Source organism: Gordonia humi, from assembly GCF_014197435.1.
Classification (GTDB): domain Bacteria; phylum Actinomycetota; class Actinomycetes; order Mycobacteriales; family Mycobacteriaceae; genus Gordonia; species Gordonia humi.
Genome location: NZ_JACIFP010000001.1, coordinates 3,790,247 through 3,847,917 on the forward strand (window position 1 = coordinate 3,790,247; position 57,671 = coordinate 3,847,917).

General features: G+C 68.2%; 55 protein-coding genes, 1 tRNA gene and 1 other RNA gene (2 of these 57 running past the window's edge). 28 read left to right on the forward strand and 29 right to left on the reverse strand.

The annotated features are described in order from the left end of the window. Together BKA16_RS17425 and gcvT are read right to left on the reverse strand one after the other, a co-directional pair. A protein-coding gene (locus BKA16_RS17425; protein ID WP_183371860.1) for a branched-chain amino acid aminotransferase crosses the window boundary here: on the reverse strand, positions 1-282 show its start. Its footprint begins 825 nt before the window's first position; 282 of the gene's 1,107 nt are visible here — the first part of the coding sequence; it begins with the start codon at positions 280-282; its stop codon lies off the left edge, out of view. A gap of 63 nt (positions 283-345) precedes the next feature. Then, positions 346-1,455, reverse strand: coding sequence for a glycine cleavage system aminomethyltransferase GcvT (gene gcvT / locus BKA16_RS17430; protein ID WP_183371861.1), 1,110 nt, complete (start codon positions 1,453-1,455; stop codon positions 346-348). Positions 1,456-1,515: 60 nt separating this feature from the next. Between gcvT and BKA16_RS17435 the strand changes: the two genes are divergently transcribed. The 5 genes from BKA16_RS17435 (at position 1,516) to BKA16_RS17455 (ending at position 7,769) form a co-directional block, all read left to right on the forward strand. Next, a complete protein-coding gene (locus BKA16_RS17435) occupies positions 1,516-3,030 on the forward strand; it encodes a leucyl aminopeptidase (RefSeq protein ID WP_183371862.1) in 1,515 nt (504 codons plus the stop codon). Positions 3,031-3,228: 198 nt separating this feature from the next. Further along, on the forward strand, positions 3,229-4,959 hold the full coding sequence (gene sucB / locus BKA16_RS17440; protein WP_183371863.1) for a 2-oxoglutarate dehydrogenase, E2 component, dihydrolipoamide succinyltransferase: 1,731 nt from the start codon (positions 3,229-3,231) through the stop codon (positions 4,957-4,959). Positions 4,960-5,109: 150 nt separating this feature from the next. Then, a complete protein-coding gene (lipB, locus tag BKA16_RS17445; RefSeq protein WP_183371864.1) occupies positions 5,110-5,835 on the forward strand; it encodes a lipoyl(octanoyl) transferase LipB in 726 nt (241 codons plus the stop codon). Further along, complete coding sequence (gene lipA, locus BKA16_RS17450) at positions 5,832-6,884, forward strand: lipoyl synthase (protein ID WP_183371865.1); 1,053 nt, start codon at positions 5,832-5,834, stop codon at positions 6,882-6,884. Before lipB ends, lipA begins: the two co-directional genes overlap by 4 nt. A gap of 132 nt (positions 6,885-7,016) precedes the next feature. After that, complete coding sequence (locus BKA16_RS17455; protein ID WP_183371866.1) at positions 7,017-7,769, forward strand: DUF4191 domain-containing protein; 753 nt, start codon at positions 7,017-7,019, stop codon at positions 7,767-7,769. Positions 7,770-7,917: 148 nt separating this feature from the next. On the opposite strand, the gene BKA16_RS17460 is transcribed toward BKA16_RS17455, so the two are convergent. Continuing rightward, positions 7,918-8,442: an RDD family protein gene (locus BKA16_RS17460; RefSeq protein ID WP_382425329.1), complete on the reverse strand. Its 525-nt coding sequence runs from the start codon at positions 8,440-8,442 to the stop codon at positions 7,918-7,920. Between the two features lie 266 nt (positions 8,443-8,708). Here BKA16_RS17460 and glnA (BKA16_RS17465) point away from each other — a divergent pair, with 266 nt between their 5' ends. Next, positions 8,709-10,142: a type I glutamate--ammonia ligase gene (glnA, locus tag BKA16_RS17465; RefSeq protein WP_183371867.1), complete on the forward strand. Its 1,434-nt coding sequence runs from the start codon at positions 8,709-8,711 to the stop codon at positions 10,140-10,142. Positions 10,143-10,336: 194 nt separating this feature from the next. On the opposite strand, the gene BKA16_RS24335 is transcribed toward glnA (BKA16_RS17465), so the two are convergent. Continuing rightward, a complete protein-coding gene (locus BKA16_RS24335) occupies positions 10,337-10,924 on the reverse strand; it encodes a DUF6461 domain-containing protein (protein WP_221246904.1) in 588 nt (195 codons plus the stop codon). Positions 10,925-10,975: 51 nt separating this feature from the next. Next, complete coding sequence (locus BKA16_RS17470; protein ID WP_221246906.1) at positions 10,976-11,260, reverse strand: hypothetical protein; 285 nt, start codon at positions 11,258-11,260, stop codon at positions 10,976-10,978. 79 nt (positions 11,261-11,339) lie between these two features. Here BKA16_RS17470 and BKA16_RS17475 point away from each other — a divergent pair, with 79 nt between their 5' ends. The 4 genes from BKA16_RS17475 (at position 11,340) to BKA16_RS17490 (ending at position 14,288) form a co-directional block, all read left to right on the forward strand. Continuing rightward, on the forward strand, positions 11,340-11,612 hold the full coding sequence (locus tag BKA16_RS17475; RefSeq protein ID WP_183371869.1) for a hypothetical protein: 273 nt from the start codon (positions 11,340-11,342) through the stop codon (positions 11,610-11,612). Between the two features lie 563 nt (positions 11,613-12,175). Beyond that, complete coding sequence (locus BKA16_RS17480; protein ID WP_183371870.1) at positions 12,176-13,072, forward strand: hypothetical protein; 897 nt, start codon at positions 12,176-12,178, stop codon at positions 13,070-13,072. A gap of 11 nt (positions 13,073-13,083) precedes the next feature. Next, the gene (locus tag BKA16_RS17485) at positions 13,084-13,671 is read left to right on the forward strand and encodes an FKBP-type peptidyl-prolyl cis-trans isomerase (protein ID WP_183371871.1); all 588 of its coding nucleotides are present in this window, start codon (positions 13,084-13,086) and stop codon (positions 13,669-13,671) included. A 74-nt stretch (positions 13,672-13,745) separates the two neighbouring features. Beyond that, complete coding sequence (locus tag BKA16_RS17490) at positions 13,746-14,288, forward strand: FKBP-type peptidyl-prolyl cis-trans isomerase (protein WP_183373154.1); 543 nt, start codon at positions 13,746-13,748, stop codon at positions 14,286-14,288. Between the two features lie 7 nt (positions 14,289-14,295). Here the strand turns inward: BKA16_RS17490 and BKA16_RS17495 are convergent, their stop codons facing one another. From BKA16_RS17495 to glnA (BKA16_RS17505), 3 genes are all read right to left on the reverse strand, one after another. Beyond that, positions 14,296-15,396 (reverse strand): alpha/beta fold hydrolase, encoded by a 1,101-nt coding sequence (locus BKA16_RS17495; RefSeq protein ID WP_183371872.1) that lies wholly within the window; start codon positions 15,394-15,396, stop codon positions 14,296-14,298. 106 nt (positions 15,397-15,502) lie between these two features. Further along, positions 15,503-18,508: a bifunctional [glutamine synthetase] adenylyltransferase/[glutamine synthetase]-adenylyl-L-tyrosine phosphorylase gene (locus BKA16_RS17500; protein ID WP_387996004.1), complete on the reverse strand. Its 3,006-nt coding sequence runs from the start codon at positions 18,506-18,508 to the stop codon at positions 15,503-15,505. 9 nt (positions 18,509-18,517) lie between these two features. Next, the gene (gene glnA, locus BKA16_RS17505; RefSeq protein ID WP_183371874.1) at positions 18,518-19,855 is read right to left on the reverse strand and encodes a type I glutamate--ammonia ligase; all 1,338 of its coding nucleotides are present in this window, start codon (positions 19,853-19,855) and stop codon (positions 18,518-18,520) included. 259 nt (positions 19,856-20,114) lie between these two features. Here glnA (BKA16_RS17505) and panB point away from each other — a divergent pair, with 259 nt between their 5' ends. The 3 genes from panB to BKA16_RS17520 are packed head-to-tail and all read left to right on the forward strand — an operon-like array spanning position 20,115 to position 23,435. Continuing rightward, entirely contained in the window at positions 20,115-20,957 is an 843-nt protein-coding gene (gene panB, locus BKA16_RS17510) for a 3-methyl-2-oxobutanoate hydroxymethyltransferase (protein WP_183371875.1), read from the forward strand. 17 nt (positions 20,958-20,974) lie between these two features. Next, the gene (gene pip / locus BKA16_RS17515; protein WP_183371876.1) at positions 20,975-21,931 is read left to right on the forward strand and encodes a prolyl aminopeptidase; all 957 of its coding nucleotides are present in this window, start codon (positions 20,975-20,977) and stop codon (positions 21,929-21,931) included. 22 nt (positions 21,932-21,953) lie between these two features. Next, positions 21,954-23,435: a CYTH and CHAD domain-containing protein gene (locus tag BKA16_RS17520; RefSeq protein WP_183371877.1), complete on the forward strand. Its 1,482-nt coding sequence runs from the start codon at positions 21,954-21,956 to the stop codon at positions 23,433-23,435. Positions 23,436-23,531: 96 nt separating this feature from the next. Here the strand turns inward: BKA16_RS17520 and BKA16_RS17525 are convergent, their stop codons facing one another. The 4 genes from BKA16_RS17525 to BKA16_RS17540 all read right to left on the reverse strand — a co-directional run bounded on the left by BKA16_RS17525 (position 23,532) and on the right by BKA16_RS17540 (position 27,749). Continuing rightward, positions 23,532-24,950, reverse strand: coding sequence for an RNB domain-containing ribonuclease (locus BKA16_RS17525; protein ID WP_183371878.1), 1,419 nt, complete (start codon positions 24,948-24,950; stop codon positions 23,532-23,534). Positions 24,951-25,015: 65 nt separating this feature from the next. Next, positions 25,016-25,430, reverse strand: an RNA gene (gene rnpB, locus BKA16_RS17530) — RNase P RNA component class A. A 28-nt stretch (positions 25,431-25,458) separates the two neighbouring features. Then, on the reverse strand, positions 25,459-27,003 hold the full coding sequence (locus tag BKA16_RS17535; RefSeq protein ID WP_183371879.1) for an MFS transporter: 1,545 nt from the start codon (positions 27,001-27,003) through the stop codon (positions 25,459-25,461). Beyond that, entirely contained in the window at positions 27,000-27,749 is a 750-nt protein-coding gene (locus BKA16_RS17540) for an SDR family oxidoreductase (protein WP_246371809.1), read from the reverse strand. Before BKA16_RS17540 ends, BKA16_RS17535 begins: the two co-directional genes overlap by 4 nt. A gap of 84 nt (positions 27,750-27,833) precedes the next feature. Between BKA16_RS17540 and BKA16_RS17545 the strand changes: the two genes are divergently transcribed. Together BKA16_RS17545 and BKA16_RS17550 are read left to right on the forward strand one after the other, a co-directional pair. Continuing rightward, positions 27,834-28,316: a winged helix-turn-helix transcriptional regulator gene (locus BKA16_RS17545; RefSeq protein WP_183371881.1), complete on the forward strand. Its 483-nt coding sequence runs from the start codon at positions 27,834-27,836 to the stop codon at positions 28,314-28,316. A 3-nt stretch (positions 28,317-28,319) separates the two neighbouring features. After that, positions 28,320-29,123 (forward strand): thioesterase family protein, encoded by an 804-nt coding sequence (locus tag BKA16_RS17550; RefSeq protein ID WP_183371882.1) that lies wholly within the window; start codon positions 28,320-28,322, stop codon positions 29,121-29,123. A 7-nt stretch (positions 29,124-29,130) separates the two neighbouring features. On the opposite strand, the gene BKA16_RS17555 is transcribed toward BKA16_RS17550, so the two are convergent. Genes BKA16_RS17555 through cobC form a run of 4 tightly spaced genes read right to left on the reverse strand, consistent with a single transcriptional unit; the run spans position 29,131 to position 32,761 of the window. Next, entirely contained in the window at positions 29,131-29,796 is a 666-nt protein-coding gene (locus BKA16_RS17555; protein ID WP_183371883.1) for a histidine phosphatase family protein, read from the reverse strand. Further along, entirely contained in the window at positions 29,789-30,550 is a 762-nt protein-coding gene (locus BKA16_RS17560; protein ID WP_183371884.1) for a CT398-like coiled coil hairpin domain-containing protein, read from the reverse strand. Before BKA16_RS17560 ends, BKA16_RS17555 begins: the two co-directional genes overlap by 8 nt. Positions 30,551-30,563: 13 nt before the next feature. Next, positions 30,564-31,688, reverse strand: coding sequence for a Nif3-like dinuclear metal center hexameric protein (locus BKA16_RS17565; RefSeq protein ID WP_183371885.1), 1,125 nt, complete (start codon positions 31,686-31,688; stop codon positions 30,564-30,566). After that, entirely contained in the window at positions 31,685-32,761 is a 1,077-nt protein-coding gene (gene cobC, locus BKA16_RS17570; protein WP_183371886.1) for an Rv2231c family histidinol phosphate aminotransferase CobC, read from the reverse strand. The genes BKA16_RS17565 and cobC overlap by 4 nt, the downstream gene beginning before the upstream one ends. 30 nt (positions 32,762-32,791) lie before the next feature. Here cobC and BKA16_RS17575 point away from each other — a divergent pair, with 30 nt between their 5' ends. The 3 genes from BKA16_RS17575 to BKA16_RS17585 are packed head-to-tail and all read left to right on the forward strand — an operon-like array spanning position 32,792 to position 34,963. After that, positions 32,792-33,478, forward strand: coding sequence for an HAD hydrolase-like protein (locus BKA16_RS17575; RefSeq protein WP_183371887.1), 687 nt, complete (start codon positions 32,792-32,794; stop codon positions 33,476-33,478). After that, entirely contained in the window at positions 33,471-33,974 is a 504-nt protein-coding gene (locus tag BKA16_RS17580) for an arsenate reductase/protein-tyrosine-phosphatase family protein (RefSeq protein ID WP_183371888.1), read from the forward strand. Before BKA16_RS17575 ends, BKA16_RS17580 begins: the two co-directional genes overlap by 8 nt. 17 nt (positions 33,975-33,991) lie before the next feature. After that, a complete protein-coding gene (locus BKA16_RS17585) occupies positions 33,992-34,963 on the forward strand; it encodes an SURF1 family cytochrome oxidase biogenesis protein (RefSeq protein WP_183371889.1) in 972 nt (323 codons plus the stop codon). Positions 34,964-35,041: 78 nt separating this feature from the next. On the opposite strand, the gene BKA16_RS17590 is transcribed toward BKA16_RS17585, so the two are convergent. Next, the gene (locus BKA16_RS17590) at positions 35,042-35,938 is read right to left on the reverse strand and encodes a cobalamin biosynthesis protein (RefSeq protein WP_183371890.1); all 897 of its coding nucleotides are present in this window, start codon (positions 35,936-35,938) and stop codon (positions 35,042-35,044) included. A 37-nt stretch (positions 35,939-35,975) separates the two neighbouring features. Here BKA16_RS17590 and BKA16_RS17595 point away from each other — a divergent pair, with 37 nt between their 5' ends. Further along, on the forward strand, positions 35,976-36,794 hold the full coding sequence (locus BKA16_RS17595) for a spermidine synthase (protein ID WP_183371891.1): 819 nt from the start codon (positions 35,976-35,978) through the stop codon (positions 36,792-36,794). Positions 36,795-36,870: 76 nt separating this feature from the next. Here the strand turns inward: BKA16_RS17595 and BKA16_RS17600 are convergent, their stop codons facing one another. Both BKA16_RS17600 and BKA16_RS17605 read right to left on the reverse strand, forming a co-directional pair. Continuing rightward, the gene (locus BKA16_RS17600; RefSeq protein WP_183371892.1) at positions 36,871-37,269 is read right to left on the reverse strand and encodes a RidA family protein; all 399 of its coding nucleotides are present in this window, start codon (positions 37,267-37,269) and stop codon (positions 36,871-36,873) included. Between the two features lie 517 nt (positions 37,270-37,786). After that, positions 37,787-37,861 (reverse strand) — tRNA-Val (locus BKA16_RS17605). Between the two features lie 109 nt (positions 37,862-37,970). Between BKA16_RS17605 and BKA16_RS17610 the strand changes: the two genes are divergently transcribed. Then, entirely contained in the window at positions 37,971-38,786 is an 816-nt protein-coding gene (locus BKA16_RS17610) for a maleylpyruvate isomerase family mycothiol-dependent enzyme (protein ID WP_183371893.1), read from the forward strand. Positions 38,787-38,859: 73 nt separating this feature from the next. On the opposite strand, the gene BKA16_RS17615 is transcribed toward BKA16_RS17610, so the two are convergent. From BKA16_RS17615 to BKA16_RS17625, 3 genes are all read right to left on the reverse strand, one after another. After that, a complete protein-coding gene (locus tag BKA16_RS17615) occupies positions 38,860-39,342 on the reverse strand; it encodes a peroxiredoxin (protein WP_183371894.1) in 483 nt (160 codons plus the stop codon). Further along, positions 39,339-39,758 (reverse strand): DUF3052 family protein, encoded by a 420-nt coding sequence (locus BKA16_RS17620; RefSeq protein WP_183371895.1) that lies wholly within the window; start codon positions 39,756-39,758, stop codon positions 39,339-39,341. The genes BKA16_RS17615 and BKA16_RS17620 overlap by 4 nt, the downstream gene beginning before the upstream one ends. A 133-nt stretch (positions 39,759-39,891) precedes the next feature. Continuing rightward, positions 39,892-40,410 (reverse strand): hypothetical protein, encoded by a 519-nt coding sequence (locus tag BKA16_RS17625; RefSeq protein ID WP_183371896.1) that lies wholly within the window; start codon positions 40,408-40,410, stop codon positions 39,892-39,894. 231 nt (positions 40,411-40,641) lie between these two features. Here BKA16_RS17625 and aceE point away from each other — a divergent pair, with 231 nt between their 5' ends. The 7 genes from aceE to BKA16_RS17660 all read left to right on the forward strand — a co-directional run bounded on the left by aceE (position 40,642) and on the right by BKA16_RS17660 (position 49,742). Next, on the forward strand, positions 40,642-43,416 hold the full coding sequence (aceE, locus tag BKA16_RS17630) for a pyruvate dehydrogenase (acetyl-transferring), homodimeric type (RefSeq protein ID WP_183371897.1): 2,775 nt from the start codon (positions 40,642-40,644) through the stop codon (positions 43,414-43,416). Positions 43,417-43,488: 72 nt separating this feature from the next. Beyond that, entirely contained in the window at positions 43,489-44,757 is a 1,269-nt protein-coding gene (locus BKA16_RS17635; RefSeq protein WP_183371898.1) for a helix-turn-helix domain-containing protein, read from the forward strand. A 194-nt stretch (positions 44,758-44,951) separates the two neighbouring features. Continuing rightward, positions 44,952-45,863 carry an acyltransferase domain-containing protein gene (locus BKA16_RS17640; RefSeq protein ID WP_183371899.1) on the forward strand — a complete coding sequence of 304 codons (912 nt, stop codon included), beginning with the start codon at positions 44,952-44,954 and terminating at the stop codon, positions 45,861-45,863. Positions 45,864-45,976: 113 nt separating this feature from the next. Further along, entirely contained in the window at positions 45,977-46,279 is a 303-nt protein-coding gene (acpM, locus tag BKA16_RS17645) for a meromycolate extension acyl carrier protein AcpM (RefSeq protein WP_183371900.1), read from the forward strand. Position 46,280: 1 nt separating this feature from the next. Beyond that, positions 46,281-47,546: a KasA/KasB family beta-ketoacyl-ACP synthase gene (locus BKA16_RS17650; RefSeq protein WP_183371901.1), complete on the forward strand. Its 1,266-nt coding sequence runs from the start codon at positions 46,281-46,283 to the stop codon at positions 47,544-47,546. Between the two features lie 25 nt (positions 47,547-47,571). Further along, complete coding sequence (locus tag BKA16_RS17655) at positions 47,572-49,023, forward strand: acyl-CoA carboxylase subunit beta (RefSeq protein WP_183371902.1); 1,452 nt, start codon at positions 47,572-47,574, stop codon at positions 49,021-49,023. A gap of 200 nt (positions 49,024-49,223) precedes the next feature. After that, a complete protein-coding gene (locus BKA16_RS17660; RefSeq protein ID WP_183371903.1) occupies positions 49,224-49,742 on the forward strand; it encodes a DUF3145 family protein in 519 nt (172 codons plus the stop codon). Here BKA16_RS17660 and BKA16_RS17665 read toward each other — a convergent pair. The 6 genes from BKA16_RS17665 to BKA16_RS17690 all read right to left on the reverse strand — a co-directional run bounded on the left by BKA16_RS17665 (position 49,739) and on the right by BKA16_RS17690 (position 55,632). Then, positions 49,739-50,122, reverse strand: a complete 384-nt coding sequence (locus BKA16_RS17665; protein WP_183371904.1) for a hypothetical protein — start codon at positions 50,120-50,122, stop codon at positions 49,739-49,741. The genes BKA16_RS17660 and BKA16_RS17665 overlap by 4 nt on opposite strands. A gap of 34 nt (positions 50,123-50,156) precedes the next feature. Further along, positions 50,157-50,969 (reverse strand): serine hydrolase, encoded by an 813-nt coding sequence (locus BKA16_RS17670; protein WP_183371905.1) that lies wholly within the window; start codon positions 50,967-50,969, stop codon positions 50,157-50,159. Between the two features lie 11 nt (positions 50,970-50,980). Next, positions 50,981-51,814 (reverse strand): hypothetical protein, encoded by an 834-nt coding sequence (locus tag BKA16_RS17675; RefSeq protein WP_183371906.1) that lies wholly within the window; start codon positions 51,812-51,814, stop codon positions 50,981-50,983. 106 nt (positions 51,815-51,920) lie between these two features. Beyond that, the gene (locus BKA16_RS17680) at positions 51,921-53,051 is read right to left on the reverse strand and encodes an NDMA-dependent alcohol dehydrogenase (protein WP_183371907.1); all 1,131 of its coding nucleotides are present in this window, start codon (positions 53,049-53,051) and stop codon (positions 51,921-51,923) included. Between the two features lie 122 nt (positions 53,052-53,173). Further along, positions 53,174-54,772, reverse strand: a complete 1,599-nt coding sequence (gene fadD5, locus BKA16_RS17685) for a fatty-acid--CoA ligase FadD5 (RefSeq protein WP_183371908.1) — start codon at positions 54,770-54,772, stop codon at positions 53,174-53,176. 62 nt (positions 54,773-54,834) lie between these two features. Beyond that, on the reverse strand, positions 54,835-55,632 hold the full coding sequence (locus BKA16_RS17690) for an enoyl-CoA hydratase-related protein (RefSeq protein ID WP_183371909.1): 798 nt from the start codon (positions 55,630-55,632) through the stop codon (positions 54,835-54,837). A 179-nt stretch (positions 55,633-55,811) separates the two neighbouring features. On the opposite strand from BKA16_RS17690, the gene BKA16_RS17695 reads away from it, so the two are divergent. Further along, positions 55,812-56,987, forward strand: coding sequence for a TetR/AcrR family transcriptional regulator (locus BKA16_RS17695; RefSeq protein WP_246371811.1), 1,176 nt, complete (start codon positions 55,812-55,814; stop codon positions 56,985-56,987). Between the two features lie 6 nt (positions 56,988-56,993). On the opposite strand, the gene BKA16_RS17700 is transcribed toward BKA16_RS17695, so the two are convergent. Further along, positions 56,994-57,671: the 3' portion of a hypothetical protein gene (locus BKA16_RS17700; protein ID WP_183371910.1), read on the reverse strand. 9 nt of this gene lie beyond the right edge of the window; 678 of the gene's 687 nt are visible here — the last part of the coding sequence; its start codon lies off the right edge, out of view; its stop codon occupies positions 56,994-56,996.

Sequence of the window (57,671 nt, forward strand, 5' to 3'; positions counted from 1 at the left end):
GGCTTCGGGGCGGAACGCCGCGATCGACCCGTCCGGCTGACGGTAGGCCTTCATGCCCTCGAAGATCTCCTGCGCGTAGTGCAGGACCATCGCCGCGGGATCGAGCGCGATGGGACCGTACGGGGTCACCCGCGCGCGATTCCATCCCTGCCCCCGATCGAAATCGATCGACACCATGTAGTCGGTGAAGTAGTTGCCGAAGCCCGGCGCGGCGAGGATCTCGGCGCGACGACCTTCAGAAACGGGATGGGGATGTTCGGTGCGGGAGAACTCCAAGGCCATGCCGACAATCCTAGCGCCGCACCGGGACCGCCCTCACGCGCACCCGAGCACAAACAGCGCGAGTCAGACATGCCCTTCGACGAACGGCGGCAGCACGACCTCGCACTCGAGCGCTCGTCCGCGCACATCGACCACTACGCTCGCACCCTTCTTGACGCCCGATGCGACGTCGATGAAGGCCAACGCGATGCCCTGTTTGAGGGTCGGTGAGAAGGTCCCCGACGTGCAGACCCCGATCTGCTCGCCGCCCGCCTCGAGGTGCACGGTGCACTCGGCCCGCGGCACGCCGCGACCGGTCGCCTTCAACCCGTACAGGCGACGGACCGGACCGGCGGCGCGTTCGGCGACGAGCGGCTCCCGACCGAAGAACTCCGGCTTGTCCCACCCGACGGCCCACGCGCTGCGCGCCTGTACCGGCGTGATGTCCACGCTGAGTTCATGGCCGTGCAGGGCGTAGCCCATCTCGGTGCGCAGCGTGTCACGGGCGCCGAGCCCGGCGGGCAGCCCGTCACGAGAGGTGACCTCCGCCGCCAGCGCGTCCCAGACCGCACCGGCGTCCGCCCAGCGGGGAAGCACCTCGTAGCCGTGCTCGCCGGTGTAACCGGTGCGGCACACGCGGACACCGTACGACGCACCGTCGACGGCCAGCTCCGCATCGGCGAACGCCATGTACTCCATCTCGGTGGGCAGGCCGAGCGCGGTGAGGACCTCCGCCGATCGGGGTCCCTGCACGGCGAACACGGCGTACTCACGGTGCAGGTCGGTGATCTCGATGTCGGCGGGCGCCACCGCGCGCAGACGATCCAGGACGGCGGCCGTGTTCGCGGCGTTCGGAATGAGGAACACCTCGTCGTCACCGACCAGGTAGGTGATCAGATCGTCGATCACCCCGCCCTCGTCGGTGCAGCACATCGTGTACTGCGCCTTGCCCGCCGCGATCTTGCCGAGGTCGTTGGTGAGCGTGCGGTTGACGAACGCGGCCGCACCGGGGCCCGCCACGAGCGCCTTCCCCAGGTGACTGACGTCGAAGATCCCCACCGCGCTGCGGACGGCGTTGTGCTCGGCGACGGTGCCCGAGTAGGCGACTGGCATGTCCCATCCGCCGAATTCGGCGAACGATGCTCCGAGGGCGACGTGGCGATCGGCGATGGGGCCGGCGAGGAGTTCACTCATGCCCGATACCGTAACGGGTCCGGTGAACGCCGTCACCGCCCTGTGGCAGAGTTGACTTCTGTGAGCAGCAACGATTTCTCCGCCCGCGAACGCGGCCCGCGCATCGAACTGACCACCGCCCTCGCCAAGGACGACGACGTCCTGGTGATCGGCCTCATCGCACCGGAGTCCGACGGTGACCAGCCGAGCATGCTGATCACCGACGACCTGTTCGACGATTCGACCGCGGAGTCCGTGTCGGAAGCCCTCGCCGCCCTCGACGCGACCGGCAAGTCCGGTGAACTCACCGTGGTGCCCGCCCCGGCAGCGCTGCCGGTGAGCCGCATCGTCGCCGTGGGTCTCGGTACCGACACCGACGACGCCGAAGCACTCCGCAAGGCCGCCGGGGACGCCGCCCGCGGACTCGACGGTTCCGCCACGGTCGTCACCGCCCTCTCGGCAGCCGGTGTCGGTCCGATCGCCGAAGGCTTCTACCTCGGCGCCTACCGGTTCGACGAGTACCGCACCGAGAAGTCGCGCTCCGAGAAGCGCCCGCCGTCGCAGATCCGCCTCCTGGCCGCGAAGACGAAGGAGAACAGGGCAGCGCTCGACCACGCGCTGATCGTCGCCGACTCGGTGGCGATGGCCCGCGACCTGGTGAACACACCGCCGAGCCACCTGTACCCGGCCGAGTTCGCCGAACGCGCGCGGGTGCTGGGCAGCCAGGCCGGCCTGCGCGTGGAGATCCTCGACGACGTCGAGTTGGAGAAGTCGGGCTACGGCGGCATCGTCGGAGTCGGCAAGGGCAGCTCGCGTCCGCCCCGACTCGTCCGCCTGATCCACGAGGCCAAGGGCTCCGACAAGACCGTCGCCCTCGTCGGCAAGGGCATCACCTTCGACACCGGCGGCATCTCGATCAAGCCCGCCGCGGGCATGGAGGCGATGACCTCAGACATGGGCGGCGCCGCCGCCGTCGTCGCCACCGCCGTCGCCGCGGCCAGGCTCGACGTGAACGTCACCGTCATCGCAACGGTGCCGATGGCCGAGAACATGCCGTCGGGCACCGCGCAACGGCCCGGCGACGTGCTCACCCAGTACGGCGGCATCACCGTCGAGGTCCTCAACACCGATGCCGAGGGTCGACTGGTCCTCGCCGACGCGATCGTCCGCGCCTGCGAAGACGACCCCGACTATCTCATCGACACGGCCACGCTGACCGGCGCCCAGATGGTCGCACTGGGCAACCGCACCCCCGGCGTGATGGGCACCGACGGGTTCCGCGATCGGGTCGCCGCGATCTCCCAGGAGATCGGCGAGAACGGCTGGCCGATGCCGTTGCCCGCGGAGATCCGCCGCGATCTCGACTCACGGGTGGCCGACCTCGCCAATGTCACCAACAACCGATGGGGCGGAATGCTCGCCGCGGCGATCTTCTTGCGCGAGTTCGTCGCCGACGGCGTCGAGTGGGCGCACATCGACGTCGCGGGGCCTGCCTTCAACTCGGGCGGCCCGTGGGGTTACACCCCCAAGGGCGGCACCGGAGTGCCGGTCCGGACGATGATCGCGGCCGTCGAGGACGTCGCCGCGAACGGGTGAGAGACGTCCCACAACCGCTACTCGCCGGTAGGTGGTGGACTCCCCTGAAGGCTTCACAGGTTGCGGGTACTGTGAAGCGCGGGAGTCGGTCGATCCACCGCCTGCAGCAATTCGAGCGCATACCCTCGCGCCCGGAGAGAACCCGCGTCGGCTTGACCGAACACAACCAGAGTTCACGAGTTTAGGGAGTCACACGTAATGGCCTTCTCTGTCGAGATGCCCGCACTGGGTGAAAGCGTCACCGAGGGAACTGTCACCCAATGGCTGAAGCAGGAAGGCGACACCGTCGAAGTCGACGAGCCCCTGCTCGAAGTGTCGACCGACAAGGTCGACACCGAGATCCCGTCGCCGGTCGCAGGCGTCCTGACCTCGATCGTCGCCCATGAGGACGACGTCGTCGAGGTCGGCGGTCAGCTCGCGCTGATCGGCGAGGCAGGCGAAGCCGCACCCGACGCCCCGGCACCCGCCGCCGAGCCGGAACCCGAACCCGCCCCGGCTCCCGAGCCCGCCCAGGAACCGGCCGCCGCAACCGACGCCCCGGCACCGGCCGCTGCTCCCTCCGGTTCGGCGTCGGGCACCGATGTGACGATGCCCGAGCTGGGCGAGTCGGTCACCGAGGGCACCGTCACCAACTGGCTCAAGCAGGTCGGCGACACCGTCGAGGTCGACGAGCCGCTGCTGGAGGTCTCCACCGACAAGGTCGACACCGAGATCCCGTCGCCGGTCGCCGGTGTGCTCCTGGAGATCGTGGCCGACACCGACGACGTCGTCGAGGTCGGCGGTCGCCTGGCCGTCGTCGGCGACCAGAACGCCGCCCCCGCGGCCGCTGCTCCGGCCGCTCCGGAGCCGACGCCGGCTCCCGAGCCCACCCCGGCCGCCGCACCGGCCGCACCTGCGCCGACTCCCGCACCGGCTCCCGCCCCTGCCGCCGCACCGACGCCCGCTGCTCCGGTCGCCGAATCGGCGCCCGCCGCTCCGGCGACCGTCGAGTCGACGCCGTACGTGACTCCCCTGGTCCGTAAGCTGGCCGCCGAGAACGACATCGATCTGTCGACGGTCACCGGCACCGGTGTCGGCGGCCGCATCCGCAAGCAGGACGTGCTCGCCGCCGCCGAGGCCAAGAAGGCTCCGGCCGCACCGGCAGCGCCCGCCGCCGCACCGGCGGCCCCCGCGGCCGCTCCCACCGCGAACCCGGAGCTGGCCGCGCTGCGCGGAACCACGCAGAAGATCAACCGCATCCGCCAGATCACCGCCGCCAAGACCCGCGAATCGCTGCAGACCAGCGCTCAGCTCACGCAGGTCCACGAGGTCGACATGACGCGCATCGCGACCCTGCGCAAGTCGGCCAAGGCCACGTTCCAGGCCGCCGAGGGCGTCAACCTCACGTTCCTGCCGTTCTTCGCCAAGGCCGTCGTCGAGGCGCTGAAGGTGCACCCGAACGTCAACGCGTCGATCGACGAAGCCGCCAAGGAGATCACCTACCACGCGAACGTTCACCTGGGCATCGCCGTCGACACTCCGCAGGGTCTGCTCTCGCCGGTCATCCACAACGCCGACGACCTGTCGCTGGCGGGGCTCGCCCGGGCGATCGCCGACATCGCCGACCGTGCGCGCAACGGCGGACTGAAGCCCGACGAACTCGCCGGCGGCACCTTCACCATCACCAACATCGGCAGCCAGGGCGCCCTGTTCGACACCCCGATCCTGGTTCCGCCGCAGGCGGCGATGCTCGGGACCGGCGCGATCGTCAAGCGCCCGGTGGTCCTCACCGGCGACGACGGCACCGAGTCGATCGCCGCTCGGTCGATGGCCTACCTGCCGCTGACCTACGATCACCGCCTGATCGACGGCGCCGACGCCGGTCGTTTCCTGACCACCGTCCGCCAGCGTCTGGAAGCGGCGGAGTTCGCCGCCGATCTGGGACTGTAAGACGTCCGAGAAGTCGTGACCGCCGTCCGTGGCGACCAGCAGGTCGCCGCGGGCGGCGGTTGTCGTCTGGCCCGGAATATTCTGCGCCCCAACCGGTGTTGAACGTCGTGGCCGTCATTCCCTCCCCGCCCTCGTCCCTGGAGTACCGCAGTGCGCAACGGATCCGCCCGGCTGAGCAGTGAACCCATCGAGGTTCGTCGTCTCGGCGTCGTCGACTATCAGGACGCGTACGCGCTCCAGCACGAGCTGGCCGACCGGCGCGCCTCCGAAGAACTCGACCACGATGTGATGCTCCTCCTGGAGCATCCGTCGGTGTACACGGCGGGCAAACGCACCGAGGACTCCGACCGTCCCACCAACGGCGCACCGGTGATCGACGTCGATCGCGGCGGCCGCATCACCTGGCACGGTCCCGGCCAACTCGTCGGGTACCCGATCGTCAAGCTCGCCGAGCCGGTCGACGTCGTCGACTACGTCCGTAGACTCGAGGAGGCACTCATCCGGCTCTGCGCCGCCCACGGTGTCGCCACCGGTCGGGTCGACGGACGCTCCGGCGTCTGGATTCGCGACGAGGCGGGCGAGCGCAAGCTCGGCCAGATCGGGATCCGGGTGGCCAAGGGGGTCACGCTGCACGGCTTCGCCCTCAACATCGACCCCGACATGACCGTGTTCGACGCGATCGTCCCGTGCGGCATCGCCGACGCGGGCGTCACGTCGATCGTCAAGGAGACCGGCGCGCCGCTGGCAGTCGACGACGTCCTCGACGAGGTGACCGCCTTGATCACCGCGTGTCTGGACGACGAGACGCCGCCGTCGCCCGGACACACCGACGACACCCTCGCATCCGCCCCCGCAACCGTAGGAACCCCGCAGTGACCGCAACACCCGCCACCCCGTCCCCCGCTTCCGGTTCGCCCGCCGACGCGCCGTCCGGGCGCAAGCTGCTCCGCCTGGAGGTGCGCAACGCCGAGACCCCGATCGAGCGCAAACCCAAGTGGATCAAGACCCGCGCGACGATGGGACCGGAGTACACCGAACTCAAATCCCTGGTCAAGGGCGAGGGCCTGCACACCGTCTGCGAAGAGGCCGGCTGCCCCAACATCTACGAGTGCTGGGAGGACCGCGAGGCCACCTTCCTCATCGGCGGCGAGCAGTGCACCCGCCGCTGCGACTTCTGCCAGATCGACACCGGTAAGCCCGCCGCCCTCGACCGCGACGAACCGCGCCGCGTCGCCGAGTCGGTCCGGTCGATGGGCCTGCGCTACTCGACCATCACCGGAGTCGCCCGCGACGATCTGCCCGACGAGGGCGTCTGGCTCTACGCCGAGACCGTCCGCAAGATCCACGAACTCAACCCCGGCACCGGTGTGGAGAACCTCATCCCGGACTTCCACGCCAAGCCCGACCTGCTCGCCGAGGTCTTCGAATCCCGCCCCGAGGTCCTCGCACACAACCTGGAGACCGTACCGCGCATCTTCAAGCGCATCCGGCCGGCGTTCCGCTATGAGCGCTCCCTCGACGTGCTGACCCAGGCTCGCGACTTCGGCCTGGTGACCAAGTCGAACCTCATCCTGGGCATGGGTGAGACGCCCGAGGAGATCCGGGAGGCGCTGCGCGACCTGCACGAGGCGGGCTGCGACATCGTGACGATCACCCAGTACCTGCGCCCGTCGCCGCGGCACCACCCGGTGGAGCGCTGGGTCAAGCCGGAGGAGTTCGTCGAGCACTCGCAGTACGCCGAGGAGATCGGGTTCGCCGGCGTCATGGCCGGGCCGCTGGTGCGCTCCTCGTACCGTGCCGGCCGGCTGTACGCGCAGGCCATGGCCCGCCACGGCCGCGAACTGGCTCCCGAACTGGCCCACCTGACGGCCGAGGGATCCACCGCCCAGGAAGCCTCGAGCGTCCTCGCCCGCATGGCGAACTGATCGACCTCAGCAGAGCAGCGCCCGTCCGCGTCGACCGCGGTCGGGCGCTGCTCTCGTCGTGGAGGACCCACCCCGCCTCCGGGAGCGATTCCGCTGCGACCGGGTCCGGCGACGCCCCGTAGACTGTCTGTCATGGCGAAGGCGCAAGACAAAGCGAGTAAAGAGGCGAAGGCGGCCGCGAAGGCCGCACGCAAGGCGGCCAGCAAGGAGCGCCGACAGCAGATCTGGCAGGCGTTCCAGATGCAGCGCAAGGACGACAAGGCACTCATCCCGCTGATGGCCGGGATCATCGTCGTCGTGACGGCGATCTTCGTCGTGCTCGCGCTGTTCGCCCACATCGGTCCGTGGTGGCTGTGGGGCCCGCTGGGTCTGATCCTCGGCGTGCTGATCTCCTTCATCGTCTTCGGCCGCCGCGTGCAGAAGACCGTGTACCGCAAGGCCGACGGTCAGCCGGGCGCGGCCGGCTGGGCACTGAGCAACATCAAGGGCCAGTGGCGTGTGCAGCAGGCCGTCGTCGGCACGTCGCACCTGGACGCGGTGCACCGCGTCATCGGCAAGCCGGGCGTCATCCTGGTCGGTGAGGGGCAGGCGAGCCGCGTCAAGCCGCTGCTGGCGCAGGAGAAGAAGAAGGCCGCGCGCGTCGTCGGCGACACTCCGATCTACGAACTGATCGTCGGCAACGGCGAGGGCGAGATCCCGTTGTCGAAGCTCGAACGCCACATCCGCAAGCTGCCCGGCAACATCGACCGTAAGCGCATGGACGCCCTCGAAGGACGTCTCTCGGCGCTCAAGGCCAAGGGTTCCGGCGGTGCGGCGATGCCGAAGGGTCCGATGCCGCAGGGCGCCAAGATGCGCAGCGCCGCGCGTACCGTCCGTCGCCGCTGATCGTCCCCGCAGACCGATCTGCTCCCGCTCGCCGTCGCGAGCGGGAGCAGATCCCGTTTGCGGCCCTGGACAGACCGGACAGAGGTGCGCGTCCCGCGCGCGGACACCCTCGGCGCGGGTCTGTGACCGCGATGAACGCTGTCGGTTCTCAGCCGCGGGTGCGCACCAGCGCGGTGCCGGTGGCGCGGTCGGCCATGGAGCGGCCGTTGAAGTCGTTGATGAGGGCGGGGACGGCGAAACTGATCAGAATCTGGCGGGCCAGCGCACGCACCGGTCCGACGGCGGCGCGCGGCACCTCGCCCGCGGCCTCCTGGGCGCCGCGCTGCGGGCCGTAGTCGACGCGTGCGACACGCAATCCCGTGATGAACTGCCCCGGCGTGAAGCCGAAGAGGCTCACCGTGATCACGCCGATCACGAACCAGACGATGAGGACGGTGGTCCCGATACTGCTGCCGTAGCCGACGATCAGCAGCCCGATTCCGTACGCGATCAACCAGTCGACGAGGAGTCCGAGGACGCGGTGCCAACCGGTCGCGAGCGCACCGACGCCCCGTTCGGGGAGACCGAGATCCTGACCGCGGAAGTCGTTGTCCTGACCGCCGGGCATCTGGGCGCCGGAGAGCCATCCCCCTATCGTCCGCCGCGACTGCTGCTCCTCACGCCCTGCAACCATGGGTCCATGGTAGCGGTGCCGCGCGGTAATCCAATTCCGGTGACCACCGGCACACCCGTGGCCATCACGGCACATGCGTCGAGGCGAGGCGACTAACCTGTAACACGTCGCCCGTGACGTAACACAGGGGAAACATTCACTTGACGCCCGGGCAACCTCACCTCCATAGATTTTTCGGTGAGAGTCGCACCGGCCGGACCCGGTCGCCTGCGACCTGCGGTCAGAGGTTCTGGCCGGAAGTTTTGAATGAAGGAGTCAGGCCCACCGTGTACACCACGAACGAAGAGCTGCTCGAAGGAATCAAGTCCGAAGGCGTCGAGTACGTCGACATCCGCTTCTGCGACCTGCCGGGCACCATGCAGCACTTCTCGATCCCCGCCGCAGCGTTCGACGAGGACGTCTTCACCGAGGGCCTGGCGTTCGACGGATCGTCGATCCGCGGTTTCCAGTCGATCGACGAATCGGACATGATGCTGCTGCCCGACCCGGCGACGGCGCGCATCGACCCGTTCCGCAAGGCCAAGACGATGAACATCAACTTCTTCGTCCACGATCCCTTCACGCGCGAGGCCTACAGCCGCGACCCACGCAACGTCGCGCGCAAGGCCGAGGACTACCTGCTCTCGACCGGCATCGCCGACACCTGCTTCTTCGGCGCCGAGGCCGAGTTCTACATCTTCGACTCCGTCTCGTTCAGCTCCGAGATGAACTCCACGCACTACGAGGTGGAGGCCGAGGCCGGCTGGTGGAACGCCGCGTCGCCGACGAACCCGGACGGCACCCCCAACCTGGGCTACAAGGTCCGCTCGAAGGGCGGGTACTTCCCCGTCGCACCGTACGACCACCACGTCGACCTGCGCGACGAGATGTCCGGTCACCTGACGGCGTCGGGCTTCGAACTCGAGCGCGGCCACCACGAGGTCGGCACCGGCGGCCAGGCCGAGATCAACTACAAGTTCAACACGCTGCTGCACGCCGCGGACGACGTCCAGCTGTTCAAGTACATCATCAAGAACACCGCCTGGCAGCACGGCAAGTCGGCCACGTTCATGCCGAAGCCGCTGTTCGGCGACAACGGTTCGGGCATGCACGCGCACCAGTCGCTGTGGAAGGACGGCAAGCCGCTGTTCCACGACGAGTCGGGTTACGCCGGGCTCTCGGACGTCGCCCGTCACTACATCGGCGGCATCCTGCACCACGCGCCGTCGCTGCTGGCGTTCACCAACCCGACGATCAACTCGTACAAGCGTCTGGTGCCCGGCTACGAGGCTCCGATCAACCTCGTCTACAGCCAGCGCAACCGCAGTGCATGCGTCCGCATCCCGGTGACCGGCAACAACCCGAAGGCCAAGCGCGTCGAGTTCCGCTGCCCGGACAGCTCCGGCAACCCGTACCTCGCGTTCGCCGCCATGATGATGGCGGGTATCGACGGCGTGAAGAACAAGATCGAACCGCACGAGCCCGTCGACAAGGACCTCTACGAGCTTCCGCCGGAGGAGGCCAAGGGCATCCCCCAGGCCCCGACCTCGCTGGCCGCCGTCATCGACCGCCTCGAGCACGATCACGACTACCTCACCACGGGCGGCGTGTTCACCGAGGACCTCATCGAGACCTGGGTGTCGCTCAAGCGCGAGAACGAGATCGAACCGATCCAGGTCCGTCCGCACCCGTACGAGTTCTCGCTCTACTACGACTGCTGACCTCTGAGCTGCTAGGACTGCTTATCAGTCCGCAATAGAATCGACCCGCTCCGCGATTGCCTTTCCAATCACCGAGCGGGTCGATTCGTCTGCGTCGGCCCAGAGGTGTGCATGTGTGTCCATCGTCGTCCGTGCTGACTTGTGCCGTCGATCGTGAAAGCCGAACGACTCCGGCAGGCCGTCGGCCTTCACCTTTAGCCGCTCGTTCCACATAGGAATGTGTTTGACACCAGATCCTCGGAGCTGATCTGTACCCCCGTGCAATTCGCGGCGACCGCTAGGGATCCATCGAGAACATGGAATTTGCCGTCAGGTTGGGGGCCTTCTTGTTCAGGATCCAGGCCAGCTTCTCTCATAAGGGTTGCCCAGACTGTTCTATCCTCAATCAACGCTGATTCGCCTAGCAGGGGGTCGAAATCTGCGATCTCAGTACTGTCAGTCCAGATGCATACGCGTGACACAGCGTTGACGTTCCTATGGAGGGTGACTGCCGTGCGGCCCGTAGAGAGACTGGACAGGATGCGCTTCGTACTTCCGGCGGTGTTGTTGGGGGCGATTGCCAACGCGGCGGTTCCGCACGCTGCAGTCCCGACGCAGTCTTGGTAATCCCAACTCTGCTCGTTGACCGCACTGAGTCCTGTGACGCTGGACAGATCGTGGCCTGTCAGTGCGTCGAGCAGTTCCGTCGACTCACAGTCTGTAACGAGGGTGATGCAGTATGCGACCCCGAGCCATGGGTACCGCTCCTCAATCCACTCGAAGTCGCGGTATGTGTAAGACATACTGCTGATGCTCGCATACCCGCAAGCCGGAAAATCCGCCTTCCGGGGGAGTCAGTCCCCGATGTACCCGGTCTCTGGGTCGATCATCGCGAGAAAGTCCCTGATCGCCTCCTCGTGGTCAGGAGGGGGCGTGTCGGGCGCCGGGTCGACGTACTTCCCCGAGCCGGGAAGTATCGTGCCGGCGCCGGCATCGATGTACTCGAACCCGCGAACGCGGCCGGAGAATCCGTAGTTGGGGTTCGGGCCGGACACCCAGTCGTACGTCCACACGCCGTCTGTTTGTCTGACGATGAATGTTTCACCGTCGACGACAATCTGCGCACCGTCATCGTCCACCACCACAGGCTAGCTGCGCACGAGCCGTAGGGGCTGCATCGCCGTCTGGGGTGCTGTAACTATCCGTATCGTGAAAGCAGTGTTCATCGGATTGTTCTTCGCGGGTGTGATCCTCGCGGTGGTGACGCTCGTCGTGGCCGGCGTTGTGTCTGCTGCAGTCCGTACGCTTCGAGGTCAGTGGTCGAGTGCGCAGGTGACGATCTTGGTCTCCGCCGCGCTATGCGCCGCAGCCGTTGTCGCGGTGGGTTGGCCGCGTACCTGGTTGACCGCTCTGGTCGTAGCGGGCGGCTCATCGCTCGTACTGGTCGTCGTGTCGGTGGCCCTCGCATTCCGGGCTCGCTCCCGGAGCTGACAGAAGTGACAGAAGTGCTGCCTCGATCGGGTTCTGTCAGTTCTGTCAGGGAGTGCTTGTGTCCCTTGTCGCCCTTCTGTCACCACTTTCCGGATCGGGGAAAGCAGTCCGCGGTAAGTCCGCCGCAACTCCAGAACAGGACATCTCCACCAAACACACGCAACGCCCTGACCTGGCAAGAGTCGGTTCAACCGTCGTCGGCAGTGATTGCAAACTGCCTGCACGGAGTTCTCGCTCCACTACGACTGCTGACTCGCGCAGTTCCAGGACGCCACCGCGCTTCCGGTCGCCGCGCTCGGGCGGATTCACGGCCTCCGAGGGACCGGCCGCCGGTTGGTCCGCCGACCGCCGACGCGGCGTGTGCGGCGCGGCGGAGAGGCCGCTCATGGCGATCCGCAGCCGTCGAACCGATCACACCGACCCGGCGTGCCGGGCGATCCACGCTGATCACACGCATCGGCCGAACCGCCTCGACCGCGGCGGCTGTCATCGGCACGATGCGCGGCCCGGACTCGTCACCGGGTACGCTGCGACGTCGAGTATCAACATGATGTGGAGGTCGAGTGAGTTCAGACGGAGGGCGCCATCGGGCCGGACCCGACGGCGAGAGTCGCTCGTCGCTGCCACCGGCACTCGCGGTGATCGCCGTGGCTCTGGTGGTAGTACTGGGTGTCGGCGGATACCTCCTCCTGCGGTCCACCGACGACGGGACCCCGACAACGACTCGCACCTCCACTCCACGGCCGACGGCCTCGGCCGCCGATCTGCAGTCCTCGTTCGACGCGTTGAAGCTTCCGATTCCGACCGGGATCGCGATCGTGCCGGTGGGCGGGGGCGATCCGATCCTCGCCGGCGACCAGAACGTCCACGCCGCGTGGTCGACGATCAAGGCTCCCCTCGGGCTCGCCGCCGAACGCAAGCACGGTATGAGCCGTACCGAGGCGGCCGCCGTCGTCGACTCCGACAACGAGTCGGCCCGCGTGCTCACACGTTCGCTCGGTGATCCCGCCGACGCGTCGCGGGAACTCGAGACGGTCCTGCGCGAGGGCGGCGACACCACGACCCGTCCCGCACGTCGGCACGGCGACGACTACCCGATGCTCGGCGAGACGATGTGGAGTCTGGCCGACTCGGCCACCTGGACGTCGAACCTGCCGTGCATGACCGGCAGCGACCACATCGTCGAGCTGATGCGCGACGTCTCGCGGGTACAGGAGTGGGGGCTGCGGCGTGTCGGCGACCAGACCCCGGTCAAGGGCGGTTGGGGCGAGATGCCCGACGGCGGATACCTGGTACGACAGATCGGAGTGGTCGGGCTCCCCGACGGCGACCGGGTCGCGGTGTCGATCAGCACCCACGAGCCCGGGATGACCTTCGAGGAAGGCACTCGCAACCTCGACCGCGTCGCGACATGGCTCACCGAGAACCTGCACCGGCTGCCCGGCGGGGCCTGCGGGTAATCTGGCCAACCATGAAGCTCAAGCCTCTGATCCTGGTCCCCGCCGCCGTCGCCGCCCTCGCGCTGGCCGGCTGTTCGTCGGACGATTCGCCGAAGGCCGAAGAAGGCTGCCCGCCTGTCCCCGCCGAATACAAGGCCAACCCGACCTGGCAGGTCGAGGGGACCTCGGGCTGCGCGGTGTTCACCGTGACCGACGACGCCAAGAACCAGGCGCCGCTCATCGAGATCGCCACCCCGTTCTCCGTCGACGAGACCCAAGTCAAGACGCTGATCGCGGGCAAGGGCCCGAAGGTGGCCGAGGACTCGAACGTCAACGTCTTCTACGAGGGCGTCAACGGCACCACCGAGAGCGTGTTCGACAGCGCGTACGAGCGGGGCGAGCCGACCGCCTTCCAGCCCAAGGGCGTGGTGAAGGGCTTCAAGCAGGCCCTCGTCGGACAGAACGTCGGATCGACCGTCGCCGTGGTGATCCCGCCGAAGGACGGCTACGGCGAGGAAGGCGGCGGAGACGGATACATCGGCGGCGAGGACACCATCGTGTTCGCCGTCAAGATCATGGGCCTGGCAGCGGCTCCCGCTCCCGCGCAGGCCGGCCAGTGACCCCCCGGCCAGAAATCCCCGGTCGCGCCGCCCGGCTCAAGCCGCTCATCCTCGTCCCGGTCGCGCTCGCGGCGCTGGCATCGGCGAGCTGCTCGTCGGACGACTCGTCGAACGCCGACGACTCCACAGCGCCGGCCGCCGCGTCGACGACGACGTGCCCGACCTCGGTTCCCGCGGCGTCGACTCCCGCCGACTGGACGCTCAAGGGCGTGTCGGGATCGGTGAACGTCGTCGCGCCGACCGCCGACCGCGCCCCGTCGATCACGGTGACCGAACCGTTCGCGGTCGACGAGACCGTGGTGAAGACGCTGACCCCGGGCACGGGTGCGGATGTGCACTCCGATTCGATGGTCACCGTCTGCTACGAGGGAGTCGACGGGAAGACGGGCGACGTGTTCGACAACGCTTTCGAACGCGGCAGACCGGCGCAGTTCAGCCCGGCCGAAGTGGTCCCGGGCTTCAGTCAGGCGCTCGTCGGGCAGAAGGTCGGCGCCTCCGTCGCGGTGGCGATGACGCCCGCCGACGGCTACGGTCCGTCCGGTAACCCGGATGCGAAGATCGGGGGCACCGACACGCTGGTCTTCGCGCTGACGATCCTCGACTCGACCTCGTACTGACTCGTGCCTACTTCCCCGGCATCGCCGCGAACGGCTTGATCAGCTCGGGTGCGCCGCCGGTGCGACGCAGCAGCGGGCTGCCGAAGAACGGCGCCACCACCTGGCACGGAACCACACGGGTCGGCTCGTCGTCGAGCGCGTTGACCACATAAGCCGCCGCCCGGGGTGACCCGCAGATGCCCAGGTGGTCGGACAGGTCTTTGACGCAGCCCGCCTGCAGCACGATGTTGTGGACCGTCACGCCGTCGCCGCCGGGCACCTGACCGGAGGTGAACGGGCGCACCAGCTCGTCGTGGACGGTGGAGATGTTCGTGTACTCGATACCGGGCACGTACGGACCGCCGCCCGAGTTCATCTTCGTCAGGAACTCCGACCCGCCCATCATCTGTGGGAGCGCACGGCACGGGATCACCGTCGCCGGATCGAGGCCGAACCGCTTGTTGGCGCCGGTGAACACGAGGCTCGCGGCGTCGAGCACCGAGGTCCCCTGCCACAGCGGCGCCAACGACACGTACTTGGCGATCCGGTCGGCGCCACCGAGGAACTTGGCCCAGTAGTTCGGGACCAGGGTGCCCTGCGAATGTCCCACCACATGGACTTTCTCGGCGCCCGTCGCGGCCAGCACCTTCTCGACGAACTCGCCGAACTCGCCCGCGCTCTCCTCGATCGGCTTCATCCCGCCGAGTGCCGAGATCGGCCAGCGGGAGCCCTCGATGGCTCCGAACGTCATGCTGAACACCGAATACCCGGCGTCGGTGAGCAACGGCACGTACGTGCCCCAATTGGTCTGAGCCCCTCCCCCGGTGCCGTGCATCAGAATCACCGGGATCGGATGATCCGGGTCGAGCGGATCGTCCCACCGGTTGGCGCCCGGCAGATCGCCGCCGGGATTGGCCAGCTCCGGACCGATACCGGCGAAGAAGTCGTAGACCACACGGCCCTGCGCATCGTTGTGCTCGCTCCCCAACGGCACGATCTCCTTCGGAAACCGTTGCACCACTTGGTTTCCGATCACGAGCAGGGGTTTGGTGACCTGCTGCCCGATCCGTACCGAGGCGATGATGCCGTCGGCGAGCGCACGCCCGATACTGCTGCGGACGGTCCCCACGTGTTCTCCTGCCTGGCGAGACTTCTGACGCAGCCGCCTGGCCGCCGATCATCCCCGGAAGCCTACGGGACGTCCGACGCGGCGCCGAAATCGTCGCCGTGCAGCCTCAGCCGCCGAACACCTCGGTCACCACGGCCTTCGCCCGGCGCGTCACCCGCATGTAGTGCTCGAGGAACTCGGTCGCCTCCTCCTGCGGCCACCCGGCCGCATACGCGACGGCGCGCAGCTGACGGCCCGGGCCGGGGAGCTGGTCGACGGGCTTTCCGCGCACCAGGACCAGAGCGTTCCGCGCGTGGGTCGCGGTGATCCACGCGTCCGTGAGCATCTCCACCTCATCGGTCGACAGGATCTTCTCGGCCTCGATGGCCTCGAGCGTCTCCAACGTCGACGTGTTGTGCAGTGACGGGTACTCGTGCGCGTACCTCAGCTGAGTGAGCTGAACCGTCCACTCGATGTCGGCGAGACCGCCGCGACCGAGTTTGGTGTGCGTGGCCGGATCGGCACCGCGCGGAAGACGTTCGGAGTCCACGCGCGCCTTGATCCGACGGATCTCCCGGACGGCGTCGGGCGAGACCCCACCGGCCGGATACCGGATCTCGTCGACCATGTGCAGGAAGTCCAGTCCCAGTTCGGCGTCTCCGGCGACGGCGTGCGCACGCAGCAGCGCCTGCACCTCCCACGCCTGAGCCCACTGGTCGTAGTAGGCCTTGTAGGACGCGAGGGTGCGCACCACCGGACCGTTGCGGCCCTCGGGTCGTAGACCGACGTCGACCTCCAACGGAGGATCGGCGCTCGGCGATCCGAGCATCGACCGCACCTGCTCGGCAACGGTCTGCGCCCACTTGACGGCCTCCGACTCGTCGGCCCCGTCGACCGGGTCACAGACGAACAGCACGTCGGCGTCCGAGCCGTACCCGAGTTCGCTGCCGCCGAGGCGGCCCATCCCGATCACCGCGATCCGCGCCGGAGCGTCGCCGTCCCGGGTGCGCAGCGACTCCTCGACCACCTTGTCCAGCGCCGCGTCGAGGACTGCCGCCCACACGGTCGACAACGCACGGCACACCTGCTGCACACTCATCAGACCGAGGATGTCCGCCGACGCGATGCGCGCGAGTTCGGCCCGCCGATGCGAGCGGGCGACGGCGATCGCCTTCGTCAGGTCCTTGGCCCGGCGCATCGATGCGCGCAGTCCCTTGGCGACGTCGGCCGAATCGACCTCGGTGAGCTTGGGACCCGTCGCCCCCGTCGAGTACAGCGCGATCACGTCGGGCGAGCGCATCAGCAGATCCGCGATGAACTCGCTGGTGCCGAGCACCCGCATCAACGACTCCGCGACCACACCGTCGTCGCGCAGCAGCCGCAGATACCAGTCGGTGGTGCCCATCTGCTCACTGAGCTTGCGGTAGTTGAGCAGTCCCGCATCGGGGTCGGGTGCATCGCTGATGTGCTCGAGCAGCCCCGGCAGGATCAACGACTGGATGGCGCCCGAGCGCCCGGGAGTGGATGCCAACGCTCGGATGTGGGCCAACGCCCGGTCGGGCATCGCGTAGCCGAGCGCGGCCAGCTGCCGCATCGCCGAGTCGTCGGTCAGACGCAGCAGACCCTTCTCCTGCCGGGCCACCGACTCCAGCAGTGGACGGTAGAACAGCTTCTCGTGCAGTTGACGAACGCGGGCGAGCTGGCTGCGCAGCTCTCGGTCGAGCACCTGCGCCGCGCCGCGGTCACCCTGCGGACGGATGTGCGCGGCCCGGGCGAGCCACCGCACGGCGGCCTCGTCGTCGGGGTCGGGCAGCAGATGGGTCCGCTGGAGCCGCTGCAGCTGGAGCCGGTGCTCGAGCAGCCGAAGGAACTGGTACGACGCCGCGAAGTTCGCGCCGTCGTCGCGACCGATGTAGCCGCCCGCGGTCAACGCGTCGAGGGCGTCGACGGTCGCCTGGACGCGCAGCGAGGCGTCCACGCGGCCGTGGACCATCTGCAGGAGCTGCACGGCGAACTCGACGTCGCGCAGACCTCCGCGGCCGAGTTTCAGATTGCGCGCCTTGTGTTCGACGGGCACCAACGATTCCACGCGCCGCCGCATGGTCTGCACCTCGACGACGAAGTCGTCGCGCTCGGAGGCGTCCCACACCATCGGCGACATGGCGATCACGTAGTCGCGGCCCAACGCCATGTCGCCGGTCATCGGACGCGCCTTGAGGAGCGCCTGGAACTCCCAGGTCTTGGCCCACCGCGTGTAGTAGGCGATATGCGACTCCAGAGTGCGGGTCAGCGCCCCCGACTTGCCCTCCGGGCGTAGACCGGCGTCGATGTCGAAGAAGGCCAGGGAACCGATGCGCATCATCTCGCCCGCGATCCGTGCCGAGGTCGCATCGGCGGGTTCGGCGACGAACACGATGTCGACGTCGCTGACGTAATTGAGCTCGCGCGCACCGCACTTGCCCATGGCGACGACGGCGATCCGGTTCTCCAACGGCGCGTCGCCGAGGACCTCGGCGATCGCGACGGCCAGGGCCGCCGTGAGCGCGGCGTCGGCGAGATCGGCCAGGCGTCCGCCCACCTCCGGCAGGTACAGGACGGGTTCGTCTTCGACGGTCGCCGCGAGATCGTGCGCGGCCAGGATCAGGATCTGGTCCCGGTACGCGCGCCGCAGCGCGCCGATCGCATCGGGGCCGGTGACCGTGGCACGAAACACCAGGTCGGTGTCGCCGGCGCCCGGTTCGGCGGCCGCGTCGACGGAGGCCAGCAACGCGCCACGCGACTGCTCGACGGTCGGCATCCCGTCGTCGATCAGCAGTCGCCACGACTCCGGTTCGGCGATGACGTGATCGGCGAGCGCATCCGAGGACCCGAGCACCGACAGCAGTCGGCCGCGGAACGGCTTGGACGAGCGCAGCAACCGATCGATCTGCGGCCACGATTCGTCGTCGCGCTCGCGGAGTCGGATGAGTGCGCGCAGCGCGAGATCGGGGTCGGGCGCCCGCGAGAGCGACCACAGCAGGTCTGCCGTGTCGGAGCCGAACCACCCGAGAGCGACGAGGTGTTCCCGAGCGTTCTCGTCGAGCAGCCCGAGCCGACCCGGGCTCGGGACTGCGGACCGTCCTGGCCTAGTCACATGCACCCCTTACAGCGGCAGGTAGCTCTCGAGTTCGAACGGAGTCACCCGGCCTCGGTAGGCCGTCCACTCGGCCCATTTGTTGCGCAGGAAGTAGTCGAAGACGTGCTCGCCGAGCGTCTCGGCGACCAGCTCGGACCCCTCCATCGCGGTGAGCGCCTCGGCGAGCGAACCGGGCAGCTCCTTGTACCCCATCGCGCGGCGCTCGGCAGGCGTCAACGCCCACACGTTGTCCTCGGCCTCCTCGGGCAGCTCGTAGTCCTCCTCGATGCCCTTGAGCCCGGCGGCCAACATCACCGCGAACGCCAGGTACGGGTTGCATGCGGAGTCGGGGCTGCGCACCTCCACGCGACGCGACGACGCCTTGTTCGGCGTATACAGCGGCAACCGCACCATCGCCGACCGGTTGGCGCGCCCCCAGGTGGCCGCGGTCGGTGCCTCGTCGCCGTAGACCAGTCGCTTATAGCTGTTGACCCACTGGTTGGTGACGGCACTGATCTCGTTGGCGTGCTGGAGGATTCCGGCGACGAACTGTTTGCCGACCGGCGAGAGCTGCAGCGGGTCGTCCGGATCGTGAAACGCGTTGCTGTCTCCCTCGAACAGACTCAGGTGCGTGTGCATCGCCGATCCGGGGTGCTCGGTGAACGGCTTCGGCATGAAGGTGGCGCGGACGCCGTCGTTGAAGGCGACCTGCTTCACCAGGTAGCGGAAGGTCATCACGTTGTCGGCCATCGACAGGGCGTCCGCGTACCGCAGGTCGATCTCCTGTTGGCCGGGCGCACCCTCGTGGTGGGAGAACTCGACGGAGATCCCCATCGACTCGAGCGCGTCGATCGCGTGCCGACGGAAGTTGGGCGCCTCGTGGTGGAACGTCTGGTCGAAGTAGCCGCCGCCGTCGGCCGGGATGGGCGGGGTGCCGTCGAACGGCGTGTCCTTGAGGAGGAAGAACTCGATCTCCGGGTGAACGTAGCAGGTGAATCCCTGATCGGCCGCCTTGTTGAGCTGACGACGCAGCACGTTGCGCGGATCGGCCCACGACGGGGTGCCGTCGGGCATCGCGATATCGCAGAAGATGCGCGCCGAGTACTGTTTGTCGTCGCTGATCCACGGCAGGATCTGGAACGTCGACGGATCGGGTTTGGCGACGGTGTCCGCCTCGGACACGCGGGAGAAGCCCTCGATCGCCGAACCGTCGAATCCGATGCCCTCGGAGAACGCGCCTTCGAGCTCGGCGGGCGCGATCGCCACCGATTTCAGATAGCCGAGGATGTCGGTGAACCACAGCCGGACGAAGCGGATGTCGCGCTCCTCGAGGGTGCGCAGCACGAATTCCTGTTGGCGATCCATACTCGAACCCTAGTGCCCTGCCGTTACGCGCGTGTTACACCGTCCCGTTCGGTGCCGGGCACTCGACTCCTCGTGTCCCACCGGCCGCTGCGGCGAGTCGGTGCGATGCAGGCACGGGGTCCGCCGCTGCTCGAACATCCTGTGACGAACCCCACCATTGCGCCCCTGCCGATCTCCGGTCCGCGGTGGAACAATCGAGGGCGTCCACACCAACCCGGGTACCCGCTCCGCGGGACTCGAGGCAGAAATGAGGCAAGTCATGTCGGAAGCAAACCCGTACGGTTCCGCCGCGCCCGTGTCGTCGCCGCGCCGCCCGACCCGCATTCAGCACATCGCGAAGTGGAAGTCTGAAGGCCACAAGTGGGCGATGCTCACCTGTTACGACTACTCCACCGCCCGCATCTTCGACGAGGCCGAGATCCCGGTCCTGCTCGTCGGCGACTCCGCGGGCAACGTCGTCTTCGGCTACGACACCACCATTCCCGTCAGCATCGACGAGATGATCGTCATCGCGCGCGCCGTGGTGCGCGGCGCACCGCACGCCCTCGTCGTCGTCGACCTGCCGTTCGGCAGCTACGAGAGCGGTCCCCAGCAGGCACTCGAGTCGGCCGTCCGCATCTTCAAGGAGACCGGCGCGCACGCGGTCAAGCTCGAGGGCGGTGAACGCGTCGCGCCGCAGATCGCCGCACTGACCGCCGCGGGCATCCCGGTCATGGCACACATCGGCTTCACCCCGCAGAGCGTCAACGGCCTCGGCGGCTACCGCGTCCAGGGTCGGGGCGACGCCTCGGACCAGCTCGTCACCGACGCGATCGCCGTTCAGGAGGCCGGCGCTTTCTCCGTGGTCATGGAGATGGTGCCCGCCGACATCGCGGGGCAGATCGCCCGCAAGCTCACCATCGCCACCGTCGGCATCGGCGCGGGCAACGAGACCGACGCACAGGTCCTGGTCTGGCAGGACGCCGCCGGTTACACCCACGGCAAGACCGCCAAGTTCGTCAAGAAGTACGCGAACATCGGCGAGGAACTCGGCAACGCCGCTCGCCAGTACGCGAGCGAGGTCGCCTCGGCGTCGTTCCCCGGTCCCGAGCATTCGTACTGACCGATAGGGTCGAACGCATGCGCACCCTGTACCCGGAGATCGAGCCGTATGCGTCCGACCGTCTGTCCGTCGGTGACGGACAGCAGATCTACTGGGAGACCACCGGCGACCCCGACGGGAAGCCGGTGGTCTTCGTGCACGGCGGCCCCGGCGGCGGAACATCCGCCGATCAACGCCGCTTCTTCGATCCGGCGAAGTACCGGATCGTGCTGTTCGATCAGCGCGGCTGCGGCAAGTCCACACCGCACATCTCCGACGGCGCGGACCTCTCGGTCAACACGACGCAGAACCTGATCGCCGACATGGAGAAGCTGCGCGAGCATCTGGGCGTCGACCGCTGGCAGGTGTTCGGCGGATCGTGGGGCTCCACCCTCGGCCTGGCCTACGCGCAGACTCACCCCGAGCGCGTCACCGAACTCGTGCTGCGCGGGATCTTCCTGCTGCGCCGCAGCGAGATCGACTGGTACTACAACGGCGGCGCCGCCAACATCTACCCCGACGCGTGGGAGCGGTATCTGGAGCCGATTCCGGAGACCGAGCGTGCCGGCGACCTCGTCGCCGTCTACCACCGGTTGCTCACCGGCGACGACCGCGAGCTCGCTCAGCGAGCAGCCAGCGCGTGGGCCGATTGGGAGGGACGCACCAGCCACCTCGCACCGCGACCCGCGTCCGGGGACGGCGGCCCGTGGGACCTCGCCTTCGCCACCATCGAGAACCACTACTTCACCCACCGCGGCTTCCTCGACGAAGGGCAGCTGCTCCGCGACGTCGCCCGGATCGAGCACATCCCCGCCGTGATCGTGCAGGGCCGCTACGACGTCGTCTGCCCCATGCGCAGCGCGTGGGATCTGCACCGCGCGTGGCCGTCGGCCGACCTGCACGTCGTGGACGACGCCGGGCACGCATCGTTCGAGCCGGGTATCGTTCATCACCTGGTCGAAGCCACCGACCGATTCGCTGTTTCCGCTGGTTGATCCCACACAGGAGCATAAGAGAATGAGCGCCCACGAGTCCCTCGAGATCGAGCTGAAGTTCGATGTGGACGCGGGACTGCCCGCGCCCGACCTGGCGGGTCTGGTCCCGGACGGACGGGTCGGCGAGCCGGCCACTTACCTCCTCGAGGCCACCTACTACGACACCGCCGACACCGTGCTGGCCCGCAACCGCACCACACTGCGTCGGCGGACCGGCGGCACGGACGGCGGCTGGCACCTCAAGCGGCCGTCGACGACCAAAGCGGCGCGCCGTGAGATGAGCGTCTCCTTCGACGACGCGCCCGCCGATGACGGTGTACCCACCGTGCTGCGCGACCAGATCGCCTCGATCGTCCGTCTCGGCGAGCTCGTTCCCGTCGCGACGATCACCACCGATCGCACCGTGACGTCCGTCTTCGACGCCGAGGGCCGTGAACTGGCCGTCTTCTGTGAAGACCTGGTGTCGGCGGAGTCGCTGCTGCCCGGCGGCGAGGTGACCCGATGGGCCGAATGGGAGTTCGAACTCGTCCACGGCGACGGCGCCCTCCTCAAGCGCGCCAAGGCGTTCCTCAGGGAGGCCGGCGCCCGGAAGGCGTCGAGCGTGTCGAAACTCGCACGCGCCATCGGTTCGACACCGACCGACGTCGAACGCCGCGCCGCAGGCAAGAAGTCGACGGCACTCGAACTGGTCCTGTTCGATCTGGCCGCCCACCGCGACGCGCTGGTCGCCTACGATCCGTTGGCCCGCGAGGACGCACCCGACGCGGTCCACCAGATGCGAGTCGCCGCCCGCAAGCTGCGTTCGGTGCTGACGTCGTATCCGCTGGTGATCGCACCGGAGCAGACGAGGCCGATCGCCGACGAACTCAAACTGCTCGGCGAGGTGCTCGGCGACGCCCGCGATCTCGAGGTCGCGTTGGAGACCAACGAGTTGATGCTCGCGCGCGAACACGCGCCCGGGGACCTCGTCGGGGTCCTCATCGAGGGCGAGCGGATCCGCCACGAACGCGCGCTCAAGTCGATGCGCTTCGCGTTGTCGACCGAACGCTACCTCGCACTGCTCGACGATCTGGACCATCTCGTCGACGCACCGACCCCCGGACCGGACGCCGACAGTCCGGCCCGCGAGGTGGCCGCCGAGGCGATCGCGGCGTCGTACCGACGGTTGAAGAAGGCCCAGCGGAATCTGCGCGACTACGACGCGTGGTCGCCCGACTGGGTGGAACAGCTGCACACGATCCGCAAGCGCGCCAAGGCCACCCGCTACACGGCCGAGTCCGCCGATTCGCTGCGTCGATCGTCGTTCGCCGAGATCGGCGCGTTCGCCAAGGCCGTCCAGACCCAGCTCGGCGTGTTCAACGACACCGCGGTGAATCGCGCCCGTCTGGCCGAGGTCGCCGAGCGCACCCCACTGAGCCCCGCGGCGATGTTCGTGCTCGGCCGCATCGACGCACGGGAGGAAGCTCGCGGACGCAAAGCCGTGAAGGCGTACCGGAAGTTGTGAACCGGTCGGGAGTCGCGGCTCCCCTCTGAGCGATGTCCGCGCCCCGCGGATCGAGACAGCTCCGGCGAACGGGCGAGAATCGATCGGAGAAGGACACTAGCCCGCGACGCGGAAGCGGACCACGCCCTCGGCCGCGTCGGCCACGGTCACCTCCACAGTGCACCGCGTTCCCGCAGAGGGGGCGCCGTCGCAGGCGCCGATGATCGCGGGCGAGGGGATGAACACCTCGGCGGCCCGGTCACCGCTCGCATCGCGCATGACGACGGCGTCGAAGCGTGCGCCGATCTGGTCGGCGAGCACTACTGCCTCGGTGAGGTCCACGCTGCGTCGTTCGGCGGTCGAGGCCAGTTGGTCCGACGACGCCATCTTCTTCCGCGCGGGGCCCAGCGCAGCGGTGACCCACTCGGGAACGTCCCGACCGGCCGTCACGGCCAGGCACGTCTCCGTGGCGAATCGGTCGGCGAGACGACGCAGTGGCGCCGTGACGTGCGAGTACTCGCCGCCGACACCCGCGTGCACCACGTCGTCGTCCGGGTAGTCGGTCCCCGGTTCGAGGACCAGGTAGCCCGAACCACGCATGAGCCGCGCGCCGACCGTCATCAACGCGAGCGTCGTCGGCTCGTGTGCGGGCAGCGAAGCGAGGAATTCTCCGGGAGACGCCCCCTCACTCCAGTCGACGCCGAGATGACGCGCGGCGGCGCGCAGTTCGGTGACCGCCTCGTGGGATGCGGGCGGTACGGTGCGCAGCAGCCCGATGCCGGCCTTGCGCTGGATCTCGCCCGCGCACATGCCGACGAGCAGCGACACCTGTGCGTTCCAGTTGTCCGCCGGAGTCCGCGGCGCGAGTTGCAGCGTCCACGCCCGGCCGCCCCGGTGCGGCACGATCTCCTGATCGGGCAGATCGAGTTGGACGGCGCCGCGGCGCAGCGACCAGTCGAGCCTGGTCTGGCCGAACGTCGGCAGCGCGGCGATCGACGGATGGAGACGGCCCGCCTCGTGGTCGGCCATGACACCGGCGTAGTCGAATCTCTCGCGGGAGCGGACCGTCGCGCGTTCGAGGTCGACGTCGGTCACCTCGCCCGCCGCGTCGACGTGCACGGTCCAGAGGACGGCGGGACGCACCTGATCGGGCAGCAGGGAGCCGATCCCCTCCGACAGGTCACGCGGGTGCAGCGGCACGCTGCCGTCCGGGAAGTACATCGTCTGTCCGCGGTCGCGGCTGGCGGCGTCGACCGCTCCACCCGGTTCGACCAGTGCGGCCACGTCGGCGATCGCGTAGTGGACGACGAAACCGTCGCCGTCGGCCACCACCCGGAGCGCCTGATCGAGGTCCTGCGACCCCGGCGGATCGATCGTCACCAACTCGACGTCGGTCCGGTCGACGCGATCGTCGGCGAACCGATCGACGGCGCCGCGCGCCTCGGCGACCGCCTCCGGCGCGAAGTCCACGGTGAGGTCGAGCTCCGCGCGAAGACGGTCGAAGTCGATGGCCGGTGCGAAGACTCTGCGCTGCATGAGTCGAATGTATCTCGACTCCGATCAGCGGGAGCCCTCCGCACGATCGGCCGGTGCGACGAGGGCGAACGAGCCGACGTGTAAGCCGGATCCTGTTCCGGCCCCGAAGGACCGGTGGCGACCATCCATCTGGACACACCGTCGCCGGGTGCCTCAAGCAGCCAACCCGCGAGCTCGGACGAGCAGTCCTCGTACACTCGCGCATCCGCACCGCGCGCGGTGCGGACTTCGGCCTTGCTCCGGGTGGGGTTTACCGAGCCGTCGCGGTCACCCGCGTCGCTGGTGCGCTCTTACCGCACCGTTTCACCCTTACCTCTCCGCGAGCGGAGGGGCGGTCTGTTCTCTGTGGCACTGTCCCGCGGGTCGCCCCGGGTTGCCGTTAGCAACCACCCTGCTTCTGTGGAGTCCGGACTTTCCTCGGCGGTGAGCCTGCGCGATGGATCGCGTGGTTCTCCTCGCCGCGGCCGCCCGGTCGGCTCGTTCGCCGTTCGAGAATACCCCAGACCCCTCAGCTCGCAGGCCGGTGCCGGACCCACACGAGCGTGGGCACCACCACCGCGAGGACGACGATCGCCGCGACGAGGACACCGACGTGGAACGCATCGGTGAAGGCGACGGTCACCGCACGATCGACCACCGAGGCGACGGCGGGCGGCAGGCCCGCGGTGCTCGCTCCGTTCTCCGCACCGTCGACGATCGTGTCGGCCGTCGGGCCCGGCAGTCCGGCATCGGTCAGCCGTTCGCCGAGTCGCGATGCGAAGCCCGTGGTCAGGATCGTGCCCAGCACACTGGCGCCCAGCACATTGCCGAGCTGCCGGAACATGTTGACCGCCGAACTCGCCATGCCCGCCTGCTCGTGGCGGACGCTGATGATGGCGGCCGCGGTCGACGGTGCGATCAGCAGTCCGCTGCCGACTCCGACGACGAACAGTCCCGGCCACAGGTGCGCGAAGTCGCGTCCGGGGACGGCGAACAGCAACAGGAAGATGCCCGCGGACATGATCGCCAGACCGATCGACAACAGGAACTTGAAGCCGATGCGCTGGGCCAGTCTCGCCGCCACGGGACTGAGCAGAATGAACGGCACGAACATCACCAGCGTCCGCACGCCCGCACCGAGCGCCGACACGCCTTGCGCATGCTGGAGATACAGGACGGTCAGCAGCGCGGTGCCGGTGAAACCGAACATGGTGACCGTCGCGACCCCCATCACCGCGCTGAACGAGCCGGACGCGAACAGTCGTACGTCGACCATCGGATCGTCGTGCCGCGCCTCGTACCAGCCGAATCCGACGAGTGCGACGACCGCGACGACGAAGCAGGCGAGGATGGTCGGCGATGCGTAGCCGAGCGGCTTGCCCTCGATGATCCCGAAGGTGAGCGCGCCGACGGCGACGGTGCCCGACGCGATGCCGATCAGGTCCAGGCGACGGCCGGTCTGACGGGTCTCCGGCACCCACGCGATGGTGCCGACGAGGGTCATCACCCCGAGGACCACGTTGATGAGGTACACCGAGTGCCAGGACAGATGCGCCAGGAGAAGACCCGCGCACAACGGCCCGACGGCCAGCCCCAGACCGGAGCTGCCCGCCCAGATCGACACCGCCTCCGTGCGCTCCTTCGGATGCACGAAGAGCTGGCTGACCACGGCGAGCCCGGCGGGAAGGATCATCGCTCCGCCGAGCCCCATCACCGCCTGGGTGGCGATCAGCGCGGCGGCCGATCCCGAGAAGAAGGCGCCCAGGCTCCCGACTACGAATACGAGGGAACCGACACCGAACACCGTCCGCCGTCCGACGATGTCGGCGAGTGTGCCCGCGGCGAGGATCAGGGTGGCGACCACGAGACTGTAGGCGCTGGTGATCCAGACGACCTGCGTCATCGACGCGCCGAGGTCGTCCTGGATCGTCGTGAGCGCACCGATCGTCGAGGACACGTTGACGAAGGCCATCATCGTCCCGACGCACACGACGGCGAGCGCGGCCCAGCGTCCGGGTGCCTTGGTCGGCGTCTCGTCGTCGACGACGGGCGGGCTCGTGGAGAGGTCGCTCATCGTTCGCCGCCTTCGGAGTCGTGCGCCGTCGCACCGGTGTACGGCGCCGTCTCGGCGAATGCTCCGCTGCTGATGGTCGGCAGCATCGCGTGCATCTGCGCGGTGAGGTCATCGGCGAGGATCTCAGTGGCGCCCGCTTCGAGTCCGTCGAGAACCACTCCGACGATGTCCCGCGCCGACGACTTCGGCACGTCGAGGCCGGCGGTCATCGGTGTGTCGACGTAGGCGAAGTGCGCGCCGACCACCCGGGTGGACTGTGCGGCGAGTTCGATGCGCAAGGCGTTGGTGAGTCCCCACAGCGCCGTCTTCGACGCCGCATACGACCCCGGTTGCGACAACCAGCTCAACACCGAGTGGACGTCGACGATCGCCCCGCCACCGCGAGCGGCGAGGACCGGCGCGAACGCGCGCACCAGCGTCAGCGGCCCGAACACGTTGGTCTCGAACGTCGCCCGAATGTCGGCGAGGTCGGTGGTCAACAGCGAGGGGTCGCCGCCGCCGCCCGCGTTGTTGACGAGCACGTCGACGTCGTTCGCCGCGACCGCCGCGGCCGCGATCGCATCGGGGTCGGCGACGTCCAGGCGCAACGGCACGATCCGCGGATCGTCCCAGTCGACGTCGCGGCGGGCCGCGGCGTAGACCTTCGTCGCACCCCGTGCACGCGCCTGCCGCACGAATTCGCGACCCAGGCCGCCCGTCGATCCGGTCACCAGGACTGTCGCGCCCGGCAATTTGGAGCCGTCCATCATCATTCCTAACTTTAATTGGATGAAGTCAGACGGAATGCTAGCATTTGACTTCAGTTGACAAAAGCCAGAGGAGGAGTCGCGATGCACCTGCGGGAACAACTCGCCGATCGGTCGACGTGGACGATTCAGGGCCGGTGCCCGGTGGAGAAGGCGATGAAGGTGGTCGGCTCGCGGAACGCGATGCTGATCATGCGCGAGGCGTTCTACGGCACGAGCCGGTTCGCCGACTTCGCGTCGTTGGTGGGGATGTCGACGGCGACCACGGCGTCGAACCTCAAGGCCCTCACCGAGGCCGGGCTGCTGGAACGACGCCCCTATCGGGACGACGGCGCGCGGGTCCGCGACGAGTACGTCCTCACCCCGGCGGGCACCGACCTCATGCCCGTCGTCCTCGGCCTGTTCGCCTGGGGATCGACGCACGCCGACTCGCTGCCGCCCGTCGAACTGACGCACACCGGATGCGGTGAGCCGGTGCAGGTGCATGTGACCTGCGCGGCTGGGCACGAACTCGCCACCGACGACATCGATGTGCGCGTCCGCGCCGCCGACGACCGAGAGGACTGATCGATGACCGACGACTTCACCCGGGCGACCACCGTCACGGCGACCGACGATCCGCACCGTTTCCACGCCGAGGTCGATCCCCGCTGGACGGTGGTCGGCAATCCCAACGGCGGCTACCTGCAGGCGATCGCCGCACGTGCGGCGACGGCGTCGTCTCCGCATCCGCATGTCGTCGCGGCGACGACGACCTTCGTGGCGGCGCCCCGACCCGGCGCCGTCGTGCTCGACACCGAGGTCCTGCGTTCGGGACGGACCGCGACGCAGATCCGTGCGCGACTGTCGCAGGAGGGAACGCCGCGCCTGGAGACGGTGTTCGTCTTCGGCGACCTCACCGCGGCGACCGCACCGCAATGGGAGTCGGCCGACCAGCCCACGGCGGGTCTGCCGTTCGCCGAGTGTCCCCGGTTCGCCCCGCCGCGCGAGGTGTTCCCGGTGGAGCTGCTGCACACCGTCCACCTGCACATGGAGGACTCATCGCTCGCCTTCACCCGCGGCCGGGGTCGCGGGATCGGCGAGATGCGGGGCTGGCTCGACCTCCCCGATCAGGCACCGCACGATCCGTTCTCGCTGCTCCTGGCCGCCGATGTGATGCCCGCCGCGACGTTCGACGTCACCGAGCCCGGTTGGGTGCCGACGCTGTCGCTGTCGACGTACGTGCGCGCGCTGCCGGTCCCGGGACCCGTGCAGGTCCTGCTGCGGGCCAACCTGATCCGGGGTGACCGCGTCGACGAGACGTGTACGGTCCGCGACCGGACGGGCGCGATCGTCGCCCAGTCGCACCAGCTGGCGGGCATCCGGATGCCGTGAGCCGCGCCTACTGCAGGTGCGCGGTGTCGTTCACCAGCCGGACCACCGACCCGCCGTCGGGGTAGAACTCGACGATCGAATACGACGTCAGATCCAGATGCAGACGGAACAGCAGCTCGGGTCCCACCCCGAGCGCGCCGCGCAGGAAGGTCTTGATCGGCGTCACATGGCTCACCGCGAGCACCGTCTGGCCGGGGTACTGGTCGACGAGATCGTCGCGGACCTGCGCGATCCGCCGCCCCACCTGGGCGAAGCTCTCCCCGTTCGGCGGTGCGACGTCCACATCGCTCAACCACTTCCGGTGCAGGCGGCCGTCGCGCTGGGACGCCTCGGTGAACGTCAGGCCCTCCCAGTCGCCGAAGTCGGTCTCGATGAGGCCGTCGTGCACGGCGACGTCGAGCCCGAGGACGCGAGCGGCGAACTCGGCGGTGGCCCGTGTGCGCATCAGCGGCGACGAGACGATCGCGTCGATCGGCCCGAACGGCGTGTCGACGAGTCGCGTCGCGGCCGCCGTCGCCTGTTCGAGGCCCAGGTCGGTCAGTGCGGGATCGCCGTGGCCGGAGTAGCGACGCTCCACCGACAGCGGTGTCTGGCCGTGACGCAGCAGGACGATGCGCGTCGGCGGTGCCGTCTGGCCCTGCCAGCTCGGAGCGGGCGCGGTCGAGTCACTCACTCCGGCGCCCCTGTCCCGGCAGGCCGGAATGGCTGGTGCGCACCATGATCGCACCGCATTCCTCGCACCGGATCACCTCGTCCTCATCGGCCGCTGCGATCCGCGACAGCGTCCGGGGGTCCAACTCCATCCGGCACGCGCCGCAGCGCCGCGCCTGGACCAGTCCGGCGCCGACCTGCCCGCGCCCGCGCAGCCTGTCGTAGATCCCGACGAGTTCGGCGTCGATCGACGCGGCCATCGCGCCTCGTCGTTCGGTGAGATCGGCCGACCGCGCGTCCACCGCCCGCGCCGACTCGTCTCGTCGAGCCACCAGATCGAGTTCTTTCTCGGTGAGCGTCAACAGCGTCGCCTCGGCCCGATCGGCCTCGGCCGAGGTGGCTTCCTGCTGCTCCATCAACTCGAGCATCTCGCTCTCGAGATCGTCACGACGGCGCTCCAACGACTCCGCCTCGTGTTGGAGCTCCACGAGCGCCTTATGGCTGATCAGTCCGCCCGCGATCGTCTCCTTGTCGCGTGTGAGATGGTCGTTCATGCCGGTCAGCTCACCGTCGAGCCGGTCGGCGACCCCGGCGAGCTGATCGACGGACACGCGCGAGGCCGCCACGTCCTCGCGCGCGGACTCCAGCTCGGTCGTGAGCGCGGCGAGCTCGGCGTCCTCGGGCAGCGTCTTGCGGCTGTGCGCGGTCTTGGCGATCTCCGCATCGAGTTCGGCGAGGTCGAGCAGCAGACGCTGCTGGGCTGCAGAGGCTTTCACGGGCACACTCCTGTCATCGAGGGCGTCGGGCGACGACCGCGAACGGATCGGTGGGGGTCGCGAACACGCTGGTCTCGCAACCGAACTCGGACAACATCTCGGCGGCCTGCGCGCACCACGGGAACTCGGTGGACCAGTGGCCCGCATCGACCAGCGCTGGAGCGCCGACCCGCATCGCCTCGTCGACCACATGGTGGCGCAGATCGCCGGTCACATAGGCGTCGACGCCGGCCCGGGTCGCCGCCGACACCAGCGAATCGCCCGCACCCCCGCAGACCGCGACGGTGCGAATCGTCGACGACGGGTCACCGGATGCGCGGACCGGCCACGCGGCAGCGGGCAGCGATGCGCCGACGTGCTCGACGAACTCGTCGAGCCGCATCGGCGACGGCAGCCTGCCGACGCGACCGAGCCCGAGGTCGCTGTCGACCCGGGCCTGTTCGAAGACGTCGAAGGCGGGCTCCTCGTACGGGTGCGAATGCCGCAGCGCGGCCAGCACCGCCGACCGCAGGCGACGCGGTGCGACTATCTCGACGCGTTCCTCGTCGACCCGCGTCAGTTCGCCGACACCGCCGATCGCGGGCGACGCGTCGCCGATCGGCAGGAACTGGCCGGTGCCGACCACTCCCCACCGGCAGTCGCGGTAGTCGCCGATGGCACCGGCGCCGACGGCGAACATCGCTTCGCTGACCTGGTCGACGTTCGCTTCGGGCACCATGACGACCCATTTGTCGAGTGACGGCGCGGGCTCGACGTCGAGGGGAACAGTGTCGACCAGACCGAGTGCGTCGGCGAGAGCGTCGGAGACGCCGGGCCGAGCCTTGTCGGCGTTGGTGTGCGCCGAGTAGAGCGCACAGCCGGAGCGGACGAGTCGGTGCACGATAGCGCCCTTCGCCGTGTCGGCGCCGACTCCGGTGACCCCCCGCATCAGCAGCGGATGGTGCGCCAGCACGAGTTGCGCACCGGCGGCGATCGCCTCGTCGACCACGGCGTCGGTCACGTCGACGCACACCACGATGCGGTCGGCCGGCTCGGTCGGATCGCCGCAGACGAGGCCGACGGCGTCCCACGACTCGGCGAGCGACGGCGGGTAGGCCTCCTCCAGGCGCGCGATCACGTCGGCGAGGGTGCGGGTCATCGGATCGTCTCCCCTGTCTCGAATAGGTCCCTCACATCTTGCATGGCCGCGACGAGCGCGTCGCACTGTTCGGGCGGACGCGCGGCGAGCCGCAGATGGTCGGCGTCGAGTCCCTCGAAGTTGGCACAGCTGCGCACCGAGAAGCCGCGCTCGCGCAACGCCTGTTTCCAGCGCCAGGCGTCCGGGACGCGAATCAGGACGTACGGCGCGCGGGGCGGGGCCTGCGGCCGCAGGCCGATCTCGGCGAGCCGCGTCACGAGGTGGGCCCGTTCGGCGGCGACGGCGTCGGCCTGTACCCGCGTGTACGCCCTGCCCTCGGGCGACAGACACGCCGCCAGCGCCGCGAGCGTCAATGTTCCGACCGCCCAGTGGCGACGACCGGCGGTCATCCGAGCGATGAGCTCCGGTGCGGCCAGCAGGTAGCCGGCTCGGAGGCCGGCCAGACCGTAGGTCTTGGTGACCGAGCGTACGACGATCACATCGTCGGCTTCGACGTCGGCGATCGACTCCGGTTCCAGTCGGTCGCCGTCGAGAGTGAGGTCGGCGAACGCCTCGTCGACGACCACGATCCGGCCGGGCCTGCGCAGCGCGAGGACGTCCTCGCGCGGGTGGAGCACCGACGTCGGGTTGGTCGGGTTGCCGACGACGACGAGATCGGCGTCCTCGGGTGTCGCCGCGTCGGCGAGCGCCCACGGCGCGTCCAGCGTGACGTGAGTGATCCGCACGCCGGTGGCGGCCAGCACCCGTTCCGGTTCGGTGAACGACGGTTGGATCAGAGCGACGTGTCGCGGGCGCAGTCGCGTGATCAGCTCGAATCCCTCGGCGGCGCCGCCGAGGAGCAGCACCGACGACTCGTCCCGTCCGTGCAGGTCGGCGACGAGTCGGCCGACGGTGCGGGCCTCGGCGTCGGACGGATACGCGGCGAGATCGGCGACCCGCTCGTGCAGGGCCTCGGCCACGAAGTCCGGCGGTCCGGGCCGGACGTTGACGGCGAAGTCGACCAGCGACGCTTCCACGTCGGCGTCACCGTGCCGGTGGCGGTCGCGCAGGTGGTCGGGGACGTCGATTGTCATGATGACTCAGCCTACGTGCACGATGAGTTCATGATTCCGGCCTCCTCGCACACCGTCGCACTCTTCGATCTGGACGGAACAGTCACCGACAGCTATCCGGGGATCACCCGGTCGTTCCTGTACGCGCTCGAGGTGCTCGGCGAGCCCGCGCCGCCCGCCGAGTTCCTGCAGAGCATCGTCGGCCCGCCGCTGGTCGAGTCGCTGCGCGCACTCGGCTACGACGAGCCGACCGCCGCAGCGGCCGTCCGCGCGTACCGGGAGCGATACGACGTGACCGGGTGGCTGGAGAACTCCGTCTTCGACGGCATGGCCGAGCTCCTGCGCGACCTCGCGGCGACGGGACGGCGGATCGCGCTCGCGACGAGCAAGAATCAGCGGATCGCCCAGAACATCGTCGAGCACTTCGGTCTGACCGCGTGCTTCGAGTACGTCGGGGGCGCTGACGACGCGGTCGGCCGGGCGGACAAGGAGTCGGTGGTGCGACACGTCCTGGAGACCCTCGACGTCGACCCGGCGACGGTCCCGGTCGTGATGATCGGTGACCGATCTCACGACGTCGAGGGCGCGGCCGCGTGCCTCGTCCCCACGATCGGCGTCCGATGGGGTTACGCTCACGCTGGAGAACTGGAAGCCGCCCTGGAACGATCCGGCGGCCTGGGATACGACCTGCCGATCGTGGAGACGGTCGAGCAACTGCGAAAGGTACTCGGTGTCTGACAACGCGGCGGCTTCGGCCGCAGGCCGCGCCCTGCACATCTGTTTCGTCTGCTCCGGCAACATCTGTCGGTCGCCGATGGCCGCGTCGATCTTCACGCGTGTCGTCGACGAGGCCGGACTCGCCGATCTGGTCCGGGTCACGAGCGCGGGCACCGGCGGGTGGCACGTCGGCGAACCGGCCGACAACCGCGCTCGCACCGAGCTCCTGGCCCACGGGTACTCCGACCAGCACGTCGCCTCGCAGCTGACACCGGATCATCTCGCGGCGGACCTGCTCGTCGCCGCCGATCGCGGGCACGTGGCCGAACTCGACCGTAAACGCCTCGGCGACCGCGTGCGTCTGCTGCGCAGCTTCGATCCCGACGCCGACGGCGAGGACGTGCCCGATCCGTACTACGGCACCCAGGACGACTTCGCGTTGGTGCGCCGTCAGGTGGAGGCGGCGATGCCGGGACTGTTGGCGTGGACGAACGAGACGCTGGCCACACGCGACTGACACGTATTCTGTAAGGCGTGCGCGTCCTACGAACCTTTCTGAAGCCCGGGTGGCTTCTGCTCCTGGTGTTCGTGGTCGCCTTCGCCGCCGCGTGTTTCGCGATTCTCGCTCCGTGGCAGCTCGGCAAGAACTCCGACACCGAGCATCGCAACGATCTGTTACGCGCCGCGGTCGACACCGCGCCGGTTCCCCTCGATCGCCTCGCTCCGCCCGACACGCCGCTGAATCCGGACGACGAATGGCACGAGGTGACGCTCACCGGACGGTACCTGCCCGACGATCAGGTGCAGCTGCGATTCCGGTACTCGGAGGAACGGCCCGCGATCGAGGCTCTGACTCCATTCCGCGTGCAAGGCTCCGACCGGACGATCCTGGTGAACCGAGGCGTCGTCGCAACCGGTCCCGACGGGCAGGTCGACGTGTCGCCGCCTCCGACCGGGGACGTCTCCATTCAGGCTCGGCTACGCAAGACGCAGGGCACCAGTCCCGGCAAGGAGCCCCGCGTGGAGGGCGGTGTACGGACCGCGTACACGATCGACGTCGCCCAGCTGTCCAGGCTCACCGGAGTCGGCCTGGACCCGTACTACCTGCAACTCTCCCCCGGACAGCCCGGTGCACTCGGCGAGATAGAACTGCCGCAGCTCGAATCCGGACCGTTCCTGTCGTACGGCCTGCAGTGGCTGGCGTTCGGTGTGATGGTCCCGCTCGGCGCCGCGTACTTCATCTACAGCGAGGTCAAGGCGCGTCGGAACCGCCGCGAGTCCGACGCCGAGGACGAGCCCGTCGATGTCCCTCGGCCCGATCTCGCGGCCAAACCGAAGAGCCGCAGCCGCGCCGAACGCGATCGGATGCGCCAGATGCTCCGCGACTCCGGTTCGCTCTCCGGCAACGACCTCGACGTCAAGGCGACCAGCGTCATCGGCGACGGCGCCGCCGAGACGGCCGACGACGCGGTCAAGACCAAGCTCGCCCAGCGCTACGGGAAGTGATCGCGGTCTGACTCCGGCGCACTCGTCGGCGTCGATCGATGCCCGCCTGGTGGCTCGGATCGACGCCGACGACGGGATTCACATCCGCCCGATCACGGCGAGCAGCGCCGCGGCGCGTTGTACGCTCCGCGACAGCGCCACGGCCCGACGCAGGTCGGCGGCGAGCGGAGCGGGACCGTCGCCCAGTCGGGGGCGGTCTTCGACGCCGTGCGAGTATTCGGTGCGGCCGCCGAGGCTGATGTCCAGGGCACCGGCGAACGCGGCTTCGACGACCCCGGCGTTGGGGCTCGGGTGCGCCGCGGCGTCCCGTCGCACCGCGGTCCACGTCTGCCGTGGCCTCCCGGACACCGCGGCGACGAGCACTGCCGTCGCCCGGGCGGGCACCAGGTTCGCGGCGTCGTCCAGACGCGCGGCCGCCCAACCGAAGCGCCGGTAGCGGTCCGATCGGTATCCGACCATCGCGTCGAGAGTGTTGGCTGCGCGGTAGCCGAGCATGCCCGGCGCTCCGGCCGCCGCTCCCCACAGGAGCGGCGCGACTGTCGCATCCGAGGTGTTCTCGGCGATCGACTCGACCGCGGCCCGGCAGATCCCGGCCTCGTCGAGCCTGCTCGGATCACGTCCGACCAGCCCGGAGACGAGAACGCGGGCCGTCTCGACGTCGCCGGTGTCGAGCGCGTCGGCGATGTCGTCGCCGACGCGGCAGAGCGAGGTTCCGCCGAGCGAGGTGAACGTCGCCGCGGCGACGCCGACCGCTCCACCGCGCCGAGCGATGGATCCGGCGACGACGCCCACGCCGATCCAGCCGCTCGCGAACACCGCGCCCCGGACCCGGTCGTCCCGGTACACGCGCTTCTCCACCGCGGACACCCCGGTCCCGAACAGGGCGACCGGATGCCCGCGCCGTGGATCTCCGAACACCCCGTCGGCGAGGGCCCCGAGGGCGATTCCGATCCGGTCGTGCAGGCGCTGGCGCATCCGGTGATCGTATCGAGTCCCGATATGATCGATTCTCATGGCCGCTTCCCGTCCGACTCCCGAAGCCGGGGTCTTCGACATCTCCACCGGCACCGCCGAACTCGTCCACAGTGTCGACGGCGGCTGGCTGCTGTCGATCAACGGTGCGCAGAGCAGTCATATCGATCCCGACCGTCCCGACCAGCTCGACTTCGAGTACATGCGTCAGGCGGCCGCGGTGGTCGGCGACGCGTACCGCGATCGGTCGACCCCGCTGCGTGTCCTGCACCTGGGGGCGGCTGCCTGTGCCCTCCCCCGCCATCTGGCGCACCGCTATCCGCAGTCACGCCACGTCGCGGTCGAGATCGACGCCGAACTCGCCCGCCTGGCGCGCGAATGGTTCGATCTGCCGCGTGCACCGCGTCTGCGTATCCGCGTCGGCGACGCCCGCGAGGTGACCGAGAGTCTGCGCGAGCAGACGCGCGACGTCGTGATCCGCGACGCGTTCAGCGGAAGTCTGACGCCCGAGCACCTGACGACCGTCGAGTTCACTCGCGCGGTGCAACGACTCCTGGCCCCGGGCGGACTCTACATAGCGAACTGCGGCGACCGCCGGGGCCTCATCTCGGTTCGGTCGGAGATCTCGACCATCGCCGAGGTGTTCGAGAACATCGAACTGATCTCCGACCCCGCCATGTTCAAAGGACGGCGGGCCGGCAACATCCTCGTCGTCGCGGGAGACGGGCCGCTTCCCGCCTCCGCGGACCTCGAGCGCGCGCTGCGTTCCGATCCCGAACCCGCACGGCTGATGACCGGACGCGACGCGACGGCCTTCGGATCGGGTCGTATCCGACACGATGAGCAGGATCGGGGGTAGGCGACGATCACCGGTCCTCCGACCGGTGATCGATGTCGGAGGCGCGCCACTTCGCAGCCCTCACGCGAACTCGTCATCAAATGACAGCGGCGACCGCGCCGATTTCAACAAGAGCTCCCGGCACACCGAGACCCGTGACTCGCGCGCTCGTTACCAACGGAGGTTCGTCAGACGCGAGATCGGAAGCAATGGCTCCGTACGCGGCTGCGAGGTCGACCCCGTCGACGAAGAGCACCGTCCACTGCACGACATCATCGAGAGTCGCACCCACCGCCTCCAATGCCGTCCTGGCATTCGCAAGAGCACGACTAGCCTGCGCAGCCGCATCTTCGCCGCCGACTAAGACCCCGTCCGCACCGACCGAATTCTGCCCGCCGACGTAGATCGTTGAGGCTCCTGGCGGGACCACTGCCACATGACTGAATGCAGGGCTTGATACGAGGCCCTCAGGGCGGAGACGCTGGATCGAGGTCATAGCTCATCGTGACACGAGCCGACGACGTTCGACTAGCGATGTCCAGGGACGTTGTTCTCGGTTGAGATGAGCTGGACGTTTCCGAGACAGGTGAAGACCTCCGGTTGTGAAGTGGAGCTGTCGAGGAACCACATCACCGCCAGAAGACCTCCGTATCCCACGCTGACGTGGCACTGACCCCACGCTCATGTCTTCCCCGACAGCGATATCGATAGTCGATGAGCACCTGTGCGAATTCATGTGTCAGCGGGCCTGCCTGCGTTGTCCGTCGCCGGTATGGCGGCCATGTGCCGCACGTACAACACCGCCCGCCCACCGTCAGTGAGCCCGATGACGGTAGCCACGCGACTGTACTTATCGTCGGGACAGCTGATTCTCCCGCTGCCCGCAGTTCAATGTGAGACTGCTGACCGGCCGGGCTACCTTCGCGTACTCGACCGCGACGGCGGCCCGCTGGGAAGCGGTCCGGTGGCGTCGGTGCAGGTTGTGGGAGACGTCCCAGGGACGATCTGGATGCTGGTGCGCGCAAAGGGATTTGAACCCCTGACCGCTGGTGTGTAAGACCAGAGCTCTACCGCTGAGCTATACGCGCGTTGGCCGCTGACATTGCAGCGGCTCCACTGCACATTATCGGGTCGGGCCGCCGCGCCCAAACTCGACAATCACAGCGAGACAGACCACCGAGGATTACCCTCGGTCGAATGACGCAGACCCGCACCGCCAAGGCTCCGCTCATCGCGTCGCTCGCCACCCAGTGGCAAGCCGTCGACGATCTCGTCTCGCCTCTCGACGACGCACAGTGGACCGCCGACTCCGGTCTGCCCGGCTGGAGCGTGGCCGACGTCGTCGCGCACATCGCGGGCACCGAGAGCATGCTCGACGGCCGGACGCCCGACGACACGCGTGACGTCTCCCGACTCGATCATGTGAAGAATCCGATCGGGGAACTCAACGAACGCTGGCTCGATCACTACCGTGCGCGCAGCCGCGACGAACTCATGGCCGACTATCGGTCGGTGACCGCCAAGCGCATCGCCGATCTGACCGCGATGGACGACGATGCGTGGAACGCCGAGACCCGGACACCGGTCGGACCGGACACGTACGGACGTTTCATGCGGGTCCGCAACTACGACTGCTGGGTGCACGAGGTGGACCTCCGGGACGCCCTGGGCCTCGGCTCCCCGTCGAACGAGGCCCCCGCTCGATTCACCCTCGAGGAGATGGCGACGGTGATGCCGTTCCTCGTCGGCAAGAAGGCGGCCGCCCCGTCAGGCTCCACCGTGACCTTCGAATTCACCGGTCTGTCCGCGGCGACGATCCACGTCGCGGTCGCCGATCGGGCGGCGGTCGTGGAGAACCTCGACGGCCCCGCCGACGTCACCCTGCGGACCACCGTGGTCGACTACGCACGTCTGGCCGGCGGTCGGCCGCGGGCTGCTCAGGCGGAGATCCGGATCGAAGGCGACGTCCCCTTGGGTGCGAGGATCGTCGAGAGTCTTCACTACATCATCTGACCGAACGGGACTTCTCGTCCCGCCCGACCGGATCGATCGTCGCCCCGCTCGGCCCGGCGACGTCTGCTGCCGGTCAGCTGCGAGCGGCCAGCGCCGCCGACCAGGTGTCCTCGGTGCGCGCCTCGCCCGGCCCGACCATCGCCGAGAACCGTACGAGCCCGTCGCGGCCCACGAGAAAGGTGCCGCGGTTGGGGTACCCGCGCTGCTCGTCGAGCACACCGTAGCTGCGTGCCACGTCGCCGTGCGGCCAGAAGTCCGACAGGATCGGAAACAGGTAGCCCTGAGCCGACGACCAGACCTTGTGCGTGGGCGGCGGCCCCACGGAGACGGCGACCGTCGTCAACGTGTCGTCCGAGAAACGCGGCTGACTGTCGCGGATATGGCCGAGCTCGCCCTCACAGGTACCGGTGAACGCCAATGGAAAGAACACGACCAGGACGTCGCCGTCTTCGCGCAGCCCCGACAGTGTCACGCGCCGGTTGTTCTGATCTCGCAGGTCGAACTCGGGGGCGACCGACCCGACCGGAACCGCGCCGGCGAGCTCGGAAGTCGTCATGCCTTCTTGCCCGACCGGGCCTTCGGTGTCACCAGACGTGCACCCGACCAGTCGTCGAGGGCGACGACGGAGGTCTGCGTGAGGCCCGCGGTGGGCGCCGCTTCGGCGATCACCGACGGATCGACGTGACCGTCCTTACCGGTCTTCGGCGAGAGCACCCAGACGAATCCGCCCTCCGCGAGCATGCCGATGGCGTCCATCAGGGCGTCCACCAGGTCGCCGTCGTCGTCGCGCCACCAGAGCACGACCGCATCGACGACGTCGATCGCGTCCTCGTCCAACATCTCCGCGTCAATGGCGTCTTCGATGTCGGCCCGCAGGTCATCGTCGGTGTCTTCGTCCCAACCTCGCTCCTGGATCACCATCCCCGCAGTGAATCCAAGCTTGCTCGCCTTGTCGTCCGTGGCGGCTACCACCGAGTACGTCCTCCCGATAAATGTGTGTTTGACAAGTCTCACCGAAGTTCAACTCGTGGTTCAGCCTAGAGGGTTCGGCCAGATATCGACAGAGGACACCCGAGAAGAGGGGTCCAAGCACCGATCCGATCCGCTATTCGGTCGGCAGAAACGCCGAACAGTCGTCGAGCGCGGCGGTGCGCCGATCGCCCCACTCCTGCGATGACCGATTGAGCGCGGTGCGCTGCTTCTGCTCGATCCGCTCGGCCAGTTTCTCGGAGCTGTCGACGAACTCGGACACGGTGTCGACCAGGTCCTGGGGCACGGACGGCGAGATGGACTCGCGGACGACGTCGGCGCCGGTCTGCAACGTCTCGACCGCCCACTCGTCCTCCGAGCCGATCTGCGCGTACGACTGCGTGTCGTTGAGCCGCTTCATGAAGGTGTTGTAGTCGCGCACCATGACGCCGGCCGACGTGATCACCTGCCGGCACACCTGCACCGCGGCGGCGCGCTCCACGTCCGAATGGTCGCCCTGGTCGTCACCGGAACCCGCCGTCTGCGACGAGGAGCCCGCGGGCCGGTGGACCGGGGCGGAATCCTCCGAACACCCGACCAGCGTGCCACCGACGATCACCGCCATGACGACCGAAACCGCTGTGCGAACCCCCATTACGACGCTCTCTCGACTCAGGACAGGAATGGGTCGAGGTTACCGCACAGTAGAACGTGTGACTGGGCACATCGGCTGCTTCGTCCGGTGATTTGGGGCACGATAGGTGCAAGGTGCGCGAGAATCCTCGCGTGCTCGAATTGTCTCAGGCCGTCATCACCCCGACGGCCGCCTCGATGTGCGAGCACCGGACGAACATTCGACGCTCGCTAGAAGTAGATAGGTGGATAAGTGACTGACCCGACCACGAGCACACCGAACAGCGGCACCCGGTCGAGCCGTGTCCAGGTGATCCGCGACGGCGTCGCGTCGTACCTGGCCGACGCCGACCCGGCGGAGACCGACGAGTGGCTCGAATCGTTCGACGCGATGCTGTCCAACGCGGGCCCCGAACGCGCCCGCTACCTGATGCTCCGCATGCTCGAACGCGCCGACGACAAGCGCGTGCCCCTCCCCCAGCTGACGTCCACGGACTTCGTGAACACGATCCCGACCGAGTTGGAGCCGGAGTTCCCCGGCGACGAGGACATGGAGCGCCGCTTCCGCGCCTACATCCGGTGGAACGCCGCGATCATGGTGCACCGGGCACAGCGACCCGGCATCGGCGTCGGGGGACACATCTCGACGTACGCGTCGTCGGCGTCCCTGTACGAGGTCGGTTTCAATCACTTCTTCCGCGGGCTCGACCACCCGGGCGGCGGCGACCAGCTGTTCATTCAGGGACACGCCTCCCCCGGCATCTACGCCCGCGCGTTCCTCGAGGGCCGCATCGACGAACACCGGATGGACGGCTTCCGTCAGGAGCACAGCCACGCCGGTCTGGGCGGCGGACTGCCGTCGTATCCGCACCCGCGGTTGATGCCCGAGTTCTGGCAGTTCCCGACGGTGTCGATGGGCATCGGTCCGATGAACGCCATCTACCAGGCGCGCTTCAACAAGTATCTGCACCTCAACGGCGTCAAGGATACCTCGCAGCAGCACGTGTGGGCGTTCCTCGGCGACGGCGAGATGGACGAGCCCGAATCGCGCGGCCTCGCGCAGGTCGCAGCCTCCGATCACCTGGACAACCTGACGTTCGTCGTCAACTGCAACCTGCAACGCCTGGACGGACCGGTCCGCGGCAACGGCAAGATCATCCAGGAGCTCGAATCGTTCTTCCGCGGCGCAGGATGGAACGTCATCAAGGTGATCTGGGGTCGCGAATGGGACGCCCTGGTGAACGCCGACCAGGACGGAGCCCTGGTCAACCTGTTCAACAAGACCTCCGACGGCGATTACCAGACCTACCGCGCCAACGACGGCGGGTTCATCCGCGAGCACTTCTTCGGCCGCGACCCGCGGACCAAGGAACTGGTCAAGGACTACAGCGACCAGGACATCTGGAACCTCAAGCGCGGTGGACACGACTACCGCAAGATCTACGCGGCCTACCGGGCCGCGATGGATCACAAGGGCCAGCCGACCGTCATCCTGGCGCACACCATCAAGGGCTATACGCTGGGCAACCACTTCGAGGGGCGCAACGCGACGCACCAGATGAAGAAGATGACGCTCGACGACCTCAAGGCGTTCCGCGACACCAACCGCCTGCCCATCACCGACGCCCAGCTCGAAGCCGACCCGTACCTGCCCCCGTACTTCCACCCGGGCGCGGACTCACCGGAGATCCAGTACCTGCTGGAGCGCCGTCGGACCCTCGGCGGATTCCTGCCCAAGCGTCACCTGACCCCCGAGGCGCTCAAGCCGGACACCACCAAGGCGATCAAGGCCGTCTCGGACGGGTCCGGCAAGCAGCAGGTCGCCACCACGATGGCCCTCGTCCGCGTCTTCAAGGAGCTGATGCGCGACAAGGAGATCGGTAAGCGCATCGTCCCGATCATCCCGGACGAGGCCCGCACCTTCGGTATGGACTCGTGGTTCCCGACGCTGAAGATCTACAACCCGAACGGCCAGCACTACCGCTCCGTCGACGCCGAGCTGATGCTGGCGTACAAGGAGGCCGAGAACGGCCGGATCATGCACGAGGGCATCAACGAGGCGGGATCTGCGGCTGCGTTCACGGCCGTCGGCACCTCGTACGCCACGCACAACGTGCCGATGATCCCGCTGTACATCTTCTACTCGATGTTCGGGTTCCAGCGGACCGGCGACAGCCTGTGGGCCGCCGCCGACCAGATGGCGCACGGCTTCGTGATCGGCGCGACCGCCGGCCGCACCACCCTGACCGGTGAGGGCCTGCAGCACGCGGACGGGCACTCGCCGCTGCTGGCCGCGACCAACCCCGGCGTGGTCGCCTACGACCCGGCGTTCGCCTACGAACTCGCGCACATCGTCGACGACGGTCTCCGCCGCATGTACGGCGCCGATCCGGAGAAGATCTACTACTACCTCACCGTCTACAACGAGCCGATCCACCAGCCGGCCGAGCCCGCCGATCTGGACCTCGCGGGACTGCTCAAGGGGCTGTACCTGTATCGCCCCGCCGCACAGGAACTCGAGTACCGGGCGGGCATCCTCGCCTCGGGCATCACGATGAACGATGCGCTCGAGGCGCAGCGCCTGCTCGCCGAGGACTGGAACGTGTCCGCCGACGTGTACTCGGTGACCTCCTGGAACGAGCTGGCTCGCGATGGAATCTCCTGCGACCGCGAGGAACTGCGCGAAGGCACCGTCCGCACGCCGTATGTGACCGAGGTGCTCGGCCAGCGCCCCGGACCGTTCGTCGCGGCGTCGGACTACATGCGCGGAGTGCAGGAGCAGATCCGGGCGTATGTGCCGGGCACCTACCTGACGCTCGGCGCCGACGGCTTCGGCTTCTCCGACACCCGTTCGGCCGCTCGTCGCTACTTCAACATCGACGCCGCGTCGATCGCCGTGGGCGTCCTGGTGGCGCTGGCTCGCGACGGAAAGATCGACCGCACGGTCGCCACCGACGCCGCGACGAAGTATCAGATCACCGACCCGACGGCCGCGCCGGTCTCGCTGGCCGACCCAGGTTCGGCGTAGCCGCTGATCGATCCGCCACGACGCCGCCGCCGGAGATCCCGGACCGGCGGCGTCTGGCGTTACATTGGGACTGTGTCCGAGCAACCGCTGAAGTCCACCCGCGCCACCGACGTCTTCGCCGATCGTGGCGCGCACGTGCCCGCCCCCGCCACGGTGCACGACGCACTGCCCGACACTCTGCTGCGCCGGATGAAGCAGTACAGCGGACGGCTGGCGACCGAGGCCGTGCACTCGATGTCCGACCAGCTCCCCTACTTCAGCGAACTCGACGCCGATCAGCGCGCCAGCGTCCAACTCGTGGTGCAGACGGCGGTGGTGAACTTCGTCGAGTGGATCCAGGATCCGGAGGGCAACGTCAAGTTCACCGTGCAGGCGTTCCAGGTGGTCCCGCAGGATCTGGCCCGCCGCATCACGCTGCTCCAGACCGTCGAGATGGTCCGCGTCGCGATGGAGTTCTTCGAGAAGTGGCTGCCGCTGCTGGCGCGCAACGACGCCCAGCTTCGCGCCCTCACCGAGTCGGTCCTCCGGTACGGGCGGGAGATCGGGTTCGCCGCCGCCGCGATCTACGCGTCCGCCGCCGAGTCCCGCGGCGCGTGGGATTCGCGGATGGAGGCGCTCGTCGTCGACGCCGTCGTGCGCGGCGACGAGGGCGCACAGCTCCTCTCCCGCGCCGCGGCATTGAACTGGCCGAGCGACTCGCCGGCGACAGTGATCGTCGGCACGCCTCCGCCCGAGCAGAACGTCTCCGTCCCGCTGGCGATCCACACCACCGCCAAACAGTACGACAGGGCGACGCTCTCGGTGGTCCAGGGCAGTGTGCTCGTCGCCATCGTCGGCGGCTCGTTGCGCCAGACCGACCGCTTCCTGACCGACCTGCTGACGCACTTCGCCGACGGGCCCGTCGTGATCGGACCGACCACCCCGAATCTGACGACGGCCCACGCGTCCGCCGTGGAGGCGATCTCCGGGATCAGAGCCGTCGACGGCTGGCCGAGCGCCCCCCGCCCCGTGTACAGTTCGGATCTGCTTCCCGAGCGCGCCCTCAACGGCGACGCCGAGGCGGTCCGGATGCTGACCGAGACACTGATGACTCGGCTCGGCGGCGACAACGACACGCTCCTGTCGACACTCGAGGCCTATCTCGACGCGGGCGGATCGATCGAGTCGTGTGCCCGCGAGATGTACATCCATCCGAACACTGTGCGATATCGACTAAAAAAGGTGACGGACGTCACCGCCCGTGATCCGAGTAACCCCCGCGACGCATACGTCCTTCGGGTGGCCCTGACGGTCGGGCGATTGACACGATTTCAACAAGGAACGGCGTCAAATGCCCCATGAGTCACACGCGTCAACCGATCCTGAGGACCAAGGTCTAATTCTGAGAAAAAGTTTGACAAGCGGTAACGGATAACGGGTGGGTGACGATGGAGGTGCCACTCAAGACACTTTTGTAGGAACCCTACAAAATTCGACGTGCAGGTTCATACGACTCAACACCCGCACCGAGGCCGCTGAGGGTGTTCGCTAGTCACGTGCTTTCGTTGCTTGCGCCCGGCCAGGGCTCACAGAAGCCCGGAATGCTCGCCGAATGGCTGGAGCTGCCCGGGGCCCGCGACCGTGTCGCGGCATGGTCTCAGTCGATCGGGCTCGATCTCGCCGCGCTCGGAACCACCGCTACCGCGGAGGAGATCACCGACACCGCGGTGACCCAGCCCCTCGTCGTCGCCGCCGCGCTGCTCTCGTACGACGAACTCGTGCGCCGTCACGGCGAGCCCCCCGCCGACGTGATCGTCGCCGGACATTCGGTCGGCGAACTCGCCGCCGCCGCGATCACCGGTGTCATCACGGCCGACGAGGCCGTCCTCCTGGCCGGCATTCGCGGTGCCGAGATGGCTCGCGCCTGCGCGCTGGAACCGACGACGATGGCCGCCGTGCTCGGCGGCGACGAGCAGGCCGTCCTCGATCGGCTCGCCGAGCTCGACCTGATCCCCGCCAATCGCAACGCCGTCGGTCAGATCGTCGCCGCGGGCCCGGTCGCCGCGATCGACGAACTCGTCGAGAGCGCGCCGGAGAAGGCGCGCGTCCGCAAGATCGCCGTCGCGGGCGCGTTCCACACCGACTTCATGGCCCCGGCGCAGGAGGCCGTCGCCTCGGCGGCGGCGCAGATCACGCCGAACGACCCGACGCGCACGCTGCTGTCGAACTCCGACGGCCAGCCGGTCACCGACGGCGCGCTCGCGCTCAAGAAGCTCGTCACACAGGTCACCAGCCCGGTCCGATGGGACCTCTGCACGGCCTATATGCGTGAGGCCGCGACCGACGCCGTCGTCGAACTGACCCCCGCGGGCACTCTCGCAGGCATCGCCAAGCGCGAACTCAAGGGCGTGCCCCAGCGCGCCGTCAAGGTCCCCGCCGATCTGGAGGACCTCCCAGGACTTGGATAGCGGCCGGAGACACCCGGCCACCGGAGAGTCGAGCAATCGATCTGTCCAACAGCGGACCCCGCTGCATCTCCGGAAGACACGCAAGACAACACGAACTAGAAGGGAGCCACATCGTGGCTGCAACTCAGGAACAGCTCGTCGCCGGTATCGCCGAGATCATCGAAGAGGTCACCGGTATCGAGCCGTCGGAGGTCACCCTCGAGAAGTCCTTCGTCGACGACCTGGACATCGACTCGCTGTCGATGGTCGAGATCGCCGTTCAGGTCGAGGACAAGTACGGCGTCAAGGTCCCCGACGAGGACCTGGCCGGTCTGCGCACCGTCGGCGACACCGTCGCCTACGTCCAGAAGCTCGAGGCCGAGAACCCCGAGACCGCCGCTGCAATCGCCGCTCAGATCGAGGCGAGCCAGGCCTGACATGACTGAACTGCGCGATTTTTCCACTCGCGGGGGACAGTTCCCCAGCGTTGTGGTGACCTCCATGGTCGCCACCACGTCGCTGGGTGCTGATCTCGACACGACCTGGGAAAACCTCGTGGCCGGTCAGTCGGGCATCCGCGAACTCACCGACGACTACATCGACGACTACAAACTGCCGGTCCGCATCGGCGGCAAGCTCGTCGAGGATCCGACGTCGGAGGTCACACGCATCGAAGCACGCCGCATGGCGTACGTCGAGCGGATGTCGCACATCATGAGCAAGCGCCTGTGGGCACAGGCCGGCGAACCCGAGGTGGATCCGGAACGTCTGGCCGTCGTGCTCGGCACCGGTATGGGCGGCGCCGACGCGATGATCGACGCCGACAACGCCATCAGGACCACCGGCAACTACCGCAAGGTGTCGCCGCTCGCGGTCTCGATGACGATGCCCAACGGCCCCGCCGCCGTCGCCGGCCTCAATGTCGGTGCGCGAGCCGGAGTCATCACCCCCGTGTCGGCGTGCTCGTCGGGCGCCGAGGCCATCGCCCACGCCTGGCGGCACATCGTGTTCGGTGACGCCGACATGGTGGTGTGCGGCGGCGTCGAAGGACACATCGACGCCGTTCCCATCGCCGCGTTCTCGATGATGCGTGCGATGAGCACGCGCAACGACGACCCGGCCGCGGCGTCCCGTCCGTTCGACAAGGCCCGCGACGGCTTCGTCTTCGGCGAGGCCGCCGCGATGATGATCATCGAGCGCGAGGACCACGCCAAAGCGCGCGGTGCTCACATCCACGCTCGACTCCTGGGTGCGGGCATCACGTCCGACGGCTTCCACCTGGTGGCACCGGATCCGTCCGGTCAGGGCAATGCGCGGGCCATGACCCGCGCGCTGCAGACCGCCGGTCTCGAGAAGTCGGACATCACGCATGTGAACGCGCATGCGACCTCGACTCCGATCGGTGACACCGCCGAATCGGAGGGCATCCAGGCGGCCGTGGGCAATCATGCGGCCATCTACGCGCCGAAGTCGGCGCTGGGACACTCGATCGGCGCCGTCGGCGCTCTCGAAGCCGTCCTGACCGTCAAGGCGGTGGAGGACTCCGTCATTCCACCGACGCTGAATCTCGAAGAGCTCGACCCGGAGTGCGGCGACATCGACGTCGTGCACGGACAGGCTCGACGCGGACAGATCGACTACGCGCTGAGCAACTCCTTCGGATTCGGAGGTCACAACGTCGCGCTGACGTTCGGCCGTTACTGATTCGCCCCTCGCATAGGAGAAACCGATGACCACACTGGCTCCCATCCCCGGCCGTGAGGAAGCGACGGATCCCCGTGACCCGCTGCTTCGGTTGACCACCTTCTTCGACGAAGGCTCCGTCGAACTCCTGCACCCTCGAGACAGATCGGGTGTGCTGGCGGCCATCGGCGAGGTCAACGGTGTTCGCACCGTCTCCTACTGCACCGATGGCACCGTGATGGGCGGTGCCATGGGGGTGATCGGTTGCGCTCACATCGTGAACGCGATCGACACCGCCATCGCCGAGCAGACTCCGGTCGTCGGCATCTGGCATTCCGGCGGCGCTCGACTCGCCGAGGGCGTCGAAGCCCTCCACGCGGTGGGCGGCGTCTTCGAGGCGATGGTCCGCGCCTCCGGATACATTCCGCAGATCTCCGTCGTCGTCGGCTTCGCAGCGGGCGGCGCGGCGTACGGACCGGCTCTGACCGACGTCGTCATCATGGCTCCCGAGGGACGCGTCTTCGTGACCGGTCCCGACGTGGTGAAATCGGTGACCGGCGAAAGCGTCAGCATGGAAGACCTCGGCGGTCCCCACACGCACGGAAAGCGATCCGGAGTCAGTCACATCACCGCCGACTCCGAGTTCGACGCGTACTGGCGCGCGCGGCGTCTGGTGTCGACCTTCGCGCAGCAGGGCCACTTCAACCGGGCGCACGCCGAGGCCGGTGACACCGATCTGCGCGCGCTGCTGCCCGAGTCCAATCGCCGCGCCTACGACGTGCACCCGATCGTCGAGAACCTGCTCGACCGCCAGCTCGCCGCCGACGGGATCACCGAGATATCTACGTTCGAAGAGCTCCAGGCCAAGTGGGCTCCGAACATCACGATCGGCTTCGGCCGCCTGTCCGGGCGCGCGGTCGGCGTCATCGCCAACAACCCGCTCCGCATGGGCGGCTGCCTGAACTCCGAGGCCGCCGAGAAGGCCTCGCGCTTCGTCCGCCTGTGCGACGCCTTCGGCATCCCGCTCGTCGTCCTCACCGACGTTCCCGGCTACCTGCCCGGCGTCGGCCAGGAATGGAACGGCGTGGTGCGACGCGGCGCCAAGCTCCTGCACTCGTTCGCCGAATGCACGGTGCCCCGCGTCACTCTGGTGACCAGAAAGATCTACGGCGGCGCCTACATCGCGATGAACTCCCGCGCCCTCGGCGCGACCGCCGTGTTCGCGTGGCCGGGCTCCGAAGTCGCTGTGATGGGCGCCAAGGCCGCGGTCGGCATCCTGCACAAGAAGACCCTCGCGGCCGCCCCCGAGCATGAACGCGAGGCGCTGCACGACCGGCTCGCCGCCGAGCACGAGCAGATCGCGGGCGGTGTCGGCCGCGCCCAGTCGATCGGCGTCGTCGACGACATCATCGACCCCGCCACCACCCGCAGCCGCATAGCCGAGGCGCTCGCCGCCGCTCCCGCGCGGCGCGGCAGGCACAACAACATCCCGCTGTGACAAGCGGGATCGAGTCCCGTCGACGACGCGTCTCGGTTCCGACTGTCCGCCTCCTCCGCACCTCCGAAGCACATCGCAACAGAAAGCACTAGCGCAACACGCCCCTCACGAGGCATAATCTGTACCAGCAATGTGCTAGCCGGATTCGACGCGGTGCCTTGGGGAAGACGTTCCTCGTCGAACCCGGAGGTGAATGACCAGTGCGCAATCTCAACCAGTTTGCGGACATGACGACAGGCGTGGTGTACATCCACGCCTCTCCCGTCGCGCTGTGCCCACATGTGGAGTGGGCCCTGTCGTCGACGCTGGACGCCAGCGCCGACCTCGAGTGGTCGCCGCAGAACGCCGAGACCGGCCGGATGCGCGCCACCGTCGACTGGACCGGTCCCGTCGGCACCGCGGCCCGTCTGGCGTCCGCACTGCGCGAGTGGCCCGGTCTCGCCTTCGAGATCACCGAGGACCCCAGCGACGGTGTGGACGGCGAGCGATTCAGCCATGTGCCCGGCCTCGGCCTCTGGCGCGGTTCGACGAGCGCCAACGGCGACGTGATGATCGGTGAGATGCAGTTGCGCGCGTTGATGGACGCGCAGCCCGACAGCGCAGGGCTGGCCGCGGAGCTCGACGCCGTTCTCGGAACCGCATGGGACGACGCCCTGGAGAACTACCGGATGGGCGGGGCCGGCGCAGACGTCACCTGGCTGCACAGGCAGGTCGGTTAGAGCGCGTCTTCCTCGTCGTCCTCCCGGATCGCGAGGAGCGCCTGGTCGCTCTCCGCGTGGAGGATGTGGGTGATGCGCGACCACACCGATTCGACGGTGAGCAGGACCGCGCAGGTAACCGAGAGAGTGCCCGGTACGAACACCAGAAGATCGTCGATCCGCTCCCAAGCCCCCGGACTCCACAACGCGACCCAGGTGAGCATCATCGCGATCACCGTCGACAGCTCACCGAGAAAGCTCAGTACGACGAAGCCCATCGCCGCCTTCCGATGACGTCGCACGGCTTTCCGGGAGAAATGGAAGTTCGCCGCGAACGCCAGCAGGAGCACCGCGAACAACGAGAGCAGAAGCCCGAGATCATCGCTGGTGAGTTCACGCACGGCGTCATCCTCGCTTACATCCGGACGTCACACGTCACGAGTCGATTTCATCCAGTATGCCCTGATTGAACTCACTCCACAGCGGCTTGGCCCACGGACCGAACGCGCGATCGGTGAGAACGACGGCCGCGGCCCGGCGCACCGGGTCCACCCATAGGAAGGTGCCCGCCTGTCCGAAGTGCCCGAACGTCGACGGCGAGTGCGCGAGGGCGGTCCAGTGTCTCGTCTTGGCGCCCTTGATCTCGGGTCCCAGGCCCCAGTCGTTCGGCCGGAACCGTCCGTAGCCTGGCACGAACCCGTCGAGGCCCGGGAACTGGACGGTCCGGGCCGCCGTGGCCGTCGCACCGCTCAGCAGAGTGGACGAGAGCAGTTCACCCGCGAACCGGGCGAGGTCGGCGACGCTGGAGCGCGCACCGTGCCCGGCGGGGCCCGCCAGCACCGTCGAGGTCATGCCGAGCGGTTCGCACACGGCTTCGGCGAGGTAGTCGGCGAACTCGATACCCGTCTCGGCGGCCACCAGATCGGCGAGCGCCTCGTATCCGGCACTCGAATAGATCCGCTCCCGCTCGGGTGCCGTCTGCGCCCGCGGCGAGTCGAAGGCCAGCCCGGACGCATGTGCGAGCAGGTGGGCCACCGTCGCCCCCGGCGGACCTGCCGGAGTCGTCAGATCGACCGCCTCCTCTTCGACGGCGACGAGAACCGCCCGCGCCACCAACAGCTTGGTGACCGACGCGAGTTCGTACACGCGCGACACGTCGCCGTGTGCGGCCACGACGCCGTCGTCGGTGACGATCGCACCTGCCGCGTTGTCGACGGGCCAGGAGGACAGTTGATTCAGCACGCTCACAATCGATGACGTTACTTCGGCGCCACGACCTCCGGGGTACCGGACGTCTCGACGTACTGCCCCTCGTCGAGTGTGGAGGTCACATCGTCGACCTCGCCGAGGACCGCATCGACCTGCTCCGGGGTGTACCCGCAGTTGTTGATCGCCTCGGACGTCCACTTCTTCGTCAGGCGTGGAATGTTCGCCTCATGGGCCTGCGCGACGGTCCCGTGCTCCTTGGTCTTGGTCGAGCGACGCAGATCCGGAACGTCTTCGCAGACGTGGAAGGCGGATCCTCCCTTGACCCAGACCACCTCATCCTCGCCCGTGAGCTCCTTCACGACGTTCGTCTCGACGCTGTACTGCTCCACCGACGGCGGGTTCCAGTCCGCCGACGCCAGCCCCACGGCGGCGGCGATCACGATCGCGACGCCACCCGCGATCCCCTTCTGCTTGCCGTCCATGTCCTTGTTCAGGAAGATCATCACGATCAACGGCAGAAACGCGACGACCGTGATGATGACGCCCAGCTGATTCTGGACGAAGAACCGCACCGTGTCCTCGCGCGACGCCGGGTCGAGGCGGTTCGCCTTCTTCCACAGCAGCGAGCCGCCGAGCGCGAAACCGCCGATGACGACCACCATCACGACGATGAGCCAGATCAGGATCGCATCCTGTTTGAGCACCCAGAAGATCGTGAACGACTCCAGCCCGATCGCGACGGCCCACAGGACCGCCGCGACGAGCCGCGATGTCAACGCCTTCGACTTCGCCTCCGGCGTCGGAGCCCACGATCGGCCCGCCGTCGTCTTCTGCTCGGCGATCTCGGCTCCCCGCTTCGCACGGCTGCTCTTCTTCTCGGTCACGGAGCAAGAGTAAGGCGATACGCCGCGAGAACGACGCGAGACCCGCCGACCGAGTCGGCGGGTCTCGACTCCGCTCGTCCTACGGAGCGGTCTCCGTTCCGGCGGATCAGTGGTCGGCGTCGGTGTACCGGATGACGCCGCGGATGTTGCGGCCCTCCAGCATGTCCTGGTAGCCCTCGTTGATCTGATCGAGCGTGTACTCGCGAGTGATCATGTCGGCGATGTTGAGCTTGCCCAGCTTGTACATCGACAACAGGTTCGGGATGTCGAGTTTCGGGTTCGCGCCGCCGAAGATCGAACCCTGCAGATTCTTCTGGAGAAGCGTCAACATCGCGAGGTTGAGGGTGACGTCGTTCTCCATCATGTTGCCCATGCCGGTGAGCACGCAGGTGCCGTTCTTGGCGGTGATGCCCAGCCAGGTGTCGACGTCCTTGCCGTGCACTTCGCCGACGGTCACGACCACCTTGCGGCACATCGCCCCCGCGGTGATCTCCGCGATGCTCATCGCCGCCTCCTCGACGGACGAGAAGACGTGGGTGGCACCGAACTTGAGCGCCTGCTCACGCTTCCACTCCACCGGATCGATCGCGAAGACGTTGCGTGCACCCGCGATCACCGCACCCTGCAGAGCCGCCGTGCCGACGCCGCCGACACCGACGATGGCGACGTCCTCACCCGGACGGATGTCGGCGCTCCGCGTGGACGAGCCGTATCCGGTCGGGATGCCGCAGCCGCACAGAGCGGCGATCTCGAACGGGATGTCGTCGTCGATCTTCACCACGGACGCCTCGTGCACCACCATGTACGGCGAGAACGTGCCGAGCAGCGTCATCGGGTACACCGGCTCGCCGTCGGCGTCGTGAATGCGGAAGGTGTTGTCCGAGACCGCTTCGCCCTGCAGCAGCATGGCGCCGAAGTCGCAGAGGTTCGCGACGCCTTCCTTACACGACGGGCACTTGCCACACGACGGGATGAACGAGAGGACGACGTGGTCGCCGGGCGCGAAGTCGGTGACGCCCTCGCCGACCTCCTCGACGACGCCCGCCCCCTCGTGTCCGCCGAGGATCGGGAAGCCCGCCATCGGAATCCCGCCGGTCATCAGATGATGATCCGAGTGACACATGCCCGCGGCCTCCATGCGGATCTTGACCTCGTGTGCCTTCGGATCGCCGATCTCGATCTCCTCGATCTTCCACGGCTGGTTCAGCTCCCGCAGGAGGGCGCCCTTCGTCTTCACATCTACCTCGCTTCACGTTGTGGCTTCGCTTGTGAGCGTAGTCACCTGATATGAGAATTGGAACACGTTTCAGTATCTTTTTGAAACGTGTTCCAATTCGTGTCCCCGGGGTCCTGCGTGCGTCAGTTCTTGAGTCCTTCGTCCTTGCTGCCGTACTCGGCGCGCAACGTCGGTTTGACCACCTTGCCGCCGGCGTTACGCGGAAGCTCGGACACCACGACGACGTCCTTGGGATGTTTGAACCGCGCGAGGTTCTCGTTCAGGTACGGTTCGAGGTCGGCGATCGTCAGGTCCTCGACGCCCTCGGCCAGGACCACCACGGCCACCGGGACCTCGCCCCACTTGTCGTGCGCGCGACCGATGATCGCGGCCTCGGAGATGCTCGGGTGGCCGAACAAGACGTTCTCCACCTCGGCGCAGTAGATGTTCTCTCCGCCCGAGATGATCATGTCCTTGGCGCGGTCGACGACATAGATGAAGCCCTCGTCGTCCTGACGGACCAGGTCGCCGGAGTGGAACCAGCCACCGTGGAAGGCGTCCGCGGTGCCCTGCGGGTTCTGCCAGTACCCGGACATCATGTTCGGACCGCGGTACACGATCTCGCCGACGTCGCCCTGAGCGACGTCGTTCATCTCCGGGTCGACGATACGGGCGGTGACGCCAGGCACCACCTTGCCGATGGAACCGATCTTGCGCAGCGCGTCCTTGCCCTCGAGAACGCAGGTGATCGGCGACATCTCCGTCTGACCGAACACGGCGACGTTGACCGCGTCCGGAAAGGTCTCGTTCATCGCGTTGAGGACGGTGTCCGACGCCGGTGCCGCACCCCAGGAGATGACCCGCAGTTTGAGGTCGCGCGGGCGGGCCCGCTGTGCGGCGCATACGGCCTGCCACTGCGCGGGCACCAGAAAGATCGAGGTGGTGCCCTCCTTCTCGAGGGTGTCGAGCATCTCGTTCGGATCGAAGGCCCCCAGCGGGTGGATCACCGCGAGGGCGCCCATGTAGAACAGCGGGGTCATGGCGCCGAGTCCGGCGATGTGAAACATCGGCGCGACGCACGAGCCGATGTCGTCGGCACTGGTGCTCAGGGCCTGCAGCGTGTTCAGCGCCTGCGCCTGCAGATTCTGGTGGGTGAGCATCGCCCCCTTGGGCTTTCCCGTCGTGCCCGAGGTGTACATGATCAGCGCGACGGTGTCCTCCGGGATGTCGATGTCCGGCAGGTCGGACGCGTCCTCGGCGACGAGGGCCTCGTAGTCCAGGTGGCCCTCGCTCTGCGCGCCCCCGACGACGATCGTGTGGTCGATCGCAGCGGTCGTGGCCGCGACGGCATCGGCCAGCGGCGCGAGCATCGTCTCGGTGGCGATCACCTTGGCGCCGGAGTCGGCCACCAGGAAACCGATCTCCGGCGGCGTCATACGGATGTTGACCGGGACCGGAATAGCGCCGATCAGGTTGGCGGCGAGAGTCAGCTCCACGTACTCGGTGCGGTTGAGCATCAGGACCAGGATGCGGTCGCCGAACTCCACGCCCCGGCGGCGCAGTGCGGCCGCGAGGGCGTGGGTGCGCTCGTCCAGTTCACGCCAGGTGGTGGTCTTTCCCAGGAAGCGGAGCGCCGCCTTGTCCGGCTGCATCGCCGAATGACGTCGCACCTGATTGTTCCAGTGGTTGCGGCGCGATCGCTGCGGCTCGGCGTTCAGGGCGAAGCCCAGGGCGTCGGTCATGAAGTACTCCTCGGTGGTTGTGCGCGGCGCGCGGAATCTACTGGAAGGTGGCGACAACGGAGTCAGTGTTTGGCGAATCCGGCGAGGATCTGTTGGAACTGCGGCGACTGCAGGAGTGCGGTCTGACCGGCGATCTCGCGGGCGATCGCCTCGTCGTACCCGCCGAGCGAGTGCGCGTCGAGTGCGGACTTGGTCGTCTTCAGCGCCTCGGGAGAGGCTCGGAGCAGTCGTCCGAGCGCACGATCGACCTGAGCGGAGAGTCCCTCCTCGTCGTCGGCGACGGCGGTGAGCAGTCCCGCATCGAAGGCGTCGGCGGCCGGCAGCTTCTCCCCCAGCAAGGCCATCGCATTGGCTCGCGCGCGGCCGAGCGAGGCGGTGAAGAGCGCCGACGCACCGCCGTCGGGCATCAACCCGATGTTGACGAACGCCAGCAGGAAGTACGAACGAGCCGTCGCGTAGACGAGATCGCAGGCCACGGCCAGGGATGCGCCGATTCCGACGGCCGGACCGTCGACGGCCGCGACGACCGGAACCCGCAGCGAACGGACCGCGCCGATCAGGTTCGACCCGTTCTCGATGATGCCGCGCGCCTGTGACTCGTCGAAACCGCCGCCGGCCGCGGCGTCGTCCGCCATGCCGGCGACGTCGGCGCCCGCGCAGAACGATCCGCCCCGCCCCGAGATCACGACTGCGCGGATGTCCGTCCGCGCCGCCCACTCGTGACACACGGTGATGAGTCGGGCTGACGCCGCGCCGTCGAGAGCATTCATCTGCGCGGGCCGATCGATCTCCAACCGAGCGACGCCGTTCTCGTCGACACCGTCCCTGACACCGTCGATACATCCGGTCTGCAAGCTCATCACACCTCGAATCGGATACACGCCCGTTTGCGAACTGCCCACACAGTACCACCGGAAGTGATCGAACTCATGCGAACATTCATTAACTTTATTAGAGCATAAGTTTTCTTCACCTGGTGATAACATGAATATTGGCGTTGATCATGAAGTTCATCGGCCATTCGATAGCATGGACTGCCATGACTGCCCGACCATCGCCGACACCGCGGACACGCACTCGGCCCGCCGATCGTCGCGAGATGGTGCTCAAAACCGCATCGGACGCGTTCGGCGCACGCGGGTACGCCGCGACACGACTGATCGACATCGCCGATGAGGTCGGGATCTCGGCTCCGGCCCTGTATCGACACTTCCCCACCAAGTACGACCTGTTCGCCGCGGCGGTCGACCGACTGTCCGAGGACGTGAGCACCGCCGTCGCCGAGGTGACCGCATGCGACGATCCCCGCGACGAACTGCGCGCGGTACTCGCCGCATTCACCGAGACCTTCCTCGATCACCGGGTGTCGGGGAATCTGTACCGCTGGGAGCAGCGCGTTCTCCGTGAGCCCGATCGGGTCCGGACCCGCGAGGCGCGCATCGGCCTGCACCGTCGACTGCGGTCGCTGATCGAAGCGGCTCGTCCGGGCCTCGTGCGACCGTCGGCCGATCTGTTGACGGTCGCCGCACTCTCGGTGGCCGCGAGTCCGGCGACGCATCGGGTGACGATGCCGCGACGCGCGGCGACCGATCTCGTCGCGGGGGCCGCGATGACGCTTCTCGACGTCGACCTCCCCGCCCCGACGCCGACCCCCGCCGAGAGTCCGGGCCTGGTTCCGGCCGGACGTCGCGAATCGATCCTGGCGGCCGCCGTCGCTCTGTTCGCCCACGAGGGCTTCCACGAGGTGACCGTCGAGGACATCGGCGCCGCGGTCGGGTTGCCCGCGTCGGGGGTGTATCGACACTTCTCGTCGAAGTCCGCGATCCTCACCGCGTCGCTGTGGCGCACCGCGGACCGGACGACCGACGCGGTCGCGTCCGCGCTGGCCCGCGCTCAGACCCCCGAGCAGGCGCTGTTCTCGCTCGCGAGCAGTTACAGCACACTCTGTGTCGACGACCCCGACATCATGTCGGTCTACCTGTCGGGCACGGGATCACTGCCGGACGACGAACTCCGTGCGCTGCGGCGACAGCAGCGCACCACCGTCGACGAATGGGCGACGTGGGTGGTCCGCGCGCGGCCCGACCTGACCGCCCCGGCCGCGCGGTTCCTCGTCCACGCGAGTCTCAACCTGGCCGGCGACCTCGTGATCGGCCGCCCCGACGTCGATGCGCCGACTGTCGCGGCCGCGTCGGCCGCCGTCCTGCTGGGCTGAATCGGTTCAGATCACATCGAGGTCGGACACCAGCCATCGCCCGCCCTCGCGGGTCAGGGTCAGTTTCACCCGCGACGGATAGGGACCGTCCCCGGTGCCGAGCGCCGGCGCTTGCGGACTGGTCACCGTGTTGTCCAGGGCCACCAGGACGACGGCCTCGTTCGGGGTGATCGACACGATCCCCGCGGTCTCGGCACTGCCCTTCGACGACGCCTGGACCGCGTCGTTGCCTTTGCGCGCCTCCTGAGACGACGTGATGTACCGGTCGGCGAACGCCGGCGTCGAGATCTCTCGGATGCGCCGATCCAGGTCGTCGTACTTGCCGGTGTCGTACGTCAGCATCTGCGCCGCATACTCCTTCGCGTCGCGCAGCGCACCCGCCCGGTCGAGATCGCCGGAGTCGTCGTCGGTCCCGGAGAACGCGAGGTATCCGAACACCGCGGTCGTCACGGCGAGTACGACGACGAGGGCCGCCAGCACACCGACGAGGGTCCGGCCCGCACCGCGGTCGCCGACCCGGCCGGTGCCCGTGGCGTCGGAGTCGTCACCGGCGGGCTCCTCGTCGAGGTTCGTCGCCTCCTCGACGTTCTTCGCAGCCTCTCCGGCGCGGATCTGTTCGCGCCGCGCACGATTGGCCGCGAGGAAGTCATCGCCGTCGAGAGAGGTCGGCTCGTCGCCGGGAGT

Bases quoted from the DNA above. Each gene is read 5' to 3' on its own strand.
- gcvT (WP_183371861.1), bottom strand. From the start codon at position 1,455: ATGAGTGAACTCCTCGCCGGCCCCATCGCCGATCGCCACGTCGCCCTC.
- sucB (WP_183371863.1), top strand. From the start codon at position 3,229: ATGGCCTTCTCTGTCGAGATGCCCGCACTGGGTGAAAGCGTCACCGAG.
- BKA16_RS17455 (WP_183371866.1), top strand. From the start codon at position 7,017: ATGGCGAAGGCGCAAGACAAAGCGAGTAAAGAGGCGAAGGCGGCCGCG.
- BKA16_RS17460 (WP_382425329.1), bottom strand. From the start codon at position 8,442: ATGGTTGCAGGGCGTGAGGAGCAGCAGTCGCGGCGGACGATAGGGGGA.
- BKA16_RS24335 (WP_221246904.1), bottom strand. From the start codon at position 10,924: ATGTCTTACACATACCGCGACTTCGAGTGGATTGAGGAGCGGTACCCA.
- BKA16_RS17485 (WP_183371871.1), top strand. From the start codon at position 13,084: ATGAAGCTCAAGCCTCTGATCCTGGTCCCCGCCGCCGTCGCCGCCCTC.
- glnA (WP_183371874.1), bottom strand. From the start codon at position 19,855: ATGGATCGCCAACAGGAATTCGTGCTGCGCACCCTCGAGGAGCGCGAC.
- panB (WP_183371875.1), top strand. From the start codon at position 20,115: ATGTCGGAAGCAAACCCGTACGGTTCCGCCGCGCCCGTGTCGTCGCCG.
- pip (WP_183371876.1), top strand. From the start codon at position 20,975: ATGCGCACCCTGTACCCGGAGATCGAGCCGTATGCGTCCGACCGTCTG.
- BKA16_RS17520 (WP_183371877.1), top strand. From the start codon at position 21,954: ATGAGCGCCCACGAGTCCCTCGAGATCGAGCTGAAGTTCGATGTGGAC.
- BKA16_RS17525 (WP_183371878.1), bottom strand. From the start codon at position 24,950: ATGCAGCGCAGAGTCTTCGCACCGGCCATCGACTTCGACCGTCTTCGC.
- BKA16_RS17535 (WP_183371879.1), bottom strand. From the start codon at position 27,003: ATGAGCGACCTCTCCACGAGCCCGCCCGTCGTCGACGACGAGACGCCG.
- BKA16_RS17540 (WP_246371809.1), bottom strand. From the start codon at position 27,749: ATGGACGGCTCCAAATTGCCGGGCGCGACAGTCCTGGTGACCGGATCG.
- BKA16_RS17545 (WP_183371881.1), top strand. From the start codon at position 27,834: ATGCACCTGCGGGAACAACTCGCCGATCGGTCGACGTGGACGATTCAG.
- BKA16_RS17550 (WP_183371882.1), top strand. From the start codon at position 28,320: ATGACCGACGACTTCACCCGGGCGACCACCGTCACGGCGACCGACGAT.
- BKA16_RS17565 (WP_183371885.1), bottom strand. From the start codon at position 31,688: ATGACCCGCACCCTCGCCGACGTGATCGCGCGCCTGGAGGAGGCCTAC.
- cobC (WP_183371886.1), bottom strand. From the start codon at position 32,761: ATGACAATCGACGTCCCCGACCACCTGCGCGACCGCCACCGGCACGGT.
- BKA16_RS17575 (WP_183371887.1), top strand. From the start codon at position 32,792: ATGATTCCGGCCTCCTCGCACACCGTCGCACTCTTCGATCTGGACGGA.
- BKA16_RS17590 (WP_183371890.1), bottom strand. From the start codon at position 35,938: ATGCGCCAGCGCCTGCACGACCGGATCGGAATCGCCCTCGGGGCCCTC.
- BKA16_RS17595 (WP_183371891.1), top strand. From the start codon at position 35,976: ATGGCCGCTTCCCGTCCGACTCCCGAAGCCGGGGTCTTCGACATCTCC.
- BKA16_RS17600 (WP_183371892.1), bottom strand. From the start codon at position 37,269: ATGACCTCGATCCAGCGTCTCCGCCCTGAGGGCCTCGTATCAAGCCCT.
- BKA16_RS17610 (WP_183371893.1), top strand. From the start codon at position 37,971: ATGACGCAGACCCGCACCGCCAAGGCTCCGCTCATCGCGTCGCTCGCC.
- BKA16_RS17615 (WP_183371894.1), bottom strand. From the start codon at position 39,342: ATGACGACTTCCGAGCTCGCCGGCGCGGTTCCGGTCGGGTCGGTCGCC.
- BKA16_RS17625 (WP_183371896.1), bottom strand. From the start codon at position 40,410: ATGGGGGTTCGCACAGCGGTTTCGGTCGTCATGGCGGTGATCGTCGGT.
- BKA16_RS17650 (WP_183371901.1), top strand. From the start codon at position 46,281: ATGACTGAACTGCGCGATTTTTCCACTCGCGGGGGACAGTTCCCCAGC.
- BKA16_RS17655 (WP_183371902.1), top strand. From the start codon at position 47,572: ATGACCACACTGGCTCCCATCCCCGGCCGTGAGGAAGCGACGGATCCC.
- fadD5 (WP_183371908.1), bottom strand. From the start codon at position 54,772: ATGACCGACGCCCTGGGCTTCGCCCTGAACGCCGAGCCGCAGCGATCG.
- BKA16_RS17690 (WP_183371909.1), bottom strand. From the start codon at position 55,632: ATGAGCTTGCAGACCGGATGTATCGACGGTGTCAGGGACGGTGTCGAC.
- BKA16_RS17695 (WP_246371811.1), top strand. From the start codon at position 55,812: ATGACTGCCCGACCATCGCCGACACCGCGGACACGCACTCGGCCCGCC.